We start from the raw sequence: 43,130 nt of genomic DNA, 5'->3' as shown, positions 1-43,130 counted from the left end.
ATCAGACAATCTGTGTGAGCACTTCAAAGAACGCTTCTTTAAGGTAAGGAGGTGATCCAACCGCAGGTTCCCCTACGGTTACCTTGTTACGACTTCACCCCAGTCATGAATCACAAAGTGGTAAGCGCCCTCCCGAAGGTTAAGCTACCTACTTCTTTTGCAACCCACTCCCATGGTGTGACGGGCGGTGTGTACAAGGCCCGGGAACGTATTCACCGTGGCATTCTGATCCACGATTACTAGCGATTCCGACTTCATGGAGTCGAGTTGCAGACTCCAATCCGGACTACGACGCACTTTATGAGGTCCGCTTGCTCTCGCGAGGTCGCTTCTCTTTGTATGCGCCATTGTAGCACGTGTGTAGCCCTGGTCGTAAGGGCCATGATGACTTGACGTCATCCCCACCTTCCTCCAGTTTATCACTGGCAGTCTCCTTTGAGTTCCCGGCCGGACCGCTGGCAACAAAGGATAAGGGTTGCGCTCGTTGCGGGACTTAACCCAACATTTCACAACACGAGCTGACGACAGCCATGCAGCACCTGTCTCACAGTTCCCGAAGGCACCATCCCATCTCTGGAATGTTCTGTGGATGTCAAGACCAGGTAAGGTTCTTCGCGTTGCATCGAATTAAACCACATGCTCCACCGCTTGTGCGGGCCCCCGTCAATTCATTTGAGTTTTAACCTTGCGGCCGTACTCCCCAGGCGGTCGACTTAACGCGTTAGCTCCGGAAGCCACGCCTCAAGGGCACAACCTCCAAGTCGACATCGTTTACGGCGTGGACTACCAGGGTATCTAATCCTGTTTGCTCCCCACGCTTTCGCACCTGAGCGTCAGTCTTCGTCCAGGGGGCCGCCTTCGCCACCGGTATTCCTCCAGATCTCTACGCATTTCACCGCTACACCTGGAATTCTACCCCCCTCTACGAGACTCAAGCTTGCCAGTATCAGATGCAGTTCCCAGGTTGAGCCCGGGGATTTCACATCTGACTTAACAAACCGCCTGCGTGCGCTTTACGCCCAGTAATTCCGATTAACGCTTGCACCCTCCGTATTACCGCGGCTGCTGGCACGGAGTTAGCCGGTGCTTCTTCTGCGGGTAACGTCAATGAGCAAAGGTATTAACTTTACTCCCTTCCTCCCCGCTGAAAGTACTTTACAACCCGAAGGCCTTCTTCATACACGCGGCATGGCTGCATCAGGCTTGCGCCCATTGTGCAATATTCCCCACTGCTGCCTCCCGTAGGAGTCTGGACCGTGTCTCAGTTCCAGTGTGGCTGGTCATCCTCTCAGACCAGCTAGAGATCGTCGCCTAGGTGGGCCGTTACCCCGCCTACTAGCTAATCCCATCTGGGCACATCCGATGGCAAGAGGCCCGAAGGTCCCCCTCTTTGGTCTTGCGACGTTATGCGGTATTAGCTACCGTTTCCAGTAGTTATCCCCCTCCATCGGGCAGTTTCCCAGACATTACTCACCCGTCCGCCACTCGTCAGCAAAGAAGCAAGCTTCTTTCTGTTACCGTTCGACTTGCATGTGTTAGGCCTGCCGCCAGCGTTCAATCTGAGCCATGATCAAACTCTTCAATTTAAAAGTTTGATGCTCAAAGAATTAAACTTCGTAATGAATTACGTGTTCACTCTTGAGACTTGGTATTCATTTAGCGTCTTGCGACGTTAAGAATCCGTATCTTCGAGTGCCCACACAGATTGTCTGATAAATTGTTAAAGAGCAGTTGCGACGCGGCTTTCAGCTCACTGTCGCGAGGTGGCGTATATTACGCTTTCCTCTTTCAGAGTCAACCCTGAATTTCAGGATTTTTCTCTTCAACCGAACCGGCTGTTTGTGTGAAGTGATTCACATCCGCCGTGTCGATGGAGGCGCATTATAGGGAGTCGTTTCAGGAAGACAAGCGGAAAAATGCATTTTTATTTCAACCGCTCATCTTTTAATCGTTACGCCGATTTTTGCTGCTTTTTTATCGCTTGCGGCAGGTCTGCCAGGCTATTTAACACCCAATCCGCTGCATTTTCAGCTTCAGGGGTAACAGGTTTCCCCGTACGCACCAGCACTTTTGTTCCCACGTTCGCCGCAGCCGCTGCCTGCATATCTTCTAATTTATCGCCCACCATATAAGAAGCGGCCATATCAATATGCAAATAATCGCGTGCTGACAAAAGCATTCCTGGATGTGGTTTACGGCAATCGCAGACCTGGCGAAACTCTTCAATACTGCCCTGCGGATGATGCGGGCAATAATAGATGCCATCCAGATCGACATCACGGTCCGCCAGCGACCAGTCCATCCACTCGGTCAGCGTTTCAAACTGCGCTTCAGTAAATTTGCCGCGCGCAATACCAGACTGGTTCGTTACCACCACCAGCGCAAAGCCCATTTTTTTAAGCTCACGCATGGCGTCAATGACACCGTCGATAAATTCAAAGTTATCGATCTCATGGACATAGCCGTGATCGACATTAATGGTGCCGTCACGGTCAAGAAAAATTGCGGGTACGCTCTTCGCCACCTTTTATAACTCCTTAATAAGGCATGTGCCGCTAGTATCGCATGTTTCGACCTGCAAGAAAGTGCTCTTCGTATAAACCTGATTGATTTAGACGTCTGGATGCCTTAACATCCATTTCATTGACGGCTTTGACCGTATCAGGCAGTCGAAATGCCACGACTAACTTAATGACGATAATAAATAATCAATGATAAAACTTTCGAATATCACCAAAGTGTTCCACCAGGGCACCCGCACTATCCAGGCGTTAAACAACGTCAGTCTGCATGTGCCAGCCGGACAAATTTATGGCGTTATCGGTGCCTCTGGCGCGGGTAAGAGTACGCTTATCCGTTGTGTAAACCTGCTGGAGCGCCCAACCGAGGGTAGCGTTCTGGTCGATGGCCAGGAACTGACCACGCTGTCAGAATCCGAGTTGACCAAAGCGCGCCGTCATATTGGCATGATTTTCCAGCACTTTAACCTGCTCTCTTCGCGTACTGTTTTTGGTAACGTGGCACTGCCGCTGGAGCTGGACAACACGCCAAAAGAGGAGATCAAACGTCGCGTGACGGAATTACTGGCGCTGGTTGGTCTTGGCGACAAACATGATAGCTACCCGTCGAATCTTTCCGGTGGGCAGAAACAGCGTGTGGCGATTGCTCGCGCATTAGCCAGCAATCCCAAAGTGTTGCTGTGCGATGAGGCCACCAGCGCACTGGACCCGGCAACCACGCGTTCTATTCTCGAACTGCTGAAAGACATCAACCGCCGTCTGGGTTTGACGATTCTGTTAATCACCCACGAAATGGACGTTGTGAAGCGTATTTGTGATTGCGTGGCGGTTATCAGCAATGGTGAGTTGATCGAGCAAGACACAGTAAGTGAAGTGTTCTCGCATCCGAAAACGCCGCTGGCACAGAAATTTATTCAGTCGACCCTGCATCTGGATATCCCGGAAGATTATCAGGAACGTCTGCAAGCGGAGCCGTTCACTGATTGTGTCCCCATGCTGCGCCTGGAGTTTACCGGTCAGTCAGTAGATGCCCCGTTGCTTTCTGAAACCGCACGTCGTTTCAACGTTAATAACAACATTATTAGCGCGCAGATGGATTACGCCGGAGGCGTTAAGTTCGGCATCATGCTGACCGAAATGCACGGTACACAACAAGATACGCAAGCCGCCATTGCCTGGCTGCAAGAACACCATGTAAAAGTAGAGGTACTGGGTTATGTCTGAGCCGATGATGTGGTTGCTGGTTCGTGGCGTATGGGAAACGCTGGCAATGACCTTCGTATCCGGTTTTTTCGGTTTTGTGATTGGTCTGCCGGTCGGCGTCCTGCTTTATGTCACACGTCCGGGGCAAATTATTGCTAACGCGAAGTTGTATCGTACCGTATCTGCGATTGTGAACATTTTCCGTTCCATTCCGTTCATTATTTTACTGGTATGGATGATTCCGTTTACTCGCATTATTGTCGGCACATCGATTGGTTTGCAGGCGGCGATTGTTCCGCTGACAGTTGGCGCAGCACCGTTTATTGCCCGTATGGTCGAAAACGCCCTGCTGGAGATCCCAACCGGGTTGATTGAAGCCTCTCGCGCAATGGGTGCCACACCGATGCAGATCGTGCGCAAAGTGCTGTTACCAGAGGCGTTGCCGGGTCTGGTAAATGCCGCAACTATCACCCTGATTACTCTGGTCGGTTATTCCGCGATGGGTGGTGCAGTCGGAGCCGGTGGTTTGGGTCAGATTGGCTATCAATATGGTTACATCGGCTATAACGCAACGGTGATGAATACGGTGCTGGTATTGCTGGTCATTCTGGTTTATTTAATTCAGTTCGCAGGCGATCGCATCGTCCGGGCTGTCACTCGCAAGTAACGTTCAACACAACATAAATAATTGAAGAAGGAATAAGGTATGGCGTTCAAACTCAAAACCTTTGCGGCAGTGGGAGCCCTGATTGGATCACTGGCACTGGTAGGCTGCGGTCAGGATGAAAAAGATCCAAACCACATTAAAGTCGGCGTGATTGTCGGTGCCGAACAGCAAGTTGCAGAAGTCGCGCAGAAAGTTGCGAAAGACAAATATGGCCTGGACGTTGAGCTGGTCACCTTCAACGACTACGTGCTACCGAACGAAGCATTAAGCAAAGGCGATATCGACGCCAACGCCTTCCAGCACAAACCGTACCTCGATCAGCAACTGAAGGATCGTGGCTACAAACTGGTTGCAGTAGGCAATACTTTTGTTTATCCGATTGCCGGTTATTCCAAGAAAATCAAATCACTGGATGAACTACCCAATGAAGCACAGGTTGCCGTACCGAATGATCCGACTAACCTCGGCCGTTCACTGCTGCTGCTGCAAAAAGTGGGGTTGATCAAGCTGAAAGATGGCGTAGGTCTGCTGCCGACCGTGCTTGATGTGGTTGAGAATCCTAAAAATCTGAAAATTGTTGAGCTGGAAGCACCGCAATTGCCACGTTCCCTGGACGATGCACAGATTGCTCTGGCGGTTATCAACACCACCTATGCCAGCCAGATTGGCCTGACTCCGGCGAAAGACGGTATCTTCGTGGAAGACAAAGAGTCTCCTTACGTAAACCTGATCGTGACCCGTGAAGATAACAAAGACGCGGAAAACGTGAAGAAATTCGTCCAGGCTTATCAGTCTGATGAAGTTTATGAAGCGGCAAATAAAGTGTTTAACGGCGGTGCGGTTAAAGGCTGGTAATTTTTAGGCTGTTTCCACAATTTGTAATATCATTCAGGACGGGCGCTTGCCCGTCTTGTCATTTTTACAAGCGCCTGATTCAATATTGACGTTTTGATCATACATTGAGGAAATACTATGCGTGCTTTACCGATCTGTTTATTAGCACTCATGCTAAGCGGCTGTTCTATGTTAAGCAGATCCCCTGTCGAATCCGTTCAAAGCACTGCACCCCAGCCGAAAGCGGAGCCTGCAAAACCGAAAGCGCCGCGCGCCACGCCGGTCCGAATTTATACCAATGCTGAAGAATTAGTCGGCAAACCGTTCCGCGATCTCGGTGAAGTCAGTGGCGACTCTTGCCAGGCCTCTAATCAGGATTCTCCACCGAGCATCCCAACCGCACGTAAGCGGATGCAAATCAATGCCTCCAAAATGAAAGCCAATGCGGTATTACTGCATAGCTGTGAAGTCACCAGCGGTACGCCAGGCTGCTATCGTCAGGCTGTGTGCATCGGTTCAGCGCTTAACATTACGGCGAAATGAGCAGTTTCCAGTTTGAGCAAATAGGTGTTATTCGCTCACCCTATAAAGAAAAATTCGCCGTTCCGCGCCAGCCTGGGCTGGTAAAAAGCGCCAACGGAGAACTGCACCTTATTGCTCCTTACAACCAGGCCGATGCCGTACGCGGCCTGGAAGCGTTCAGCCATTTATGGATCCTTTTCGTCTTTCATCAAACGATGGAAGGTGGCTGGCGCCCGACTGTGCGTCCGCCTCGTCTCGGCGGTAACGCCAGAATGGGCGTTTTCGCCACGCGTTCTACTTTTCGCCCTAACCCGATTGGGATGTCACTGGTAGAGCTGAAAGAGGTTGTTTGCCATAAAGATAACGTGATTCTGAAGCTCGGTGGTCTGGATCTGGTCGATGGTACGCCGGTGGTGGATATAAAACCTTACCTCCCCTTTGCCGAATCGCTTCCCGATGCCAGCGCCAGCTATGCGCAAAGCGCGCCAGCAGCAGAGATGGCGGTGAGATTTACCGCAGACGTCGAAAAGCAACTTTTGACGCTGGAGAAGCGTTATCCGCAGTTAACGCTGTTTATCCGCGAAGTACTGGCGCAGGACCCGCGCCCGGCCTATCGTAAAGGTGAAGACACGGGTAAAACCTATGCCGTCTGGCTGCATGATTTTAACGTCCGCTGGCGAGTCACCGAGACTGGTTTTGAAGTCTTTGCGCTGGAAGCGCGTTAAATTCACGCCCTTCTCTTTTGACATTTCTTCTGCACTGGTAAACTAAATCACTTTTTTTGTCCCAGGCTCGCCTTGAGCCTGTTCTACCTTCCAACTGGAACCGTAACAACATGCGTACTAGCCAATACCTGCTCTCCACTCTCAAGGAGACACCTGCCGACGCCGAGGTGATCAGCCATCAACTGATGCTACGCGCCGGGATGATCCGCAAGCTGGCCTCCGGGTTATATACCTGGCTGCCGACCGGCGTGCGCGTTCTGAAAAAAGTCGAAAACATCGTGCGTGAAGAGATGAACAACGCCGGTGCGATCGAGGTGTCGATGCCAGTGGTTCAGCCAGCCGATCTGTGGCAAGAGAGTGGTCGTTGGGAACAGTACGGTCCGGAACTGCTGCGTTTTGTTGACCGTGGCGAGCGTCCGTTCGTACTCGGCCCAACTCATGAAGAAGTTATTACCGACCTGATTCGTAATGAGCTGAGTTCTTACAAACAGTTACCGCTGAACTTCTATCAGATCCAGACCAAGTTCCGTGATGAAGTTCGTCCACGTTTCGGCGTCATGCGTTCCCGCGAATTCCTGATGAAAGATGCTTACTCTTTCCACACTTCTCAGGAATCCTTGCAGGAAACCTACGATGCAATGTATGCGGCCTACAGCAAAATCTTCAGCCGTATGGGGCTGGATTTCCGCGCCGTACAGGCCGACACCGGTTCTATCGGCGGCAGCGCCTCTCACGAATTCCAGGTGCTGGCACAGAGCGGTGAAGACGATGTGGTCTTCTCCGACACCTCTGACTACGCAGCTAACATTGAACTGGCAGAAGCTATCGCGCCGAAAGAACCGCGCGCTGCTGCAACTCAGGAAATGACGCTGGTTGATACACCGAACGCGAAAACCATCGCTGAACTGGTTGAACAGTTCAATCTGCCGATTGAAAAAACCGTTAAAACACTGCTGGTTAAAGCCGTTGAAGGCAGCAGCTTCCCGCTGGTTGCGCTGCTGGTGCGCGGTGACCACGAACTGAACGAAGTAAAAGCGGAGAAACTGCCGCAGGTTGCCAGCCCGCTGACTTTCGCAACCGAAGAAGAAATTCGTGCCGTCGTTAAAGCAGGCCCGGGTTCACTGGGTCCGGTAAACATGCCGATTCCGGTTGTAATTGACCGTACCGTTGCGGCGATGAGTGATTTTGCTGCCGGTGCTAACATCGACGGTAAACACTACTTTGGTATCAACTGGGATCGCGATGTCGCAACCCCGGAAGTTGCTGACATCCGTAACGTAGTGGCTGGCGATCCAAGCCCGGATGGTCAGGGTACGCTGCTGATCAAACGCGGTATCGAAGTCGGTCACATCTTCCAGTTGGGTACTAAGTATTCTGAAGCTCTGAAAGCCTCCGTACAGGGCGAAGATGGCCGCAACCAGATCCTGACTATGGGTTGCTACGGTATTGGGGTTACGCGTGTAGTGGCTGCGGCGATTGAGCAAAACTACGACGAGCGCGGCATCGTATGGCCTGACGCGATCGCACCGTTCCAGGTAGCTATTCTGCCGATGAACATGCACAAATCCTTCCGCGTACAAGAACTGGCCGAGAAACTTTACAGCGAACTGCGTGCGCAGGGAATCGAAGTCCTGCTGGATGACCGTAAAGAACGTCCGGGCGTGATGTTTGCCGATATGGAACTGATCGGTATTCCACACACTATCGTGCTGGGCGACCGTAACCTCGACAACGACGATATCGAATACAAATACCGTCGTAACGGCGAGAAGCAATTAATTAAGACCGGTGACATCGTCGATTATCTGGTGAAACAGATTAAAGGCTGATGCCAGAAAGGGTCCTGAATTTCAGGACCCTTTTTTACATGGATTGTATAAAATGAATAAACCAAAGGCGTACTGTCGTCTGCTTCTCCCTTGCTTTCTTTTACTTTCGGCCTGTACCGTTGATATTAGTCAGCCAGACTCATCAGCCACAGCGGTAGATGCCGAGGCGAAAACATGGGCAGTCAAATTCCAGCATCAAAGCTCTTTTACCGAACAATCAATAACTGAAATAACTGAATCTGACCTCAAGCCCGGCGATTTGCTGTTCTCCTCAAGCCTTGGGGTAACCTCATTCGGTATCCGCGTCTTCAGCACTTCCTCGGTGAGTCACGTTGCCATCTATTTAGGTGATAATAACGTCGCAGAAGCGACAGGCGCTGGCGTCCAGATTGTTTCCCTGAAAAAAGCCATGAAGCATAGTGATAAGCTTTTCGTCTTACGAGCCCCGGATCTTACCCCGCAACAAGCCACAGATATCACCGCGTTCGCCAACAAAATCAAAGATAGCGGGTATAACTATCGCGGCATTGTCGAATTTATTCCGTTTATGGTGACCCGCCAGATGTGCTCACTGAATCCTTTTTCCGCAGATTTCCGCCAACAGTGCGTCAGCGGCCTGGCGAAAGCGCAGTTAAGCAGTGTTGGCGAGGGGGACAAAAAATCGTGGTTTTGTTCGGAATTTGTCACGGATGCATTTGCCAAAGCCGGGCATCCGCTTACGCTGGCGCAGTCAGGTTGGATTAGTCCTGCCGATCTGATGCATATGCGTGCTGGCGATGTCTCTGCGTTTAGGCCAGAAGCACAGTTACAGTATGTTGGGCATCTGAAACCAGGGATTTATATCAAAACGGGTCGCTTCGTTGGACTGACCCGGTGATAAAAGCCAGTCTCAGAGTGTTTATGCCGGATGTGGATTAAACGTTTGATCACTCCTAAGGAATGGGGGTGTTTTGTAGGCATGATAAGACGCGCCAGCGTCGCATCAGGCGTTGTGCACAGAATGCCGGATGCGGTGTGAACATCTTATTCGACCTACAAAATCGTGCTAATTCAAAACATTGCAATCTACTCTGTAGGCCTGATAAGCGTAGCGCATCAGGCAATTTTGCGTTTGTTTCTGCCACAAGCAGGTTTACTGCCCCAAACTACTGCAATCCTGGTTCGGGAAAAATTTACCAGCCGTATCGGGCGCTAATACCTTAGTCGGTGCCCCGATATCCGGATTAGCCTCAAGCGTAAAGTGACCTTCTACTGACAGCAGCACCGGTTTTTCACTGCTGCCGCGAGCAGCCAGATAGCCTCGTTCCAGCTCTGCGTTATTTGCCACCGCGAATCGTTTTCCGGTCGCACAATCAGTAAAAGTTGCTGCGTCAGCCATATAAAAATACATGCCACGCATGGTCATCGGTGTCATGGGCAAGCTGGATTTTGCCGGTTCCAGTGTGTAGTTGAACTGCGATTCAATCGGATTACCTTCACGATCGAGCATCTCCAGCGCATCACCTTTTGCCCGATAATATGACTTTTCGCCTTTAGTGTCGGTTAATACAAGTTTGTCTGCGGTTCTCGCCCATGTACCGTAGGAAGCAAAAGATGAAGGCTCTTCACGAGCGCCCAGATAGCGCTCATTCATTACCCAGGTTCCATCTTTTTCGAGAAACAAAGAGGTTTCGATCCCTTCACAATCAGCACACGGCAGCACACCACGCCAGCTTTGCGGCATCGGTTTCAGCTCGGCGGCCTGCGCTGGGGAAAGCATATCTACTTCGGCCCGATTATTACATCCCATTAGAGTAAAGAGACTGATTACAGTCATCGCTGCTACTATCGCTTTTCTCACCATCAATTCCTTCTTTTTATTCCCGACCGCTGCGCACTTTGCCACGCAACGCCTTCACGGTTGATTTTTGTGCTTTCGATACCAGCCTGCGCTCTTTCGATGCACGGGTAGGTCGCGTCGGTCGTCGGGATTTTTGTACCGTTGTTAATTCTTTAATCACTGCCACCAGTCGGGCCAGCGCCGCTTCGCGGTTCAGTTCCTGGCTGCGGTATTCCTGAGCCTTAATGACAATCACACCATCACTACTAATCAGGTGATGGCTGGCGGCGAGCAGGCGCTCTTTGTAATACTCTGGCAGGCTGGAGGCCCGAATGTCAAAACGCAGATGAATAGCCGTTGAGGTCTTATTGACATGCTGCCCGCCCGCCCCCTGAGCACGAATGGCGGTGATCTCAAGCTCGCCATCGGGGATAGCAACATGTCGGGAAATCACAATCATGACGGTTGTTGCCAGACAGTTAAGTTTACTTCCAGATTATTCTTATCATCCGATAACCAGATAATGCCGTCCTGAATCGTTGCCTGTAGTGTCATGGTGCGATCGGCAAAGGCACTCACTTTTGCCAGTTGCTCGTCGTCCAGATACCAGACGGAAAGATTGGCAAACTGCGCGCATTTGTTCTGATTTTGCTGCCACCAGATCTGCGCCGCCCGACTATTATAGGCAAACAGCGCCACTTCCGCGGCCTGGGTGCAGGCTTTCTTAATTCGCCGCTCGTCCGGCAGCCCCAGTTCAATCCACAAATCAATACCTAAATGATCATTACGCAGCCACGCTTCCGGCTCGTCATCGGCACACAAACCACGGGTAAATTGCAGACGTTCATCGGCATATTTCAGCCATGCCAGAAGGCGCAGCATCATGCGCTCCTGAGTTTCTGAAGGGTGGCGCGCCAGCGTCAGAGAGGCATCGAGAAACTGGTTGCGGTCAAGATCGGCCACATTAACCGTCGCTTTATAAATTGTCGCTTTAAGCGCCATAAGAAAACTCCTTTCGAATCAGGAGGCCATTGTAACGGAATACGTGCAGTTGCGGCGCTGATATTGCAGAAATGAGTGTGGTATAGTCACCTTGCGAAACAGGGTTTATCTTCGTAGGCTTAGACTTGCATCCACGGTTAAGTCAGAGTGCTGACAGGAGGGCATGTGGAAAAATATTGTGAGTTAATACGCAAGCGGTACGCGGAAATCGCCAGCGGAGACTTAGGATACGTTCCGGACGCGCTGGGCTGCGTTTTGAAAGTGCTGAATGAAATGGCTGCCGACGATGCCCTTTCAGAGGCTGTCAGGGAAAAAGCAGCATACGCTGCGGCAAACTTACTGGTGAGCGATTATGTCAATGAATGATACGTATCAACCTATCAATTGTGATGATTACGATAATCTTGAGCTCGCCTGCCAGCATCACCTGTTGCTGACGCTGGAGCTGAAAGATGGCGAAAAATTGCAGGGTAAAGCCAATGATTTAGTGTCCCGCAAAAATGTGGAATATCTGGTCGTCGATGTCGCTGGCGAAACCCGCGAGTTGCGCCTGGATAAAATTACCAGCTTTAGCCATCCGGAAATCGGTACGGTAGTGGTGAGTGAGTCCTGATTCACTTTTGCCGGATGCGACGCATAGCGCGTCTTATCCGGCTACGCTGAACTAACTATTTCTCTGCCAGAAAAAACTTACACCAGCCTCATCTTCAGAAAAGCCTTCACGTGTAACAAAAATTCCCGCTGCCGCAATCAACGTTTCGCCATAAAACAGCAGTGGCGTAGTATCACGCAGCCACGGCGGCACGCCCAGTTCCTGCCAGATTTTCTTTAACTTACGTCCACCGTTGCGCCCGACAATGTGCAGCAATCCCGACGCCTTAAAACGAACGCTAACCGCTTCGTCAGCACGCGGAGGACGAATATCTCCTCCCGCAGTAAACTGCACACTTCCCAGATCAGCCGGTAATTCCAGCGGCTGTTGCCACGCCAGCCACGGCACAATGGTTTCGCTTTGTCCGGCAACGGATTTAATCCACCACAGTTGCGACAGATAGCGACGGATTTCAAACGCGCCAAAGCGCAAACAGGGGGAAGCATCTTCCCGCGCCAGTGCAACTTCTTGCCAAATCCGTACCAGCGCATCGCGGGAAGGCATCGGCGCATTCAGCCCATCCAGCCAGCGGCGGATAATCGCCGCGCGGCGGACATCGCTCATCGCCATCATTGGCGCAATCTGTAGCGTTCCCTGCGACGTTTGGCAGTGCGCTAAATCATCCACCAGCAGTTCATCCAACAGGCTCTCTTGTTCAGCGCAAAGCGTGGCGCTGCGTGCCGTTGCTTCGGCAAAATGCGGCCAACGCTGCTGTAATAACGGCACCACGTGCAGGCGCAGGAAGTTACGATCGTAGCTATCGTCCTGATTACTTTCGTCTTCAATCCAGCGTAAGCCATGTTTATGTGCCCACTGCTCCAGCTCTCCACGTGTGCGAGTGAGCAACGGGCGGATAAGCCGGGTTCCGGCAAAATCAGATACTTCTCCCATAGCGGAAAGCCCGGCAGGGCCACTGCCACGTTTTAACGCCAGCAAAAAGGTTTCACATTGATCGTTAAGATGTTGTGCAGTGACCAGAACTTCTCCGGGTAACAGCGTTCGGGCAAATGCCTGATAACGCGCCTGCCGTGCCTGGGCCTCAATGCCTAACCCCTCTTGCGCAAGCTGCACGCGCTCAACCAGCAGCGGCACCTGCCACTGCTGGCAGATATTTTCACAATGCACGACCCAGGCATCAGCATTAGCACTTAAACCGTGATGCACATGGATAGCGCGTAACGTGACGTCCGGATTTTCAGCCCGCCACTGCACCAGTTGATGCAGTAAAACGGTGGAGTCCAGTCCGCCACTAAAGGCCACCAGAATCTGGCGTGAGGCGAGAAGTTGAGTATTCAGCGTGAGTGTCATGATAGTGCGAATCTACAATAGAGATGCCCGGCACGTTACCGGGCAAATGCGGCGATGACAAGCCTTACTGCTCATACAGTTCCAGTGGCAGCCCGTCAGGATCGTTAAAGAACGTAAAGCGTTTTTGCGTATACGGGTCGACACGTATCGCTTCACATTTCACATTATGGCTCTCAAGGTGCGCCACTGCCGTATCAATATCATCAACGCTAAATGCCAGATGGCGCAGGCCGCAGGCTTCCGGTCGGCTGGGGCGCTCCGGTGGGAATGGAAATGAGAAAAGCTCAATCACGTACTGCCCGTTAAGCGCCAAATCCCCTTTCCACGAATCACGCGCTTCGCGATAAACTTCGCTTTGCAGCGTGAAGCCGAGAATATCGCAGTAGAAGGCTTTGCTCACCGCATAATCCGTCGCAATAATCGCAATATGGTGAACCTGTTTTAAACCCAACATAGAATCTCCTGCATTGATATGATACGCACGTGCATCGCTATATATTGATAATACGCACAAATTACAGGAAAGATGAATCAGACATTTATACTCGTCATACTTTAAGTTGCATGTGCTGCGTCTGCGTTCGCTCACACCAGTCACTTACTTATGTAAGCTCCTGGTGATTCACTCGCTTGTCGCCTTCCTGCAACTCGAATTATTTAGAGTATACTCTGATTTTAAAACAACATCTCAAACGCCTGTAATAGCGGTTGAGATGCGGTTTGGTGAAGCGCTTTGCGGGAGATTACTCTGCGCTATTCTTGCTAACACTCTCGGCAATGCGGCGCAAATATTCGTTATTCTTAAACGCTATCATAATTAATTCGAAAGTCATACGACAGCTTATAAGGCCAATGACGGTATAAGCTACCCCTAAGATAATGTTTCCGCTAAATATGGAGAAGACACCGCCTATCAGTGTCAGCACCATAGCCAGCCAGTAAAAAAACACCAGAACACGCGGCATAAGAAGATGATCAAATCCTAAAATTGCTTTCATATTTTATCCTTAAAAATTCTATGAGATTGATAAAGTTATATTATTTTTGACCACTGTGTATATTTGTATATGCCTCCGAAATCGGAGTTATCAACATGAGTTCAAGAATTTTATGGCAGGGGAAAACGAAAGAAAGATTATCTAAATGTATTTATAATATGACTAAATAAACTACATAGAAAAAAAGGCCACCGAAGTGACCCTTTTCAGAAAATTTGCTGATTACGCGTAACCGTAGCTCATCAGTCGCTGATAACGACGATTTTTTAAATCTTCAGTGCTTAACACGTCGAGATCGGCCAGATCCGCCAGCAGTTGCGCTTTCAGAGACGCAGCCATCGCTTCCGGGTTACGGTGAGCGCCGCCCAGCGGTTCCGGGATGATGGAGTCAATCAGTTTCAGTTCTTTCAGACGCGGAGCGATGATGCCCATCGCTTCAGCCGCCAGCGGGGCCTTGTCTGCGCTCTTCCAGAGGATAGAGGCACAACCTTCCGGCGAGATAACGGAATAGGTGCTGTATTGCAGCATATTCACTTTATCGCCCACGCCAATGGCCAGCGCACCGCCAGAACCACCTTCACCGATAACCGTACAAACGACCGGTACGCCGAGGCGAGACATTTCACGCAGGTTACGCGCGATGGCTTCAGACTGACCACGTTCTTCTGCGCCCACACCCGGATAAGCCCCAGGGGTGTCGATAAAGGTGATGATTGGCATCTTAAAGCGTTCAGCCATTTGCATCAGACGCAGTGCTTTGCGGTAACCTTCTGGCGCTGGCATACCAAAGTTACGACGAATTTTCTCTTTGGTTTCACGGCCTTTCTGATGACCAATAATCATCACCGGACGACCGTCAAGACGGGCGATACCACCGACGATAGCTTTGTCATCTGCATACGCGCGGTCGCCTGCCAGTTCGTCAAATTCATCAAATGCCAGGCGAACGTAATCCAGGGTATAAGGGCGCTGTGGATGGCGTGCCAGTTGGGCAATCTGCCATGCACCGAGATCGGCGAAGATTTTACGCGTCAGTTCTACGCTTTTTTCACGCAGACGATGCACTTCTTCATCGATGTTAATATCCAGTTTCTCATCCTGGCGGCTAACCGCAGTCAGAGAATCGATTTTCGCTTCCAGCTCTGCAATCGGCTGTTCAAAATCAAGGAAATTCAGACTCATAGTATTCCTGTATTAGTCAAACTCCAGTTCCACCTGCTCCGAACCAATGAGGCCACGGAGATCGTTTAACAAACGATCGCTCGGAGAGACACGCCACGTCGCGCCAAAACGCAACCGTGCACGTGCATCCGCCCTCTGATAGTAGAGATGTACTGGAATTGTCCCAGAGCGGTGGGGTTCCAGAGACTGACGGAGTCGGTTTAAAAGCTGGTCATCAATTTGCCTGTCCGTCAGCGAGATAGCAAGCCCGCGAGCATATTTTTCCCGGGCTTCGTCAATATCCATCACTTCGCGAGCGGTCATTTTAAGCCCACCGCTGAAGTCATCAAAGCTGACCTGTCCGCTGACGATAAGTATGCGGTCTTTTTCCAGCAATTGCTGGTATTTATCCAGGGCGTCAGTAAATAACATCACTTCCAGCCGCCCGGAACGGTCATCCAGCGTGCAGATACCGATACGATTGCCGCGCTTGGTGACCATAACCCGCGCGGCAACAACGAGCCCCGCAGCCGTGGTGACTTTACCACGTTCTGTCGGGTGCATGTCTTTCAGCCTTACGCCTCCGACATAACGCTCAATCTCTTTTAAATACTGGTTGATCGGGTGACCCGTCAGGTACAGACCCAACGTTTCGCGCTCCCCATCTAACACCACCTGCTCCGGCCACGGCTGGCAGCTAGCGTAGGATTGTTCAATTTGTTCCGGCTCTTCTGCCAGCACGCCGAACATATCGGCCTGGCCGATGGCTTCCGCTTTCGCGTGTTGATCTGCCGCTTTTAACGCATCGCCCAGCGAGTTCATTAACGCCGCGCGGTGTGGCCCCAGGCGGTCAAATGCCCCTGACATGATCAGTTTTTCCAGCACCCGCCGGTTCAGTTTTTTGGTGTCGGTACGGGCGCAAAGATCAAACAGTTCGCGGAAGTAGCCACCTTTATTACGGGCTTCGATGATGGCCTCAATTGGCCCTTCACCCACCCCTTTGATAGCGCCAATACCATACACGATTTCCCCGTCATCGTTGACGTGGAAATGGTAAAGACCGGAGTTTATATCTGGCGGCAGGATTTTAAGGCCCATCCGCCAGCACTCATCCACCAGGCCAACCACTTTCTCGGTATTGTCCATATCGGCAGTCATTACCGCCGCCATAAACTCTGCCGGATAGTGCGCTTTCAGCCATAACGTTTGATAAGACACCAAAGCATAGGCCGCAGAGTGCGATTTGTTAAATCCGTAACCCGCAAATTTCTCTACCAGGTCGAAGATTTTCATCGCCAGTTCGGCATTGATGCCGTTCTTTTCTGCACCTTCGGCAAAAACAGAACGCTGCTTGGCCATCTCTTCCGGCTTTTTCTTACCCATCGCACGACGCAGCATATCCGCGCCGCCGAGGGTATAGCCAGAAAGTACCTGGGCAATCTGCATTACCTGTTCCTGATACAGGATAATACCGTAAGTTGGCTCCAGAACCGGTTTCAGGCTTTCATGCTGCCACTGCACGTCTGGGTAGGAGATCTCCTCGCGACCATGTTTACGGTCGATAAAGTTATCCACCATCCCTGATTGCAACGGACCTGGGCGGAACAGCGCCACCAGTGCGATCATATCTTCGAAGCAGTCAGGTTGTAGACGCTTGATCAAATCTTTCATGCCGCGCGATTCAAGCTGGAATACCGCTGTGGTTTCCGAGCGTTGCAGCATGTCGAAACTTTTCTTGTCATCCAGCGGGATCGCGGCGATATCCAGCGGCGGCTCGCCATTTTTCGCCCGCCGCTTGTTGATCATCTCCAGCGCCCAGTTGATGATGGTGAGAGTACGCAGGCCGAGGAAGTCGAACTTCACCAGTCCGGCGTATTCAACGTCGCTTTTATCAAACTGAGTGACCGGATGTTTGCCTTCTTCATCGCAATAAAGCGGCGCAAAATCGGTAATTTTGGTCGGCGCGATAACCACCCCACCGGCGTGTTTACCCGCGTTACGGGTAACCCCTTCCAGTTTACGCGCCATGTCGATCAGCGCCTTAACTTCTTCATCCGCTTCGTAAATTTCTGGCAACTGCGGCTCGGCTTCAAACGCTTTCGCCAGCGTCATCCCCGGATCTGGCGGGATCAGTTTCGAGATACGATCGACAAAGCCATACGGATGCCCCAGCACGCGACCTACGTCGCGGATCACCGCTTTTGCCGCCATCGTACCGAAGGTGATGATCTGCGATACCGCATCGCGACCGTACATGTCCGCCACATGTTCGATAACCTGGTCGCGTTTCTCCATACAGAAGTCAACGTCGAAGTCAGGCATGGAGACACGTTCCGGGTTAAGGAAACGTTCGAACAGCAGGTCGAATTCTAGCGGATCGAGGTCAGTGATTTTCAGCGCGTAGGCCACCAGTGACCCCGCACCGGAACCACGGCCAGGCCCTACCGGTACACCGTTATCCTTCGACCACTGGATAAATTCCATAACGATGAGGAAGTAGCCAGGGAAGCCCATCTGGTTGATAACCTGGAGTTCAGTATCCAGACGCTCGTCATATTCCGGGCGGCGCTTAAGACGTTCTTCTTCGTCAGGGAATAAAAATGCCAGACGCTCTTCCAGACCTTCTTTTGCTCGCTTAACCAGATAATCTTCGGTGCTCATGTCCCCGGTCGGGAACTGCGGCAGGAAGTATTCACCAAGACGCACGGTCACGTTACAACGTTTGGCAATCTCCACGGTGTTAGCAAGAGCTTCCGGGATGTCGGCAAACAGCTCGCACATCTCCTCTTCGCTACGCATATATTGCTGCGGCGAATAGTTACGCGGACGTTTGGGATCGTCGAGGGTAAAGCCGTCGTGGATCGCGACGCGGATTTCGTGCGCGTCGAAATCACTGCTGTCAATAAAGCGCACGTCGTTGGTTGCCACAACAGGCAAACCGCGCCTTTCCGCCAGTTCCACCGCCGCGTGCAAATAGCTTTCTTCATCCGGCCTGCCGGTGCGAATCAATTCGAGAAAATAGCGATCCGGGAAGTGCTCTTCATAAAACGCGACACACTCATCTACCAGTGCGCTGTTACCACGCAAAAGGCTGCGCCCGACGTCGCCCATGCGTCCGCCGGAGAGGAGGATCAACCCTGCGTTTAATTCGATAAGCCAGTCGCGATCGATGATCGGCCCGGCGGCACCATACCCGCGCTGATACGCTTTTGAGATCAGCAACGTCAGATTCTGATAGCCGGTATTGTTCGCCGCCAGCACCGTCAGGTGGGTTAACTCATCACCCAGCAGGTCGCACTGGACATTAAAATCCGCCCCGACGATAGGCTTAATCCCTGCGCCATGTCCCGCTCCGTAGAACTTCACCAGACCGCAAAGGTTGGTGAAATCAGTGATCGCCAGTGCCGGCATCCCCAACGCCGCCGCCTTTTTTACCAGCGGCGCGGTTTTTGCCAGACCATCGATCATCGAGTAGTCGCTGTGCACCCGTAGGTGAACGAAACGTGGTTCAGACATCTTCAGATTCCGGTTTACTTAATCTCGACACAAGAATCAGGACGCAAGTCCCAGTGCGCGTTTGACAGGGCCAAAGCTGCGCCGATGGTGTTCGGTCGCACCGTGTTCAGCCAGTTTTTCCAGATGAAAAGCCGTTGGATACCCTTTGTGTTGGGCAAATCCATATTGTGGGTAAATGATGTCCAGCTCCGCCATTTCAGCATCGCGTGTCACTTTCGCCAGGATAGACGCCGCACTGATTTCCGGCACGCGACTGTCGCCTTTAACAACCGCCATCGATGGCATCGGTAATTTCGGGCAGCGGTTACCATCAATCAACACATATTCCGGCGCAATATGCAGCCCCGCTACGGCACGCTGCATCGCCAGCATGGTTGCGTGTAAAATATTCAGTTCGTCGATTTCATGAGGTTCCGCGCGACCCAGACTCCAGCTTAACGCCTTCTCTTTGATCTCTTCACAGAGCGCCAGACGGCGTTTTTCACTCAGCTTTTTGGAATCATTCAACCCGACAATCGGGCGCGCCGGATCGAGGATCACGGCAGCGGTAACGACCGCACCGACCAACGGCCCGCGCCCAACTTCATCCACACCTGCAACAAGCTGCGTATGCGGATAAACAAATTCGATCATTGTGCTAACTCCAGAACGGCCTGCGCCGCCTGCTCATCGGCATTGCAGCGGATCTGCTGATGCAGCTCGCGGAAAGTGTCGTGCATCGCATGGCTGGTTTTACCATTCGCCAACAGCGGTAACAGCGCCGCAGCCAGTTTTTGCGGCTCACACTCTTCCTGCAATAACTCTTTGACTAACTCTCTGCCCGCCAGCAAATTTGGCAGTGAGACATAATCAGTTTTCACCAGCCGTTTCGCCAGCCAGAAGGTGAAAGGCTTCATACGATAGCCCACCACCATCGGGCATTTCGCCAGCATACACTCCAGTGCTGCCGTGCCCGACGCCAGTAGCGCCGCATCGCTGGCGACCATCGCCTCACGGCCCATCCCATCCAGCAAATGAACCGACAGGTCTGGCGCGACTTCAGCTTTGATGCGTTCAAACTGCTCGCGGCGTTTGGCATTCACCAGCGGCACCACAATCTCAAGATCCGGATATGTCTGGCGCAAAAGCTGGGCCGTTTTCAGGAAATCGGCACTAAGCATTTCGACTTCCGCGCCACGGCTCCCCGGCAGCAACGCCAGGCAGTGGGCATCGTGAGGGATCCCCAACACATCTCGTGCGGCATTTTTATCTGGATCTAACGGCATGGCATCAGCCATTGTGTGGCCGATAAAACGGCACGGCACGTTGTATTTGTCGTAAAACGCTTTTTCGAAAGGCAGAAATGCGAGGACTAAATCAGTGGCTCTGCCTATTTTGAAAACGCGTTTCTGTCGCCACGCCCACACGGACGGACTGACATAATGAATGGTTTTGATACCCTGCTTTTTGAGGTTACCTTCGAGGGTAATATTGAAGTCAGGCGCATCAATGCCAACAAAAACATCTGGCTTCAGTTCGCCAAAACGCTTTGTCAGATCGGCACGAATATGCAGTAAGCGACGCAGACGACCAAGCACTTCAACAATGCCCATCACCGCCAGTTCTTCCATTTCGTACCAGGCTTCGCAGCCTTCAGCCTGCATCCGTGGCCCGGCAACACCGACAAAGCGGGCGTTGGGCACACGTTCTTTCAGAGCGCGGATTAAACCGGCCCCCAGGATATCGCCGGAGGTTTCTCCGGCGACCAGGGCAATCGTTAATGGACGCTGTTCAGCCATTAACGAATCAGACCGCGCGTTGAGCGAGCAAAGAAATCGGCAAAGGCTTTCACTTCCGGATGCGTTTCCGCCAGTTCAGCAATTTCCGGTTTCACTTCATCAAGCGTTTTACCGCTGCGATAAATCAGCTTGTACGCATTGCGGATAGCGGTAATCGCCTCACGGCTGAATCCGCGGCGCTTCAGCCCTTCGATATTGACACCGAACGGCGTTGCGTGGTTACCCTGCGCAATGACATAAGGAGGGACGTCCTGTGCCACACCGGAGCAACCGCCAACCATCACATGCGCACCAATGATGCAGAACTGATGGACTGCGGTCATGCCGCCGATGATCGCAAAGTCGTCTACCGATACGTGCCCCGCCAGCGTTGCGTTGTTGGCGAGAATGCAGCGGTTACCTACCGTACAATCGTGCGCAATGTGCGCATTGATCATCAGTAAGTTGTCGCTGCCCACCTTCGTCAATCCACCGCCCTGGACTGTGCCACGATGAATGGTGACGCTTTCGCGAATGCGGTTACGATCGCCAATCTCCACACGGGTCGGTTCGCCAGCATATTTCAGATCCTGGTTAACTTCACCGATGGAGGCGAACTGATAAATCTCATTGTCGCGGCCAATTTTAGTATGACCATTCACGACAACGTGAGATTTCAGTACGGTATTCTCACCAATTTCGACATGGGGTCCAACGATACAAAAAGGACCAATGTGAGCGTTGGCACCAATCGACGCGCCCTCTTCCACAATGGCGGTTGGATGCACAAAGGCGGATTTATCAATCACGTATCAGGCCTCCCGGCTACGAGCACACATCATCGTTGCTTCGCAAACTACCTTACCGTCGACCAGAGCAACCCCTTTAAAACGGGTCAGGCCACGGCGCGTTTTTTCGAAAGTGACTTCCATGATCATTTGATCGCCTGGTACAACCGGGCGCTTGAAGCGCGCTTCATCAATACCGGCGAAGTAGTAAAGTTCACCCGGTTCCAGTTTTCCTACGCTTTTAAACGCCAGAATACCTGTTGCCTGTGCCATAGCTTCCAGAATCAGCACTCCCGGGAAAATCGGTTTTCCAGGGAAATGGCCCTGGAAGAATGGCTCATTGACAGAGACATTTTTAACTGCGCGCAGAAAACGACCTTCTTCAAAATCCAGCACGCGATCCACCAGTAAGAATGGGAAACGGTGCGGTAGAAGTTCTAAAATCTCTTCAATCTGCAGAGTATGAGTGTTAGTAGTCAAGATACTCTTCCTGTCAAAATATAAGAAACGATAATAATAACACGGCCTGCCGCAATCGTAAGAATGAGACAGGCCGTAAAGTTTGGCGAACAATAGATGGAACGTTAGTCTTGCTGATTAACCTTGCGCTCAAGCGATTTCAGACGCTTGCTCATATCATCAATGTTCATCACCAGTGCAGCGGTTTTGCGCCAGACTTTGTTGGGTTGCAGCGGAATGCCTGAGGAATAGACGCCAGGTTCAGTAATAGGACGCATCACCATACCCATGCCCGTAACCGTCACTTTATCGCATATTTCCATATGCCCGTTGATTACGCTGGCACCGCCGATCATGCAGTAACGACCAATTTTCAGGCTGCCCGCCATAATGACGCCACCGGCAACCGCCGTATTGTCGCCAATCACGACGTTATGTGCAATCTGACACTGATTATCAATGATCACGCCATTGCCGATCACCGTGTCATCCAGCGCGCCGCGATCGATGGTAGTACAGGCACCAATCTCCACGCGATCGCCAATAATCACGCGACCAATCTGTGGGATCTTCACCCAGTTACCACGATCGTTGGCATAGCCAAAGCCGTCTGCACCGATCACAGTTCCGGATTGGATCAGGCAATTCTGACCGATCTGGATCTCATGGTAAATGGTTACGTTCGCCCAAAGGCGCGAACCTGCGCCGATTTTGCTGTTTTTACCAACGAAGCAACCGGCACCGATAATCACGTTATCACCCAGCTCAACGCCGGACTCAATGACCGCGTTAGCGCCAATTGAGACGTTGTTACCCAGCTTCGCCGTTGCATCAATCACCGCACTTGGTGCAATGTTCTGCGCGGGCTGCGGCGTGGTATCTAAAATTTGCGCCATGCGCGCGTAAGTCAGGTAGGGATTCTTCACTACCAGTGCGGCACTTTTCGCGAAAGGAAGATCGTCCTGGGTCATCACAACCGCGGACGCCTGGCACAAGCCTAAATGTTCACGGTATTTAGGATTAACCATGAACGTAATATGACCTGTTTGTGCAGATTGCATGGACGCAACGCCGGTGATGACGATATCGCCATCACCGTGTAGTTCTGCATCCAACTGCTGCGCTAAATCAGCCAGTCGAATTGAAGGCATTACTTATTTAACCTGTTTCAGTACGTCGGCAGTGATGTCTTTTACATCGCTGCTGTTGTAAGCAACGGCGTTTGCATCAACAACCAGATCGATGCTCTGGCTGCTGGCAACGGATTTCACAGCAGTCTGGATACGAGTAACCAGTTTGCCGCGTTCTTCGTTGGAACGACGTGCGCGATCTTGTTCAAAAGCCTGCGCTTTCTGAGCAAAAGTCTGGCGCTGAGCCATCACGTCTTTTTCCAGCTTAGTACGATCGCTACCGGCTTTCATGGACTGCAGCTTTTTCATTTTAGCCTGCAGATCGGTTTCCATACGCTGCAGTTCGCTGGCACGGCCTTTGAACTCATTTTCCAGCGTGTTAGAAACACCGGTTTTCTGTGCTACCTGCTGGAACAGGCTACCCATATTGACGATTGCAATTTTGTCAGCCGCCTGAGCAGAAGTTGCCAGTGCTAAACCGAGACCTGCAGCTAATAACCACTTTTTCACAATAAACTCCTTACCATCCCATTTGCACCGGAAGGTGCAGTTCTTTGCGTGGCCCGGCGATCTTATAAAGATCGCCAAAAGTCATCGCTACACTACCACTACATTCCTTTGTGGAGAACACTTACCAGGTTTTACCAATGTTAAACTGGAACTGTTCTGCTTTGTCTCCATCGTACTTTTTGAACGGCTGGGCGTAGGAGAACACCAACGGCCCCAATGGGGACATCCATTGTAATGCGATACCCGCAGACATACGGATATTGCTTGGATCACTATAGTCCGGATATCCAGAATATTGGCTGGAATCCCAGTTTGTATCCCAAACAGTACCCATATCCCAGAAGAAGGAAGTGCGGACTGAGTTAGCATACTTGTCGCTAATGAACGGTGTCGGGGTGATGAGTTCGAGGCTGGCAACCGCCATGGCGTTACCGCCTACAGCATCATCCGATTTACACAGATCTTTTGCGCCGTCCTGAGTCGCACATTCGTAGTCGTAGTCCGGATCATAATTACTGGCCTGATGCGGGAAGTAAACCGCTTTCGGACCAATGGTGTTGGACTGGAAGCCACGCACGGTGCTGGAACCACCGGCATAGAAGTTTTCATAGAACGGCATCTCTTTGCCGCCTAAGCCATCACCGTAACCCCAACGAGTACGGCCCAGCACAACCCATTTGTGATCGTCGTCGATCGGCACATAGGTCGCCGTGTCTAACGTCACTTTGTAGTATTCGTTATCCGATCCCGGAATGGTCACTTTACCCGTCAGGTTGACACGCGAACCATCCGTCGGGAAGTAACCACGGTCGAGCTTGTTATAGGTCCAGCCATAGTTGAACGTGAAGTCGTCCGTTTTGAAGCTGTTATCTTGATCAGAGGTGCTCGGATGTTCACCCATAGAGTAGAGATAACGCCACATCGCGACCTGCGGCTGCATGTTAGACAAGGAGTTATGTACATAACCCAGACCTGCACGCAGCGAGTTGTATTCGTTAACCGGGAAGCCTAACGTCACGTCTGTACCATAACTCTTGTTGGTATAGTCGGACAGGTCGGCGTCATCTGCCTGGAAGTCATTATAGAAGACACGACCACCAAGGCTTACGCCATCTACAGTGAAGTATGGGTTGGTAACGGACAGTTCAGCATAGGTCTGGTAATCGTTTTTAGTACCGTTAATACCAACAGCATAACCCGTACCTAACCAGTTATCCTGCTGTACGCCCGCCTGGAAGCTCACGCCACTTTCTGTACCGTAACCAATACCGAAGTTGAAGCTACCGGTGTTACGTTCTTTGACCTTGTAAACCACATCAACCTGGTCCGGACTACCCGGAACACGTTGGGTATCGGTATCAACCGTTTCAAAGAAGCCCAGACGATTCAGACGTTCTTTACCCTGATCAACCAGATCGCTGCCTAACCAGGCACCTTCCATCTGGCGCATTTCACGGCGCAGGACGGCATCTTTCGATGTGTCGTTACCTTCAAAACGGATCTTACGCACGTAGAAACGGTTACCCGCATCGACATTCACACGTAATTTAACGGTTTTGTCAGCATCGTTAATTTCAGGCATCGACTGTACGCGCGGATAGGCATAACCATAGCGACCGAGAAGCTTTTTAATATCATCTTCCATTTTGGTCACTTTGGTGCCGTTATACAGCTCACCCGGCTCGATTTTCGTCAGTTGCTCAATTTCAGCGGAGTGGCCGGCAAGATTGCCGCTCACTTCAACACCAGAGAGCTTATACTGATCGCCTTCGGTGATGTTCACCGTGACGTAGATACCTTTCTTATCCGGCGTCAGACTGACCTGAGTCGAGTCAATGTTGAAACGGGCATAACCGCGATCCAGATAGTAACTGCGCAGGGTTTCAAGATCGCCCGCCAGTTTCTGTTTCTGGTATTTACGATCACCTACCACGTTCCACCACGGCACTTCGTCACGCAGTTGGAAATGAGAGATCAGTTCGTCGGTGGTGAAAGCATGGTTACCAACAATGTTGATTTGCTGGATTTCTGCTGACACACCTTCCTGGAACACCAGTTTAAGGTCAACACGGTTACGCGGCAGTGGTGTCACGACAGCTTTTACGCTGGCGCTGTATTTACCGACGCTGTAGTAGAAGTCTTCCAGACCTTTTTCGATATCAGCAATGGTGGTGCGATCAAGAGATTCGCCCACACGCACGCCAGAAGCCTCGAGGTTTTGCTTCAGCATGTCATCTTTCACCGATTTGTTACCGGAGAAAGTGATGCTGGCAATGGTCGGACGTTCTTTTACCTGAACCAGAAGGGTATCACCATCACGAAGGACGCGAACATCCTCAAAGTTGCCGGTAGCAAACAGAGCGCGAATGGTATTACTGATATCTTCATCATTAACCGTGTCGCCTGTGCGCACCGGCATACTGAGGAGGGCCGCACCAACGGCGACACGCTGAAGGCCTTCGAAATGAATGTCTTTCACTACGAACCCTTCAGCACCGTATACGGTGGCGCTGCTAAACAGCAGCGACGCTATGAGCAACTTTTTCATCGCCATCGTTATTATGCGTTCTTCCTAACTAACTCTCATAACCGAGAGAAATCATTGAAAAGTGCAAGCCCCATTAACAACACCAGCAGAATCGAGCCAATGCGATAACAAAAGTCTTGAACCCGCTCGGATACCGGTCCGCCCTTGATCTTTTCGATCGCAAGGAACAGCAGATGCCCCCCGTCAAGTACGGGCAACGGAAACAGGTTAATTATCCCTAAGTTCACGCTAATAAGCGCAAGAAACGGCAGATAATAAACAACCCCGAGTTCCGCTGTCATCCCAGCCCCCTTGGCGATAGAGATCGGCCCACTGAGGTTGTTCAGTTTCACATCACCGGTGATCAATTTTCCCAGCATACTGACCGTCAGCTTCATCAACTGCCACGTTTTGTCCGTGGCTTCGACGATGGCGTTGAACGGCCCATACTGGCGTACAACTTTATACTCATCTGGCAAAGGAATGACTTTCGGCTCAATACCGACAAAGCCAATCGCCTTGCCATTACCCGGTTTGCTCTCCGGGACTAATGTTAAAGACAAGGGACTCCCCTGCCTTTCAATTTCCAACGCTAAGGCTTTACCCGGGTTATCCCGGACAAGCATCACAAACGCCACCCATTGCGTTAATGGCTGACCATCGACTTTAACGATCCTGTCGCCTGCTTGCAAACCCGCCTTGCTTGCCGCTGAGTTTGGCTGCACATTTTCCAGTACAGGTTCAATTTGCGGCCCACGGGGACGAATCCCCAAAGAAGATACAGGATCTTCTTTATCAGGCTCAAACGCCCAGTGACGTAAATCGAGCCTTACATCGCGTCGCTGGTCGCTGCCGAATGGTGCTACGGTAACGGTGGTACTTTCATCGCCAATTTTATCGACCAACTGCAAACGCACAGCATCCCAATCAGGCGTTTCGATACCATCAACGGCTTTTAGTTCCGTACCTGGTGCAATTTGTGCTTGCGCAGCTATCGAGTTGGGCAATATTTCGCCAACCACCGGACGAACACCAGGCACGCCAATGATAAAAACCAGCCAGTAGGCAAAGATAGCAAAAATGAAGTTTGCAACCGGACCTGCGGCTATAATCGCCGCACGTTGGCCGACAGATTTATTATTGAAGGCCTGGTGGCGGAGTTCCGGAACAACCGGTTCTGCGCGCTCATCCAGCATTTTGACATAACCGCCCAACGGGATCAGGGCGATGACATATTCAGTGCCTGACTTATCAGTCCGGCGCCAGAGCGCCTTACCAAAGCCTATCGAGAATCGCTCAACGCGGACACCACAACGCCGGGCAACCCAGAAATGACCAAATTCATGCACGGTGATAAGCACACCCAGTGCAACGATGAACGAAGCCAAATCCCAGAGAAAACTCAGCATAATACCTTCCGTCAAAGCGTCCTGAATACCAGCAACAACAGACAAGCAAAGACCGGCACCGCAGCCGTCAGGCTATCAATACGATCCAAAATACCGCCGTGTCCTGGAATTAAATGACCGCTGTCCTTAATTCCTGCTTCACGCTTAAACATGCTCTCGGTCAAGTCGCCTAACACTGAGGCTAACGCCGCGACAATAGAGCAAATGAGTAAGGTGATAGGTGCAACGTTCAAATTCGCCCACATGCCGTAACCCCATGAGATTACCGCTGCGGTCGCGAGTCCGCCAATAAAGCCCTGCCAGGTCTTGCCTGGAGAAACCTTCGGTGCCAACTTATGTTTGCCAAACAATTTGCCAAACATATATGCGCCAGAGTCAGCTCCCCAGACCAGGATCATGACATAGAGCAGCCATATCGCGCCACTGTAATGATTCTCGTCATAGTGCCATGTCCGTAACGCCAGCATGCCCCAAAAGAAGGGAACAATGGTTAATACACCAAAGATAATGCGCAATGTTTTGGAGTTTCGCCAAATTGCCGCAGAACCGGGGTAGAATAACACCAATAACAACGCAGCAACCCACCAGCCAAGCGAAGCCCAAAGCGAGACTTCAACCAGCGGTTGATGGATATTTCGGTGATATTCTGGCAACAGAAAAAGCATCAGCGCCAGCAATAACCCGCACAGCACCGCCAGCCATACCCGCTGCGAGCGAGTGGTAAAACCGCTAAGCTGTCCCCATTCCCACGCTGCCAGCATACAGACCACCAGCGTAACAATAGCGAACCCCACCGGCGGCAACAGAAACAGTGCCGCGATGACTACGGGTATTAAAACAAAAGCAGATATCAGGCGATACTTCAGCAAAAGCGACCCCCATCAGGCTGTTTCATCACCAGGCTCGGTGCCGCCGAAACGACGCTCTCGATTAGCAAAGGCATTTAACGCCCCTTCAAAGTCTTGTTCATCGAAATCGGGCCAGAGAACATCTGTAAAGTAAAGTTCGGCATAGGCAATTTGCCAAAGCAAAAAGTTACTAATGCGATGCTCTCCCCCAGTCCTAATTACTAAATCTACAGGGGCCAGTTCATGCATACAGACATGCTGGTTTAGCATCTCTTCATCTATCTGATCCGGTTGCAGATTTCCTTGCTGCACCTTTTCAGCCAGTTGCCTGACGCCCTGGACTATATCCCAACGTCCACCGTAGTTCGCCGCAATATTCAACGTCAGACCGGTATTCCCGGCAGTTAACGCTTCAGATTTACGAATACGTTCTTGCAAACGCGAGTTAAAGCGACTGGTATCGCCAATAATACGCAGACGCACGTTATGCCGATGCAGGCTTTTTACTTCGCTATCAAGCGCCCACACAAACAGTTCCATTAACGCACTGACTTCCTGCGCTGGTCGGTTCCAGTTTTCACTACTAAAGGCATACAGCGTTAACGCCTCAATACCGTTGTTGGCCGCAAAAGAGACCGCCCGACGGACCGATTTAGCCCCGGCTTTATGCCCGAAGGCACGAATTTTCCCTTGCTTTTTTGCCCAGCGCCCGTTGCCATCCATAATGATCGCGACATGGCGACAGCCATGAACTGGCAATTTTTCGCTAAGTGGTTGAGTAGCAGACAACATCACGCGTTTCTTATTCCCTGAAAGGGTTTACGGTACTCAGGAATACTGAAGCCTATACAAAAAAAAGCCGTGTCAAACCACGGCATACCTGACCTTAGAAAGCCAACTACTTACGATCAGATGGCGCAGACTATATCACTGAAGCCCTACGCTAACAAATAGCACGACTCTCTGTAGCCGGATTATCCTCAGCTTGCGAGACGCATCACCTCTTTTCTGGCGACCTCGCGCGCATTGACATCAACAGACAACACATCGTCCACGCATTGTGGTTCGCGCATATCCATTTTTTCCAGCACGGATAAATTCAACGCGGCGATATCCGTAAAACGAATCCGTTGCGCAAGGAAGGCTGCAACACTAATTTCGTTTGCGGCGTTCAATGCCGTCGTCGCAGCCTGGCCTTGTTCAAACGCATCCATCGCCAGTTTCAGACATGGATAACGTTCATAATCCGGTGCGGAAAATGTCAACGCACTCAGTTTGCAAAAATCGAGCGGCTTCACGCCAGAGTTCACGCGATTCGGCCATGCCATGGTGTGGGCAATTGGCGTTCGCATGTCGGGTTCACCCAACTGCGCCAGAACACTGCCGTCCTGATAACGCACCATTGAGTGAATCACTGACTGCGGATGAATCAGCACTTCCATCTGGCTGGCGCTGGCGTTAAACAACCAGCGCGCTTCAATGTATTCCAGACCTTTGTTCATCATGGTGGCCGAATCGACGGAAATTTTACGTCCCATCGACCAGTTCGGATGACGACAAGCTTGATCTGGCGTCATTGTTGCCAAATCACGCAATGGCGTCTCACGGAAAGGGCCACCAGACCCGGTAAGTAAAATGGACACCACGCCATTTTGCTCAAGGTCAGCGTATCCCAGATTGTGCTGAATAGGTTGCGGTAAACTCTGAAAAATGGCGTTGTGTTCGCTATCGACGGGTAATAACTGCGCTTTGCTCTGCTTTACGGCGTCCATGAACAGACGTCCACAGGTGACCAGTGATTCTTTGTTTGCCAGCAGTATGGTTTTACCCGCGCGGATCGCGGCAAGCGTAGGTAGCAGGCCTGCGGCACCGACAATCGCAGCCATCACCTGATCAACATCGTCAAGCGCCGCCATATCGCAAGCAGCCTGCTGGCCACTTAAGACTTCGGTGCGGCTACCTTGTTGTTGTAGCGTCGTTTTAAGAAGTTTCGCACTCGCTTCATCGTCCATAACAGCATAGCGGGGAGAGAATTCCAGGCACTGTTCTACCATGCGAGTGACATTTTTTCCTGCCACCAGCGCAACTACGCGGAAGTGTTCGGGATTATGGCGCACCACGTCCAGCGTGCTGCAACCAATCGAGCCGGTCGAGCCCAGAATGGTGAGTTGCTTCATGAAACATCCAGAGTTGAGACAGAATAAAAAGCAAAACGCCGCCAGCCGATCCGCAAGGATCTACTGAGCGGCGTTTTTGTCGTTCAAGAAATCAGAACTGCATCAGTTCTGCTTCTTTGTCTGCCAGCGCCGCTTCAATTTTCTTGATTGCAGCGTCAGTCAGTTTCTGTACATCGTCTTGAGAACGGCGATCATCATCTTCGCTGATCTCTTTTTCTTTCAACAGTGCTTTCACTTTGTCGTTCGCGTCACGGCGCACGTTACGCACCGCAACACGTGCTTGTTCTGCTTCACCACGAACGATTTTGGTCAGATCTTTACGACGTTCTTCCGTCAGCGGAGGCAGTGGAACACGAATGTCGCTACCCGCAGAGTTCGGGTTCAGGCCGAGGTCGGACGCCATAATCGCTTTTTCAACGGCCGGAGACATTGAACGGTCAAACACGTTGATTTTCAGTGTACGGGAATCTTCTACCGTTACGCTTGCCAGTTGACGCAGCGGCGTCGGCGTGCCGTAATATTCCACGACAATGCCATCCAGCAGGCTGGGAGAAGCACGACCCGTGCGTATTTTGCTGATTTGGGTTTTGAACGCTTCTACGCATTTGTCCATGCGTACTTCAGCATCTTTTCTGATATCGCTAATCACGTTACGAATCCTTGAAAACTTGTCTCAGTCAGACCAGACAGTCACACACAGTGGAAGTGTGCTAAGTATAGCCCTGATTAAACATATTACGGGTAATCGTCTGGATTATTAGACTATTTTATTTGCCATTTTGACCCTGGGCAGTGCTCGCAATCCTCACGTACTTTTGTACGCTCCGGTTGTTGCGCGCTGGCCGTGACCAAACTGCCTGAAACAATAACGCCTTATAATCAGACTTACGCCCCCGCGATACTTATGCGGAATCTTACCCTTATTTATCCATTACGGGAATTATTCCGTAATCAAAGTCCCTTCTTTTTCACCCATTACCACACGGCGCAGCGCACCCGGTTTGTTCATGTTGAAAACACGAATCGGTAATTTGTGGTCACGAGCCAGCGTAAAGGCAGCCAGGTCCATCACTTTCAGTTCTTTCTCCAGCACTTCACTGTAGGTCAACTGCTCGTACATAGTTGCAGTTGGATCTTGCGCCGGGTCAGCGGTAAACACACCGTCAACTTTGGTTGCTTTCAGCACCACATCGGCTTCAATTTCGATACCACGCAGGCAAGCTGCAGAGTCAGTGGTGAAGAATGGGTTACCAGTACCGGCAGAGAGGATCACCACACGGTTATTACGCAACAGGCTGATAGCTTCGGCCCAACTGTAGCTGTCACACACGCCATTCAATGGAATAGCGGACATCAGACGAGCGTTCACATAGGCGCGGTGCAGTGCATCACGCATTGCCAGGCCGTTCATCACGGTCGCCAGCATGCCCATGTGGTCGCCCACAACGCGGTTCATACCCGCTTTCGCCAGACCAGCACCACGGAACAGGTTACCCCCACCAATCACCACACCAACCTGAATACCCAGTTCAACCAGTTCTTTGATTTCCTGAGCCATGCGATCCAGTATGCTTGCATCAATACCGAAGCCTTCAGTGCCCTGCAGAGCTTCGCCACTTAACTTAAGCAGAATGCGTTTATAGACGGGTTTTGCATTGGTAGCCATGTTTCTTTCCTGAGACTGTCAACGATTGAAATGAATTAATACTGGCGACATTGTACGTCGCTTTTCAGCGCAGCCCCATAAGGGTTAGCTGAATTTACAAGATGGGCGCAAAAAGAAGCCGCCCTCAGGCGGCTCCTTTTCGATAATTAAGACTGCTTGGACATCGCAGCAACTTCTGCTGCAAAGTCAGTCTCAACTTTCTCGATGCCTTCACCCACTTCGAAGCGGATGAAGCCAGTCACTTCAGCGTTATGCTCTTTCAGCAGTTGACCAACAGTTTTTGCCGGTTCCATAACGAACGGCTGACCGGTCAGAGAAACTTCGCCGGTGAATTTCTTCATGCGGCCTTCAACCATTTTCTCTGCGATTTCTTTCGGCTTACCAGACTGCATCGCGATGTCCAACTGTACCTGGTATTCTTTCTCTACCACTTCAGCGGATACGTCTTCCGGTTTGATGAATTCTGGTTTGCTTGCAGCAACATGCATAGCGATGTGTTTAACCAGCTCTTCGTCAGCGCCTTTAGCAGCAACCAGAACGCCGATACGCGCGCCGTGCTGATAAGAACCCAGAACGTCGCCTTCCAGCGCAGCAACACGGCGAATGTTGATGTTTTCACCGATTTTCGCTACCAGCGCAACACGTTCTTCTTCGAACTGTGCTTTCAGAACTTCAACGTCAGTGATTTTGCCAGCAACCGCTGCGTCCAGAACTTTGTCTGCGAACGCCTGGAAACCAGCATCTTTTGCCACGAAGTCAGTCTGGCAGTTAACTTCCAGAATGATGCCGTAGTTGCCGTCGATTTTGGTTTTGATCACGCCGTCAGCAGCAACGTTGCCTGCTTTTTTCGCTGCTTTGATCGCACCAGACTTACGCATGTTTTCGATTGCCAGCTCGATGTCGCCGTTAGCTTCAGTCAGTGCTTTTTTGCAATCCATCATGCCTGCGCCAGTACGCTCACGCAGCTCTTTTACCAGGGATGCGGTAATTTCAGCCATTCTAAAATCCTCGGAGATGTGATCTGCCCGGAATTAAACCGCACAGATATAAAAGTGAAAAAGGGGGCCATATGCAGGCCCCCTAACCAAACGTGTACTACCTGGTCTATAAGGGCTCTCCCCTTCATATTTCAAGCTGCAGGCGCGTTGTCTTCGCTCGCTCACTCAGGTCACTTACTTAAGTAAGCTCTCTGGGATTCTCGAGCTTGCCGCCTTCCTGCAACTCGAACTATTTCGGGGGAGTTATCAAGCCTTATTACTCAGCTTCTACGAAGCTTTCTTCCGCCTGGGAAGCCAGATCCTGAGAACGGCCTTCACGAACGGTTGCAGCAACAGCGCCCAGGTACAGGGTTACAGCACGGATTGCGTCGTCGTTACCCGGGATAACGAAGTCAACACCGTCCGGATCAGAGTTGGTATCAACGATAGCAAATACCGGAATACCCAGGTTGTTTGCTTCTTTGATAGCAATGTGTTCGTGGTCAGCATCGATTACAAACAGAGCGTCCGGCAGACCGCCCATGTCTTTGATACCGCCCAGGCTGTTTTCCAGTTTCTCCAGCTCACGAGTGCGCATCAGCGCTTCTTTCTTGGTCAGCTTGTCGAAAGTACCGTCCTGAGACTGAGTTTCCAGATCTTTCAGACGTTTGATGGACTGACGAACGGTTTTCCAGTTAGTCAGCATACCGCCCAGCCAGCGATGGTTCACGAAGAACTGGTCGCAGCTCAGAGCAGCGTCTTTCACCGCTTCGCTTGCAGCGCGTTTAGTACCAACGAAAAGGATTTTACCTTTGCGAGAAGCAATCTTGTTCAGTTCAGCCAGAGCTTCGTTGAACATCGGTACAGTTTTCTCAAGGTTGATGATGTGAACTTTGTTACGCGCACCGAAAATGAACGGCTTCATTTTCGGGTTCCAGTAACGGGTCTGGTGACCGAAGTGAACACCAGCCTTGAGCATGTCGCGCATGGAAACAGTTGCCATGATTAAAACCTCTATATAAAAGTTGGGGTTATGCCTCCACGTATCCCATATTACCGACCCCAAAGGGCACCCCGGAATATGTGCCGATACGTGTGTGTTGTTACACAAAGTGAGATTGTCGCTTCCGTCCAGTCTGTGTATACGAAATGGATCGGAAGTCCGGCGCGCTTTATACCACAAATACGCCGTGGACTCCAATAATTGTTGGTGCGGTGTACAGCATCACACGATGAATTTTCTATTACAGGAAACCCTCGGTGGCACGTTTCGCGAAGTTCAGAATGATTCTCAATTTGGCAGGGTGTGATACCATTGACAGCACTTAAATATATATTGTCGGTATCACCGACGCTGATGGACAGAATTAATGGCTATCTCAATCAAGACCCCTGAAGATATCGAAAAAATGCGCGTCGCTGGCCGCCTGGCTGCCGAAGTGCTGGAAATGATCGAACCGTATGTTAAACCGGGCGTCAGCACCGGCGAACTGGATCGCATCTGTAATGATTATATTGTTAATCAGCAACACGCAGTTTCTGCCTGCCTCGGCTATCACGGTTATCCGAAATCCGTTTGCATTTCTATTAATGAAGTGGTGTGCCACGGTATCCCGGACGACGCCAAACTGCTGAAAGACGGCGACATCGTTAACATTGACGTCACCGTAATCAAAGATGGTTTCCACGGCGACACCTCAAAAATGTTTATCGTCGGTAAACCGACCATCATGGGCGAACGCCTGTGTCGCATTACGCAAGAGAGCCTGTATCTGGCGCTGCGTATGGTAAAACCGGGCATTAATCTGCGTGAAATCGGCGCGGCAATTCAGAAATTTGTCGAAGCAGAAGGCTTCTCCGTCGTTCGTGAATATTGTGGGCACGGCATTGGTCGCGGCTTCCATGAAGAGCCGCAAGTGCTGCACTATGACTCCCCAGAAACCAACGTCGTGCTGAAACCGGGGATGACCTTCACCATCGAGCCAATGGTCAACGCGGGTAAAAAAGAGATCCGCACCATGAAAGATGGCTGGACGGTAAAAACCAAAGATCGCAGCTTGTCTGCACAATACGAGCATACTATTGTAGTGACCGATAACGGCTGCGAAATTCTGACGCTACGCAAGGATGACACCATCCCGGCGATAATCTCGCACGACGAATAAGAGGAAGACAAACGCAAAATTGCCTGATGCGTCCTACCTTCTCCATTTGCAAGAAGTTGTAGGCAGGATAAGGCGTTCACGCCGCATCCGGCATGAACAAAGCGTACTTTGTCAACAATCTGAAGCCGGCGAATGCCGGCTTTTTTAATGCGATAATTTAATCTTATGGGTGGCGCACAATGAATACCCTTCCAGAACAGTACGCAAACACCGCTCTCCCCACCCTTCCCGGTCAACCGCAAAACCCTGGCGTCTGGCCCCGTGATGAATTAACCGTCTGTGGAATAAAAGCCCATATCGACACTTTCCAGCGTTGGCTGGGCGATGCCTTTGACAGCGGGATTTCTGCGGAACAATTGATTGAGGCGCGCACTGAGTTTATCGACCAGCTCCTGCAACGTTTATGGATAGAAGCGGGTTTCAGCCAGATTGCCGATCTGGCGCTGGTTGCCGTCGGTGGCTATGGTCGCGGCGAGTTACATCCGCTTTCAGATATCGATTTACTGATCTTAAGTCGTAAAAAACTCCCGGACGATCAGGCGCAAAAAGTGGGCGAACTGTTAACGCTGCTCTGGGATGTGAAGCTGGAAGTCGGTCATAGCGTGCGCACCCTTGAAGAGTGTATGTTGGAAGGGTTATCGGATTTAACCGTCGCCACCAATTTAATTGAATCACGTCTGTTGATTGGCGATGTGGCGCTATTTCTCGAACTGCAAAAGCATATTTTCAGCGAAGGATTCTGGCCTTCTGACAAGTTCTACGCGGCGAAAGTTGAGGAGCAAAACCAGCGCCACCAGCGTTATCACGGCACCAGTTACAACCTCGAACCAGATATCAAAAGCAGCCCCGGCGGCTTGCGTGATATCCACACCCTGCAATGGGTCGCCCGCCGACATTTCGGTGCTACATCGCTGGATGAAATGGTGGGGTTTGGCTTCTTAACGTCTGCGGAGCGGGCGGAATTAAACGAGTGTCTGCATATATTGTGGCGCATTCGCTTTGCCCTGCATCTGGTCGTTAGCCGTTACGATAACCGACTGCTGTTTGATCGCCAGTTAAGCGTCGCCCAGCGTCTGAATTACAGTGGCGAAGGTAACGAACCGGTCGAACGAATGATGAAGGATTATTTCCGCGTCACGCGTCGCGTCAGCGAACTCAACCAGATGCTGCTGCAACTGTTCGATGAAGCCATCCTCGCCCTCCCCGCAGATGAAAAACCACGTCCGATTGACGATGAATTTCAGCTACGTGGTACGCTGATCGACCTACGCGATGAAACGCTGTTTATGCGCCAGCCGGAAGCCATCTTGCGCATGTTTTACACCATGGTGCGCAATAGCGCGATCACTGGTATTTACTCCACCACGCTGCGTCAGTTGCGCCATGCCCGTCGCCATCTACAACAACCGCTGTGTAATATTCCGGAAGCGCGAAAACTGTTTTTAAGCATTCTTCGACACCCTGGCGCAGTGCGTCGCGGACTTTTGCCAATGCATCGTCATAGCGTGCTCGGTGCCTATATGCCGCAGTGGTCGCATATCGTCGGGCAGATGCAGTTTGACTTGTTCCACGCTTACACAGTGGATGAACACACCATTCGCGTGATGCTGAAACTGGAAAGTTTTGCCAGTGAAGAGACGCGCCCTCGCCACCCGTTGTGTGTGGATGTCTGGCCACGCCTGCCATCGCCGGAGCTGATTTTCATCGCCGCATTGTTTCATGATATCGCCAAAGGACGCGGCGGCGATCACTCCATACTCGGCGCACAAGACGTGGTGAATTTTGCTGAACTCCACGGGCTGAACTCGCGCGAAACGCAACTGGTGGCCTGGCTGGTTCGCCAGCACTTGCTAATGTCGGTAACCGCTCAGCGCCGTGATATTCAGGACCCGGAAGTCATCAAACAGTTTGCCGAAGAAGTACAAACGGAAAATCGTCTGCGCTATCTGGTATGCCTGACGGTGGCTGATATTTGTGCCACTAACGAAACGCTGTGGAATAGCTGGAAGCAAAGTCTGTTGCGTGAGCTCTATTTTGCTACCGAAAAGCAGCTACGACGCGGAATGCAAAATACGCCGGATATGCGCGAACGGGTTCGCCATCACCAGCTTCAGGCGCTGGCTCTGTTGCGCATGGATAACATCGACGAAGAGGCGCTGCACCAAATTTGGTCGCGCTGTCGCGCTAACTATTTTGTCCGCCATAGCCCAAATCAACTGGCCTGGCACGCGCGCCATTTATTACAGCACGATTTAAGTAAGCCGCTGGTATTACTTAGCCCGCAAGCCACGCGCGGTGGCACCGAGATTTTTATCTGGAGCCCGGACCGCCCATACCTGTTTGCCGCCGTTTGTGCCGAGTTAGACCGTCGCAATTTAAGCGTTCATGACGCGCAAATTTTCACCACCCGCGACGGTATGGCGATGGATACCTTCATCGTGCTGGAGCCAGATGGCAGCCCTCTGTCCACTGATCGCCATGAAGTTATTCGTTTTGGTCTGGAGCAGATACTGACACAAAGTAGCTGGCAGCCACCTCAGCCGCGTCGTCAACCCGCCAAACTGCGTCATTTTACCGTTGAAACCGAAGTGACGTTTTTGCCAACCCATACCGACCGAAAATCATTCCTCGAGCTGATTGCTCTAGACCAGCCTGGACTGCTGGCACGGGTAGGGAAAATTTTTGCCGATCTGGGAATTTCGCTTCATGGTGCCAGAATTACAACCATTGGTGAGCGAGTAGAAGATTTATTCATAATCGCCACCACTGACCGACGTGCACTTAATAACGAGTTGCAGCAGGAAGTACATCAGCGGTTGACAGAGGCCCTCAATCCAAACGATAAAGGGTGATGTGTTTACTGATATGAAAAGAGTTTAACAATGCAGCAGTTACAGAACATTATTGAGACCGCTTTTGAACGCCGTGCCGAGATCACGCCAGCCAATGCAGACACCGTTACCCGCGAAGCGGTAAATCAGGTGATCGCCCTGCTGGATTCCGGCGCACTGCGTGTTGCGGAAAAAATTGACGGTCAGTGGGTGACGCATCAGTGGTTAAAAAAAGCGGTGCTGCTCTCTTTCCGTATTAATGATAATCAGGTGGTAGAAGGAGCAGAAAGCCGCTACTTCGATAAAGTGCCGATGAAATTCGCCAACTACGACGAAGCACGTTTCCAGAAAGAAGGCTTCCGCGTGGTGCCACCCGCGGCAGTGCGTCAGGGTGCGTTTATCGCCCGTAACACTGTGCTGATGCCGTCTTATGTCAACATCGGTGCATACGTTGATGAAGGTACGATGGTTGATACCTGGGCCACAGTCGGTTCCTGTGCGCAGATTGGTAAAAACGTGCACCTGTCTGGCGGTGTAGGTATCGGTGGTGTGCTGGAGCCGCTGCAGGCTAACCCGACCATCATTGAAGATAACTGCTTCATCGGCGCGCGTTCTGAAGTCGTTGAAGGCGTAATTGTCGAAGAAGGTTCCGTTATTTCCATGGGCGTATACATCGGTCAGAGCACCCGTATTTACGACCGTGAAACGGGTGAAATCCACTATGGTCGCGTTCCGGCAGGTTCTGTAGTTGTTTCTGGCAACCTGCCGTCGAAAGATGGTAAATACAGCCTTTACTGTGCTGTTATTGTTAAGAAAGTTGACGCGAAAACCCGCGGTAAAGTCGGCATCAACGAACTGCTGCGTACCATCGATTAAGAGTATGTACACGGGCAGCATGATGCTGCCCGTTTTCTTTGCAGGGAAAGATGATGATTTCACGCCGACGTTTTTTACAGGCTGCCACCGCAACGTTAGCCGCAGGCTCAGGTTTCGGCTATATACATTACCTGGAACCCGGCTGGCTTGAATTAACCCATCAGCACATCGCCTTTTTTAAAGATAAAGCCGCACCGTTCAAAATTCTTTTTCTTGCCGATCTCCATTACTCCCGCTTTGTTCCACTCACCCTGATATCAGAAGCCATTGCCCTTGGAGTGGCGCAAAATCCCGATTTGATATTGCTGGGCGGCGACTACGTACTATTTGATATGCCGCTGAATTTTTCGGCGTTTGGTGGCGTACTATCTCCCCTTGCCGAATGTGCGCCGACATTTGCCTGTTACGGCAACCACGATCGCCCCGTCGGTACGCAAAAGAATCGCTTAATTAGCGAAGCGCTGAAATCAGCGGGTATCAAGGTGTTGTTTAACGAGGCAACGGTTCTCTCCACACAGAATCGACAATTTGAACTGGTTGGCACTGGGGATTTATGGGCTGGGCAATGTAACCCTCCCGGCGTAAACGACGCTAATCTGCCACGGCTGGTGCTGGCACATAATCCCGACAGCAAAGAAATCATGCGTGATGCCCCCTGGGATCTGATGCTGTGCGGTCATACTCATGGCGGGCAGCTACGCGTGCCATTGGTTGGCGAATCTTTTGCACCAGTCGAAGATAAACGCTACGTCACCGGGTTAAATGCGTTTGGTGAACGAAAAATCTATACGACCCGCGGCGTGGGAAGTTTGTATGGGCTGCGGCTTAACTGCCGTCCGGAAGTGACGATACGGGAACTGGTGTAGAACGTAAAATCTATCGCCAGAATAAAGCAGGTAATTTTTTAATTTTTACGCCATGATAGAAGTCTGGAAAAAGGCTTTCTGCGATCACAGTCGAGCCGGGCGGGCCAGGCCAAATGCTAAGATAAGCACAATTTACTGACTCATTTTGAGGTAACGCTATGTACGACAATCTGAAAAGTCTGGGTATTACCAATCCTGAAGAAATTGATCGTTACAGCCTCCGGCAGGAAGCCAACAACGATATTCTGAAAATCTATTTCCAGAAAGATAAAGGTGAGTTTTTTGCCAAGAGCGTGAAGTTTAAATATCCACGTCAGCGCAAAACGGTGGTTGCAGATGGTGTGGGTCAGGGCTATAAAGAAGTTCAGGAGATCAGCCCGAATCTGCGTTATATCATTGATGAGCTTGATCAAATCTGCCAACGCGATCGTAGCGAAGTGGATCTTAAACGTAAAATTCTCGATGACTTGCGTCACCTGGAGTCAGTGGTGACCAATAAGATCAGCGAAATTGAGGCGGATCTGGAAAAGCTGACACGCAAATAATAGTAACTGATGTCATTCTGCGAGCCGGGTAAAGTATCACCCGGCTTTAATTTTGTTATGAACCTACCGCTCTTCATCCAGTTGCAACGCCACATACAGCAACAGCCTGTCATCAAAATTACCCAAATCCAGCCCGGTCAATTCAGAGATACGGTTGAGACGATACTCCAGCGTATTACGATGGATAAACAACGCCTTTGACGTTGCCAGCGGCTGCACATTATGGCGAAACCACGCCGCCAGCGTACGCCGTAGCAAACCGTTATTATCCATCGCTTTGAGCCGTGCCAGAGGACGAGCCAGTTCGTTGGCTTGCCAGTCACCGCGCAAACTATCAAGTAAAACAGGCAACATCAGATCCTGATAAAAATAGCAGCGATTTTCTGGCATTCGCTGCTTACCGACGACCATCGTCGTTTTCGCCGTGCGATAAGAACGGGCAATACTGCCATGACCGGTAAAATAGTTACCCAGCGAAACGCGGAAACGTAACTGACCATACTCTTTCATGCGGGTAATGAGTTGTTCAACTCGCTTACGATGATCTTCCGCATCCCAGCGCCCAAACTGATTCAACGCCGGTTTTAGCACCACCATTTCAGTCAGCGAAACAATCGCAACCAGATTATTACGTTCCGGCATAGTCAGCGCGTTTTGCAGTTGCTGTAATTCCGCCATCGCGCTATCGACGCCAAGCTGACCGCTGTCGACCTCGACAATGGCTACTACGCGGGGTTGATTGAGATCGATGCCCAACCTCTGCGCCCATTCGGTTAATGCTGGCGTACTCTCCTCAGCCTGAATCAGATGCATCACCAGCTCTTCACGCAGTCGGCTATCCTGCGCCAGCAGGTGCATCAACCGTGACTGTTCAAGCATCATTTCTGCCGTCATACAGACCAGCTCGCCATATTTACGCAAATGCTCCGGTTCACCGGTCAGTCCGATCACGCCGACAATTTCGCCCTCAAGCCGTAACGGTAGATTGATCCCCTGTCGCACACCATGCAGATGGCGCGCCACGGCATCATCAATATCGACTACTCGCCCCTGCGAAAGTACCAGCAATGCACCTTCGTGCAATTCACCAATACGCTCACGATCGCCGCTGCCGATAATTCGCCCGCGAGCATCCATTACGTTGATATTGGTATCGATAATGCGCATAGTGCGCGCCACGATATCCTGCGCCATTTTGGTATCAAGATGCCAGCCAGCCATAAGCCCTCCGTTGAGCACGGTTTAGCATAAGGAAGTACGCAACGCACAGCATTGTGCAAATGCACAAAGGACAATGCAGAAATATGGAGTTGTGGAGGGAGTCACAAATTGAAAAGAGAACCCCTTCCCGTTTGCAGGAAGGGGTTGAGGGAGATTACTGCATTAACAGGTAGATGGTGCTGTCGCCGCGCTGAATGTTCAGTGCCAGAACAGACGGTTTGCTGTCGAGAACTTTACGCAGTTCAGCAATATTTTTCACTGCCTGCTGGTTCGCGCCAATAATCACATCACCTTTTTTCAGGCCGATCTGTGCAGCCGGAGTGCCCGTTTTCACGTTGTTCACTACCACGCCCTGATCTTTGCCTTTGTTGCTCATCTCTGCGCCTTCAATACCGTTGAAGATGGAGCTGGAATCAACCTGATTCTGGCTGCTCTGCTGCAGTTCCAGGTTCACGTTAACCTGCTTACCATCGCGCAGTAAGCCCAGGGTCAGTTTGCTACCCACCGGCATGGTGCCAACCTGGGCACGCAGCGCGGCAAAGCTGCTGATCGGTTTACCGTTCAGTGAGGTGATCACATCACCCGCTTTAATGCCAGCTTTCGCAGCGGAAGAGTTCGGCAGAACCTGACTTACGAAAGCACCGCGCTGGGCGTCAACTTTCATTGCTTTCGCCAGTTCAGAGTTCAGCTCGGTTCCCATAATGCCCAGCTCGCCGCGTTTCACCTGGCCGAATTCCACCATCTGCGAGGTCAGGTTTTTCACCATGTTACTCGGGATAGCAAAACCGATACCGATGTTACCGCCGTCCGGCGCGAGGATCGCGGTGTTAATGCCGATCAGTTCGCCGTTCAGGTTAACCAGCGCGCCACCGGAGTTACCGCGGTTAATTGCGGCATCGGTCTGGATGAAGTTTTCGTAGTTTTCGGCGTTCAGGCCGCTACGTCCCAGTGCAGAGACGATACCGGAAGTTACCGTCTCGCCCAGACCGAACGGGTTGCCGATTGCTACGGTGTAATCACCTACACGCAGCGCATCGGAATCCGCCATCTTAATTGCAGTCAGGTTTTTCGGATTCTGGATCTGGATCAGCGCGATATCAGAGCGCGGATCTTTGCCAACCATCTTCGCGTCGAACTTACGGCCATCGCTCAGTTGAACTTTAATGACCGTCGCGTTATCAACAACGTGGTTGTTGGTAACAACATAGCCTTTATCGGCATCAATGATGACACCGGAACCCAGCGCCATGAATTTTTGTTGCTGACCGCCGCCGTTACCGCCCTGGCCACCCTGGCAGAACGGAGAACTCTGGAACGGAGAACCGTCCTGGCAGAACGGAGAATCATCACCGAAGAACTGCTGGAAATTACGCGGCATACGCGGCGTATTAACGGTTGTGCTACCTTCTACGTTAATGCTGACCACTGAAGGCATCACCTTTTCGAGCATCGGTGCAAGGCTTGGCATCTGCTGGGCTGTCGTTGCTGAAGAAGTCTCAGCCGCCGTTGCAGAGAGCGGAGATAACGCCAAACCTAAACTCAGAGCCAGTGCACTCAGTGCTAATGTGGTTTTTTTCATGTATTTCAGTCTCGATTAACAGATAACGCAAAATTGCTGTGTTC

40 protein-coding genes and 1 rRNA gene are annotated in these 43,130 nt (G+C 51.3%); 14 read left to right on the top strand and 27 right to left on the bottom strand.

All coding sequences use genetic code 11. From position 1 onward, the window contains the following. Nucleotides 1–44 precede the first annotated feature (44 nt). Nucleotides 45–1,586, bottom strand: a 16S ribosomal RNA gene (locus tag A31E_RS00055). A gap of 365 nt (nucleotides 1,587–1,951) precedes the next feature. Continuing rightward, entirely contained in the window at nucleotides 1,952–2,524 is a 573-nt protein-coding gene (gene gmhB, locus A31E_RS00060; protein WP_016249638.1) for a D-glycero-beta-D-manno-heptose 1,7-bisphosphate 7-phosphatase, read from the bottom strand. 187 nt (nucleotides 2,525–2,711) lie between these two features. On the opposite strand from gmhB, the gene metN reads away from it, so the two are divergent. The 7 genes from metN to A31E_RS00095 all read left to right on the top strand — a co-directional run bounded on the left by metN (nucleotide 2,712) and on the right by A31E_RS00095 (nucleotide 9,176). Then, complete coding sequence (metN, locus tag A31E_RS00065; RefSeq protein WP_000593986.1) at nucleotides 2,712–3,743, top strand: methionine ABC transporter ATP-binding protein MetN; 1,032 nt, start codon at nucleotides 2,712–2,714, stop codon at nucleotides 3,741–3,743. Beyond that, nucleotides 3,736–4,389 (top strand): methionine ABC transporter permease MetI, encoded by a 654-nt coding sequence (locus A31E_RS00070; protein WP_001517783.1) that lies wholly within the window; start codon nucleotides 3,736–3,738, stop codon nucleotides 4,387–4,389. The genes metN and A31E_RS00070 overlap by 8 nt, the downstream gene beginning before the upstream one ends. A 39-nt stretch (nucleotides 4,390–4,428) precedes the next feature. Continuing rightward, nucleotides 4,429–5,244, top strand: coding sequence for a methionine ABC transporter substrate-binding lipoprotein MetQ (metQ, locus tag A31E_RS00075; RefSeq protein ID WP_000874673.1), 816 nt, complete (start codon nucleotides 4,429–4,431; stop codon nucleotides 5,242–5,244). Nucleotides 5,245–5,361: 117 nt separating this feature from the next. After that, nucleotides 5,362–5,766: an Rcs stress response system protein RcsF gene (gene rcsF / locus A31E_RS00080; RefSeq protein WP_001202319.1), complete on the top strand. Its 405-nt coding sequence runs from the start codon at nucleotides 5,362–5,364 to the stop codon at nucleotides 5,764–5,766. Then, nucleotides 5,763–6,470: a tRNA (N6-threonylcarbamoyladenosine(37)-N6)-methyltransferase TrmO gene (gene tsaA, locus A31E_RS00085; protein ID WP_016249637.1), complete on the top strand. Its 708-nt coding sequence runs from the start codon at nucleotides 5,763–5,765 to the stop codon at nucleotides 6,468–6,470. Before rcsF ends, tsaA begins: the two co-directional genes overlap by 4 nt. Before the next feature lie 110 nt (nucleotides 6,471–6,580). After that, on the top strand, nucleotides 6,581–8,299 hold the full coding sequence (proS, locus tag A31E_RS00090; RefSeq protein ID WP_001260711.1) for a proline--tRNA ligase: 1,719 nt from the start codon (nucleotides 6,581–6,583) through the stop codon (nucleotides 8,297–8,299). 52 nt (nucleotides 8,300–8,351) lie between these two features. Continuing rightward, nucleotides 8,352–9,176 (top strand): YaeF family permuted papain-like enzyme, encoded by an 825-nt coding sequence (locus A31E_RS00095; protein WP_016249636.1) that lies wholly within the window; start codon nucleotides 8,352–8,354, stop codon nucleotides 9,174–9,176. Between the two features lie 255 nt (nucleotides 9,177–9,431). On the opposite strand, the gene nlpE is transcribed toward A31E_RS00095, so the two are convergent. From nlpE to A31E_RS00110, 3 genes are read right to left on the bottom strand one after another with little or no spacing between them, the layout of a single operon-like run. Beyond that, nucleotides 9,432–10,142, bottom strand: a complete 711-nt coding sequence (gene nlpE, locus A31E_RS00100; protein ID WP_000251764.1) for an envelope stress response activation lipoprotein NlpE — start codon at nucleotides 10,140–10,142, stop codon at nucleotides 9,432–9,434. A gap of 13 nt (nucleotides 10,143–10,155) precedes the next feature. After that, the gene (gene arfB / locus A31E_RS00105; RefSeq protein ID WP_000635552.1) at nucleotides 10,156–10,578 is read right to left on the bottom strand and encodes an alternative ribosome rescue aminoacyl-tRNA hydrolase ArfB; all 423 of its coding nucleotides are present in this window, start codon (nucleotides 10,576–10,578) and stop codon (nucleotides 10,156–10,158) included. Next, on the bottom strand, nucleotides 10,575–11,120 hold the full coding sequence (locus A31E_RS00110; protein WP_001185278.1) for a YaeQ family protein: 546 nt from the start codon (nucleotides 11,118–11,120) through the stop codon (nucleotides 10,575–10,577). Before A31E_RS00110 ends, arfB begins: the two co-directional genes overlap by 4 nt. A gap of 165 nt (nucleotides 11,121–11,285) precedes the next feature. On the opposite strand from A31E_RS00110, the gene A31E_RS00115 reads away from it, so the two are divergent. Beyond that, entirely contained in the window at nucleotides 11,286–11,486 is a 201-nt protein-coding gene (locus A31E_RS00115; protein WP_000417058.1) for a YaeP family protein, read from the top strand. Further along, nucleotides 11,473–11,733, top strand: a complete 261-nt coding sequence (gene rof / locus A31E_RS00120; RefSeq protein ID WP_001517780.1) for a Rho-binding antiterminator — start codon at nucleotides 11,473–11,475, stop codon at nucleotides 11,731–11,733. The genes A31E_RS00115 and rof overlap by 14 nt, the downstream gene beginning before the upstream one ends. 51 nt (nucleotides 11,734–11,784) lie before the next feature. Here rof and tilS read toward each other — a convergent pair whose 3' ends face one another. The 20 genes from tilS to rpsB all read right to left on the bottom strand — a co-directional run bounded on the left by tilS (nucleotide 11,785) and on the right by rpsB (nucleotide 34,006). After that, complete coding sequence (gene tilS / locus A31E_RS00125; protein ID WP_016249635.1) at nucleotides 11,785–13,080, bottom strand: tRNA lysidine(34) synthetase TilS; 1,296 nt, start codon at nucleotides 13,078–13,080, stop codon at nucleotides 11,785–11,787. A 64-nt stretch (nucleotides 13,081–13,144) separates the two neighbouring features. Beyond that, a complete protein-coding gene (locus A31E_RS00130; RefSeq protein ID WP_000901101.1) occupies nucleotides 13,145–13,534 on the bottom strand; it encodes a VOC family protein in 390 nt (129 codons plus the stop codon). Between the two features lie 289 nt (nucleotides 13,535–13,823). Further along, on the bottom strand, nucleotides 13,824–14,078 hold the full coding sequence (locus tag A31E_RS00135; RefSeq protein ID WP_000644312.1) for a DUF4282 domain-containing protein: 255 nt from the start codon (nucleotides 14,076–14,078) through the stop codon (nucleotides 13,824–13,826). 222 nt (nucleotides 14,079–14,300) lie between these two features. Further along, complete coding sequence (gene accA / locus A31E_RS00140) at nucleotides 14,301–15,260, bottom strand: acetyl-CoA carboxylase carboxyl transferase subunit alpha (protein ID WP_000055741.1); 960 nt, start codon at nucleotides 15,258–15,260, stop codon at nucleotides 14,301–14,303. 12 nt (nucleotides 15,261–15,272) lie between these two features. Continuing rightward, nucleotides 15,273–18,755 (bottom strand): DNA polymerase III subunit alpha, encoded by a 3,483-nt coding sequence (dnaE, locus tag A31E_RS00145; protein WP_016249634.1) that lies wholly within the window; start codon nucleotides 18,753–18,755, stop codon nucleotides 15,273–15,275. 36 nt (nucleotides 18,756–18,791) lie between these two features. Next, a complete protein-coding gene (rnhB, locus tag A31E_RS00150) occupies nucleotides 18,792–19,388 on the bottom strand; it encodes a ribonuclease HII (protein WP_000569435.1) in 597 nt (198 codons plus the stop codon). After that, nucleotides 19,385–20,533 (bottom strand): lipid-A-disaccharide synthase, encoded by a 1,149-nt coding sequence (lpxB, locus tag A31E_RS00155; protein WP_000840596.1) that lies wholly within the window; start codon nucleotides 20,531–20,533, stop codon nucleotides 19,385–19,387. The genes rnhB and lpxB overlap by 4 nt, the downstream gene beginning before the upstream one ends. Further along, a complete protein-coding gene (lpxA, locus tag A31E_RS00160) occupies nucleotides 20,533–21,321 on the bottom strand; it encodes an acyl-ACP--UDP-N-acetylglucosamine O-acyltransferase (RefSeq protein ID WP_000565976.1) in 789 nt (262 codons plus the stop codon). Before lpxA ends, lpxB begins: the two co-directional genes overlap by 1 nt. 3 nt (nucleotides 21,322–21,324) lie before the next feature. Continuing rightward, nucleotides 21,325–21,780 (bottom strand): 3-hydroxyacyl-ACP dehydratase FabZ, encoded by a 456-nt coding sequence (fabZ, locus tag A31E_RS00165; protein ID WP_000210739.1) that lies wholly within the window; start codon nucleotides 21,778–21,780, stop codon nucleotides 21,325–21,327. Nucleotides 21,781–21,884: 104 nt separating this feature from the next. Continuing rightward, the gene (lpxD, locus tag A31E_RS00170; RefSeq protein WP_001139277.1) at nucleotides 21,885–22,910 is read right to left on the bottom strand and encodes a UDP-3-O-(3-hydroxymyristoyl)glucosamine N-acyltransferase; all 1,026 of its coding nucleotides are present in this window, start codon (nucleotides 22,908–22,910) and stop codon (nucleotides 21,885–21,887) included. Between the two features lie 3 nt (nucleotides 22,911–22,913). Then, the gene (gene skp / locus A31E_RS00175; protein ID WP_000758958.1) at nucleotides 22,914–23,399 is read right to left on the bottom strand and encodes a molecular chaperone Skp; all 486 of its coding nucleotides are present in this window, start codon (nucleotides 23,397–23,399) and stop codon (nucleotides 22,914–22,916) included. 121 nt (nucleotides 23,400–23,520) lie between these two features. Next, a complete protein-coding gene (gene bamA / locus A31E_RS00180; protein ID WP_001240903.1) occupies nucleotides 23,521–25,953 on the bottom strand; it encodes an outer membrane protein assembly factor BamA in 2,433 nt (810 codons plus the stop codon). 29 nt (nucleotides 25,954–25,982) lie between these two features. Then, nucleotides 25,983–27,335 carry a sigma E protease regulator RseP gene (rseP, locus tag A31E_RS00185; RefSeq protein ID WP_000948226.1) on the bottom strand — a complete coding sequence of 451 codons (1,353 nt, stop codon included), beginning with the start codon at nucleotides 27,333–27,335 and terminating at the stop codon, nucleotides 25,983–25,985. Between the two features lie 11 nt (nucleotides 27,336–27,346). Further along, a complete protein-coding gene (gene cdsA, locus A31E_RS00190) occupies nucleotides 27,347–28,204 on the bottom strand; it encodes a phosphatidate cytidylyltransferase (protein WP_000922453.1) in 858 nt (285 codons plus the stop codon). Nucleotides 28,205–28,216: 12 nt separating this feature from the next. Next, complete coding sequence (ispU, locus tag A31E_RS00195) at nucleotides 28,217–28,975, bottom strand: (2E,6E)-farnesyl-diphosphate-specific ditrans,polycis-undecaprenyl-diphosphate synthase (RefSeq protein WP_001517776.1); 759 nt, start codon at nucleotides 28,973–28,975, stop codon at nucleotides 28,217–28,219. Nucleotides 28,976–29,163: 188 nt separating this feature from the next. Further along, the gene (gene ispC / locus A31E_RS00200; protein ID WP_000811946.1) at nucleotides 29,164–30,360 is read right to left on the bottom strand and encodes a 1-deoxy-D-xylulose-5-phosphate reductoisomerase; all 1,197 of its coding nucleotides are present in this window, start codon (nucleotides 30,358–30,360) and stop codon (nucleotides 29,164–29,166) included. A 91-nt stretch (nucleotides 30,361–30,451) separates the two neighbouring features. Further along, nucleotides 30,452–31,009 carry a ribosome recycling factor gene (gene frr / locus A31E_RS00205; protein WP_000622419.1) on the bottom strand — a complete coding sequence of 186 codons (558 nt, stop codon included), beginning with the start codon at nucleotides 31,007–31,009 and terminating at the stop codon, nucleotides 30,452–30,454. A gap of 291 nt (nucleotides 31,010–31,300) precedes the next feature. Further along, complete coding sequence (gene pyrH / locus A31E_RS00210) at nucleotides 31,301–32,026, bottom strand: UMP kinase (RefSeq protein WP_000224575.1); 726 nt, start codon at nucleotides 32,024–32,026, stop codon at nucleotides 31,301–31,303. Between the two features lie 146 nt (nucleotides 32,027–32,172). Next, the gene (gene tsf / locus A31E_RS00215) at nucleotides 32,173–33,024 is read right to left on the bottom strand and encodes a translation elongation factor Ts (RefSeq protein ID WP_000818112.1); all 852 of its coding nucleotides are present in this window, start codon (nucleotides 33,022–33,024) and stop codon (nucleotides 32,173–32,175) included. A 256-nt stretch (nucleotides 33,025–33,280) separates the two neighbouring features. Then, nucleotides 33,281–34,006, bottom strand: coding sequence for a 30S ribosomal protein S2 (gene rpsB, locus A31E_RS00220; RefSeq protein ID WP_000246882.1), 726 nt, complete (start codon nucleotides 34,004–34,006; stop codon nucleotides 33,281–33,283). Between the two features lie 367 nt (nucleotides 34,007–34,373). On the opposite strand from rpsB, the gene map reads away from it, so the two are divergent. From map to A31E_RS00245, 5 genes are all read left to right on the top strand, one after another. After that, entirely contained in the window at nucleotides 34,374–35,168 is a 795-nt protein-coding gene (gene map, locus A31E_RS00225; RefSeq protein WP_001018205.1) for a type I methionyl aminopeptidase, read from the top strand. Nucleotides 35,169–35,347: 179 nt separating this feature from the next. Then, nucleotides 35,348–38,020 (top strand): bifunctional uridylyltransferase/uridylyl-removing protein GlnD, encoded by a 2,673-nt coding sequence (gene glnD / locus A31E_RS00230; RefSeq protein WP_016249633.1) that lies wholly within the window; start codon nucleotides 35,348–35,350, stop codon nucleotides 38,018–38,020. A gap of 30 nt (nucleotides 38,021–38,050) precedes the next feature. Beyond that, nucleotides 38,051–38,875, top strand: a complete 825-nt coding sequence (gene dapD / locus A31E_RS00235; protein ID WP_001186657.1) for a 2,3,4,5-tetrahydropyridine-2,6-dicarboxylate N-succinyltransferase — start codon at nucleotides 38,051–38,053, stop codon at nucleotides 38,873–38,875. 53 nt (nucleotides 38,876–38,928) lie between these two features. Then, a complete protein-coding gene (gene yaeI / locus A31E_RS00240) occupies nucleotides 38,929–39,741 on the top strand; it encodes a phosphodiesterase YaeI (protein WP_024193632.1) in 813 nt (270 codons plus the stop codon). A gap of 158 nt (nucleotides 39,742–39,899) precedes the next feature. Then, nucleotides 39,900–40,286, top strand: a complete 387-nt coding sequence (locus tag A31E_RS00245) for a DUF3461 family protein (protein WP_000272188.1) — start codon at nucleotides 39,900–39,902, stop codon at nucleotides 40,284–40,286. A 63-nt stretch (nucleotides 40,287–40,349) separates the two neighbouring features. Here the strand turns inward: A31E_RS00245 and cdaR are convergent, their stop codons facing one another. Both cdaR and degP read right to left on the bottom strand, forming a co-directional pair. Beyond that, complete coding sequence (gene cdaR, locus A31E_RS00250; RefSeq protein WP_000929415.1) at nucleotides 40,350–41,507, bottom strand: DNA-binding transcriptional regulator CdaR; 1,158 nt, start codon at nucleotides 41,505–41,507, stop codon at nucleotides 40,350–40,352. Between the two features lie 154 nt (nucleotides 41,508–41,661). Next, nucleotides 41,662–43,086, bottom strand: coding sequence for a serine endoprotease DegP (gene degP, locus A31E_RS00255; protein ID WP_001517772.1), 1,425 nt, complete (start codon nucleotides 43,084–43,086; stop codon nucleotides 41,662–41,664). Nucleotides 43,087–43,130: the final 44 nt, after the last annotated feature.

Source organism: Escherichia sp. KTE159, assembly GCF_000408805.1.
Lineage (GTDB): Bacteria > Pseudomonadota > Gammaproteobacteria > Enterobacterales > Enterobacteriaceae > Escherichia > Escherichia marmotae.
Note: the sequence above shows the minus strand (reverse complement) of the source record. Positions and strands in the feature narration are given on the sequence as shown.

What these genes read in the sequence shown, in the direction of transcription:
- metN (WP_000593986.1), top strand. Translation starts at nt 2,712, where the DNA reads ATGATAAAACTTTCGAATATCACCAAAGTGTTCCACCAGGGCACCCGC.
- A31E_RS00070 (WP_001517783.1), top strand. Translation starts at nt 3,736, where the DNA reads ATGTCTGAGCCGATGATGTGGTTGCTGGTTCGTGGCGTATGGGAAACG.
- metQ (WP_000874673.1), top strand. Translation starts at nt 4,429, where the DNA reads ATGGCGTTCAAACTCAAAACCTTTGCGGCAGTGGGAGCCCTGATTGGA.
- rcsF (WP_001202319.1), top strand. Translation starts at nt 5,362, where the DNA reads ATGCGTGCTTTACCGATCTGTTTATTAGCACTCATGCTAAGCGGCTGT.
- tsaA (WP_016249637.1), top strand. Translation starts at nt 5,763, where the DNA reads ATGAGCAGTTTCCAGTTTGAGCAAATAGGTGTTATTCGCTCACCCTAT.
- proS (WP_001260711.1), top strand. Translation starts at nt 6,581, where the DNA reads ATGCGTACTAGCCAATACCTGCTCTCCACTCTCAAGGAGACACCTGCC.
- A31E_RS00095 (WP_016249636.1), top strand. Translation starts at nt 8,352, where the DNA reads ATGAATAAACCAAAGGCGTACTGTCGTCTGCTTCTCCCTTGCTTTCTT.
- nlpE (WP_000251764.1), bottom strand. Translation starts at nt 10,142, where the DNA reads ATGGTGAGAAAAGCGATAGTAGCAGCGATGACTGTAATCAGTCTCTTT.
- arfB (WP_000635552.1), bottom strand. Translation starts at nt 10,578, where the DNA reads ATGATTGTGATTTCCCGACATGTTGCTATCCCCGATGGCGAGCTTGAG.
- A31E_RS00110 (WP_001185278.1), bottom strand. Translation starts at nt 11,120, where the DNA reads ATGGCGCTTAAAGCGACAATTTATAAAGCGACGGTTAATGTGGCCGAT.
- rof (WP_001517780.1), top strand. Translation starts at nt 11,473, where the DNA reads ATGTCAATGAATGATACGTATCAACCTATCAATTGTGATGATTACGAT.
- tilS (WP_016249635.1), bottom strand. Translation starts at nt 13,080, where the DNA reads ATGACACTCACGCTGAATACTCAACTTCTCGCCTCACGCCAGATTCTG.
- A31E_RS00130 (WP_000901101.1), bottom strand. Translation starts at nt 13,534, where the DNA reads ATGTTGGGTTTAAAACAGGTTCACCATATTGCGATTATTGCGACGGAT.
- A31E_RS00135 (WP_000644312.1), bottom strand. Translation starts at nt 14,078, where the DNA reads ATGAAAGCAATTTTAGGATTTGATCATCTTCTTATGCCGCGTGTTCTG.
- accA (WP_000055741.1), bottom strand. Translation starts at nt 15,260, where the DNA reads ATGAGTCTGAATTTCCTTGATTTTGAACAGCCGATTGCAGAGCTGGAA.
- dnaE (WP_016249634.1), bottom strand. Translation starts at nt 18,755, where the DNA reads ATGTCTGAACCACGTTTCGTTCACCTACGGGTGCACAGCGACTACTCG.
- rnhB (WP_000569435.1), bottom strand. Translation starts at nt 19,388, where the DNA reads ATGATCGAATTTGTTTATCCGCATACGCAGCTTGTTGCAGGTGTGGAT.
- lpxB (WP_000840596.1), bottom strand. Translation starts at nt 20,533, where the DNA reads ATGGCTGAACAGCGTCCATTAACGATTGCCCTGGTCGCCGGAGAAACC.
- lpxD (WP_001139277.1), bottom strand. Translation starts at nt 22,910, where the DNA reads ATGCCTTCAATTCGACTGGCTGATTTAGCGCAGCAGTTGGATGCAGAA.
- bamA (WP_001240903.1), bottom strand. Translation starts at nt 25,953, where the DNA reads ATGGCGATGAAAAAGTTGCTCATAGCGTCGCTGCTGTTTAGCAGCGCC.
- rseP (WP_000948226.1), bottom strand. Translation starts at nt 27,335, where the DNA reads ATGCTGAGTTTTCTCTGGGATTTGGCTTCGTTCATCGTTGCACTGGGT.
- ispU (WP_001517776.1), bottom strand. Translation starts at nt 28,975, where the DNA reads ATGTTGTCTGCTACTCAACCACTTAGCGAAAAATTGCCAGTTCATGGC.
- ispC (WP_000811946.1), bottom strand. Translation starts at nt 30,360, where the DNA reads ATGAAGCAACTCACCATTCTGGGCTCGACCGGCTCGATTGGTTGCAGC.
- pyrH (WP_000224575.1), bottom strand. Translation starts at nt 32,026, where the DNA reads ATGGCTACCAATGCAAAACCCGTCTATAAACGCATTCTGCTTAAGTTA.
- tsf (WP_000818112.1), bottom strand. Translation starts at nt 33,024, where the DNA reads ATGGCTGAAATTACCGCATCCCTGGTAAAAGAGCTGCGTGAGCGTACT.
- rpsB (WP_000246882.1), bottom strand. Translation starts at nt 34,006, where the DNA reads ATGGCAACTGTTTCCATGCGCGACATGCTCAAGGCTGGTGTTCACTTC.
- map (WP_001018205.1), top strand. Translation starts at nt 34,374, where the DNA reads ATGGCTATCTCAATCAAGACCCCTGAAGATATCGAAAAAATGCGCGTC.
- glnD (WP_016249633.1), top strand. Translation starts at nt 35,348, where the DNA reads ATGAATACCCTTCCAGAACAGTACGCAAACACCGCTCTCCCCACCCTT.
- dapD (WP_001186657.1), top strand. Translation starts at nt 38,051, where the DNA reads ATGCAGCAGTTACAGAACATTATTGAGACCGCTTTTGAACGCCGTGCC.
- yaeI (WP_024193632.1), top strand. Translation starts at nt 38,929, where the DNA reads ATGATTTCACGCCGACGTTTTTTACAGGCTGCCACCGCAACGTTAGCC.
- A31E_RS00245 (WP_000272188.1), top strand. Translation starts at nt 39,900, where the DNA reads ATGTACGACAATCTGAAAAGTCTGGGTATTACCAATCCTGAAGAAATT.
- cdaR (WP_000929415.1), bottom strand. Translation starts at nt 41,507, where the DNA reads ATGGCTGGCTGGCATCTTGATACCAAAATGGCGCAGGATATCGTGGCG.
- degP (WP_001517772.1), bottom strand. Translation starts at nt 43,086, where the DNA reads ATGAAAAAAACCACATTAGCACTGAGTGCACTGGCTCTGAGTTTAGGT.